This window comes from Mesorhizobium sp. B2-4-3 (assembly GCF_006442815.1).
Classification (GTDB): domain Bacteria; phylum Pseudomonadota; class Alphaproteobacteria; order Rhizobiales; family Rhizobiaceae; genus Mesorhizobium.
The window spans coordinates 1-57,671 of record NZ_VFVL01000010.1; the positions used below are offsets into that span (position 1 = coordinate 1).

Annotated in this window: 49 protein-coding genes and 1 riboswitch (1 of these 50 running past the window's edge); of the genes, 25 read left to right on the forward strand and 24 right to left on the reverse strand. The window is 64.9% G+C overall.

The genetic code is table 11. The features are described 5' to 3' along the window. Positions 1-144: 144 nt before the first annotated feature. The 3 genes from hpaD to FJ956_RS12370 are packed head-to-tail and all read right to left on the reverse strand — an operon-like array spanning position 145 to position 3,063. Positions 145-1,125, reverse strand: coding sequence for a 3,4-dihydroxyphenylacetate 2,3-dioxygenase (hpaD, locus tag FJ956_RS12360; RefSeq protein WP_140675726.1), 981 nt, complete (start codon positions 1,123-1,125; stop codon positions 145-147). Between the two features lie 13 nt (positions 1,126-1,138). Then, complete coding sequence (gene hpaE / locus FJ956_RS12365; RefSeq protein WP_140675301.1) at positions 1,139-2,656, reverse strand: 5-carboxymethyl-2-hydroxymuconate semialdehyde dehydrogenase; 1,518 nt, start codon at positions 2,654-2,656, stop codon at positions 1,139-1,141. A 20-nt stretch (positions 2,657-2,676) separates the two neighbouring features. Beyond that, positions 2,677-3,063, reverse strand: coding sequence for a 5-carboxymethyl-2-hydroxymuconate Delta-isomerase (locus tag FJ956_RS12370; RefSeq protein WP_140675304.1), 387 nt, complete (start codon positions 3,061-3,063; stop codon positions 2,677-2,679). A gap of 221 nt (positions 3,064-3,284) precedes the next feature. Between FJ956_RS12370 and hpaR the strand changes: the two genes are divergently transcribed. Continuing rightward, a complete protein-coding gene (gene hpaR, locus FJ956_RS12375; RefSeq protein WP_246672027.1) occupies positions 3,285-3,689 on the forward strand; it encodes a homoprotocatechuate degradation operon regulator HpaR in 405 nt (134 codons plus the stop codon). Between the two features lie 162 nt (positions 3,690-3,851). On the opposite strand, the gene FJ956_RS12380 is transcribed toward hpaR, so the two are convergent. After that, on the reverse strand, positions 3,852-4,361 hold the full coding sequence (locus FJ956_RS12380; protein WP_140675310.1) for a flavin reductase: 510 nt from the start codon (positions 4,359-4,361) through the stop codon (positions 3,852-3,854). 23 nt (positions 4,362-4,384) lie between these two features. Further along, a complete protein-coding gene (locus FJ956_RS12385; protein WP_140675729.1) occupies positions 4,385-5,929 on the reverse strand; it encodes a 4-hydroxyphenylacetate 3-hydroxylase family protein in 1,545 nt (514 codons plus the stop codon). 95 nt (positions 5,930-6,024) lie between these two features. Between FJ956_RS12385 and FJ956_RS12390 the strand changes: the two genes are divergently transcribed. Then, positions 6,025-6,894 carry a helix-turn-helix domain-containing protein gene (locus tag FJ956_RS12390; RefSeq protein ID WP_140675313.1) on the forward strand — a complete coding sequence of 290 codons (870 nt, stop codon included), beginning with the start codon at positions 6,025-6,027 and terminating at the stop codon, positions 6,892-6,894. A 112-nt stretch (positions 6,895-7,006) separates the two neighbouring features. On the opposite strand, the gene FJ956_RS12395 is transcribed toward FJ956_RS12390, so the two are convergent. From FJ956_RS12395 to FJ956_RS12410, 4 genes are read right to left on the reverse strand one after another with little or no spacing between them, the layout of a single operon-like run. Continuing rightward, positions 7,007-8,368 (reverse strand): aminotransferase class III-fold pyridoxal phosphate-dependent enzyme, encoded by a 1,362-nt coding sequence (locus FJ956_RS12395; protein ID WP_140675318.1) that lies wholly within the window; start codon positions 8,366-8,368, stop codon positions 7,007-7,009. A gap of 24 nt (positions 8,369-8,392) precedes the next feature. Then, positions 8,393-9,058, reverse strand: a complete 666-nt coding sequence (locus FJ956_RS12400) for an HAD-IA family hydrolase (protein WP_140675321.1) — start codon at positions 9,056-9,058, stop codon at positions 8,393-8,395. Further along, on the reverse strand, positions 9,055-10,314 hold the full coding sequence (locus FJ956_RS12405) for a Tm-1-like ATP-binding domain-containing protein (RefSeq protein WP_140675324.1): 1,260 nt from the start codon (positions 10,312-10,314) through the stop codon (positions 9,055-9,057). The genes FJ956_RS12400 and FJ956_RS12405 overlap by 4 nt, the downstream gene beginning before the upstream one ends. Before the next feature lie 30 nt (positions 10,315-10,344). Then, positions 10,345-11,109, reverse strand: coding sequence for an IclR family transcriptional regulator (locus FJ956_RS12410; protein WP_140675327.1), 765 nt, complete (start codon positions 11,107-11,109; stop codon positions 10,345-10,347). Positions 11,110-11,275: 166 nt separating this feature from the next. Between FJ956_RS12410 and FJ956_RS12415 the strand changes: the two genes are divergently transcribed. The 4 genes from FJ956_RS12415 to FJ956_RS12430 all read left to right on the forward strand — a co-directional run bounded on the left by FJ956_RS12415 (position 11,276) and on the right by FJ956_RS12430 (position 16,100). Further along, a complete protein-coding gene (locus FJ956_RS12415; RefSeq protein ID WP_181170156.1) occupies positions 11,276-12,733 on the forward strand; it encodes an APC family permease in 1,458 nt (485 codons plus the stop codon). Between the two features lie 69 nt (positions 12,734-12,802). Further along, positions 12,803-13,993 carry a cytochrome P450 gene (locus FJ956_RS12420; RefSeq protein WP_140675333.1) on the forward strand — a complete coding sequence of 397 codons (1,191 nt, stop codon included), beginning with the start codon at positions 12,803-12,805 and terminating at the stop codon, positions 13,991-13,993. Continuing rightward, positions 13,993-15,480: an aldehyde dehydrogenase gene (locus FJ956_RS12425; RefSeq protein WP_140675336.1), complete on the forward strand. Its 1,488-nt coding sequence runs from the start codon at positions 13,993-13,995 to the stop codon at positions 15,478-15,480. The genes FJ956_RS12420 and FJ956_RS12425 overlap by 1 nt, the downstream gene beginning before the upstream one ends. Positions 15,481-15,746: 266 nt before the next feature. After that, on the forward strand, positions 15,747-16,100 hold the full coding sequence (locus tag FJ956_RS12430) for a hypothetical protein (RefSeq protein WP_246672028.1): 354 nt from the start codon (positions 15,747-15,749) through the stop codon (positions 16,098-16,100). Between the two features lie 135 nt (positions 16,101-16,235). On the opposite strand, the gene FJ956_RS12435 is transcribed toward FJ956_RS12430, so the two are convergent. Beyond that, positions 16,236-17,138 (reverse strand): LysR family transcriptional regulator, encoded by a 903-nt coding sequence (locus FJ956_RS12435; RefSeq protein WP_140675342.1) that lies wholly within the window; start codon positions 17,136-17,138, stop codon positions 16,236-16,238. Positions 17,139-17,240: 102 nt separating this feature from the next. On the opposite strand from FJ956_RS12435, the gene FJ956_RS12440 reads away from it, so the two are divergent. Next, positions 17,241-18,227 carry a zinc-dependent alcohol dehydrogenase family protein gene (locus tag FJ956_RS12440; protein ID WP_140675345.1) on the forward strand — a complete coding sequence of 329 codons (987 nt, stop codon included), beginning with the start codon at positions 17,241-17,243 and terminating at the stop codon, positions 18,225-18,227. Positions 18,228-18,323: 96 nt separating this feature from the next. Then, complete coding sequence (locus tag FJ956_RS12445) at positions 18,324-19,283, forward strand: dihydrodipicolinate synthase family protein (RefSeq protein ID WP_140675348.1); 960 nt, start codon at positions 18,324-18,326, stop codon at positions 19,281-19,283. 153 nt (positions 19,284-19,436) lie between these two features. On the opposite strand, the gene FJ956_RS12450 is transcribed toward FJ956_RS12445, so the two are convergent. Continuing rightward, entirely contained in the window at positions 19,437-22,841 is a 3,405-nt protein-coding gene (locus FJ956_RS12450) for an acyl-[ACP]--phospholipid O-acyltransferase (RefSeq protein ID WP_140675352.1), read from the reverse strand. 429 nt (positions 22,842-23,270) lie between these two features. Further along, positions 23,271-24,017, reverse strand: coding sequence for an IclR family transcriptional regulator (locus FJ956_RS12455; protein WP_140675355.1), 747 nt, complete (start codon positions 24,015-24,017; stop codon positions 23,271-23,273). A gap of 158 nt (positions 24,018-24,175) precedes the next feature. On the opposite strand from FJ956_RS12455, the gene FJ956_RS12460 reads away from it, so the two are divergent. The 9 genes from FJ956_RS12460 to FJ956_RS12500 all read left to right on the forward strand — a co-directional run bounded on the left by FJ956_RS12460 (position 24,176) and on the right by FJ956_RS12500 (position 34,510). Then, a complete protein-coding gene (locus tag FJ956_RS12460; protein ID WP_246672029.1) occupies positions 24,176-25,570 on the forward strand; it encodes a transaminase in 1,395 nt (464 codons plus the stop codon). 3 nt (positions 25,571-25,573) lie between these two features. Then, positions 25,574-26,371, forward strand: a complete 798-nt coding sequence (locus tag FJ956_RS12465) for an SDR family oxidoreductase (protein ID WP_140675358.1) — start codon at positions 25,574-25,576, stop codon at positions 26,369-26,371. Next, positions 26,368-27,141 (forward strand): SDR family oxidoreductase, encoded by a 774-nt coding sequence (locus FJ956_RS12470; RefSeq protein ID WP_140675361.1) that lies wholly within the window; start codon positions 26,368-26,370, stop codon positions 27,139-27,141. Before FJ956_RS12465 ends, FJ956_RS12470 begins: the two co-directional genes overlap by 4 nt. Positions 27,142-27,205: 64 nt before the next feature. Continuing rightward, a complete protein-coding gene (locus FJ956_RS12475) occupies positions 27,206-28,870 on the forward strand; it encodes an amidohydrolase (RefSeq protein WP_140675364.1) in 1,665 nt (554 codons plus the stop codon). Beyond that, the gene (locus tag FJ956_RS12480; protein WP_140675366.1) at positions 28,857-29,945 is read left to right on the forward strand and encodes a GTP-binding protein; all 1,089 of its coding nucleotides are present in this window, start codon (positions 28,857-28,859) and stop codon (positions 29,943-29,945) included. The genes FJ956_RS12475 and FJ956_RS12480 overlap by 14 nt, the downstream gene beginning before the upstream one ends. A 37-nt stretch (positions 29,946-29,982) precedes the next feature. Next, positions 29,983-31,167 (forward strand): ABC transporter substrate-binding protein, encoded by a 1,185-nt coding sequence (locus tag FJ956_RS12485; protein ID WP_140675369.1) that lies wholly within the window; start codon positions 29,983-29,985, stop codon positions 31,165-31,167. 58 nt (positions 31,168-31,225) lie between these two features. After that, the gene (locus tag FJ956_RS12490) at positions 31,226-32,095 is read left to right on the forward strand and encodes a branched-chain amino acid ABC transporter permease (RefSeq protein ID WP_140675372.1); all 870 of its coding nucleotides are present in this window, start codon (positions 31,226-31,228) and stop codon (positions 32,093-32,095) included. Continuing rightward, positions 32,082-33,800 (forward strand): ATP-binding cassette domain-containing protein, encoded by a 1,719-nt coding sequence (locus FJ956_RS12495; RefSeq protein WP_140675375.1) that lies wholly within the window; start codon positions 32,082-32,084, stop codon positions 33,798-33,800. The genes FJ956_RS12490 and FJ956_RS12495 overlap by 14 nt, the downstream gene beginning before the upstream one ends. Continuing rightward, positions 33,797-34,510: an ABC transporter ATP-binding protein gene (locus FJ956_RS12500; protein WP_140675378.1), complete on the forward strand. Its 714-nt coding sequence runs from the start codon at positions 33,797-33,799 to the stop codon at positions 34,508-34,510. Before FJ956_RS12495 ends, FJ956_RS12500 begins: the two co-directional genes overlap by 4 nt. 6 nt (positions 34,511-34,516) lie before the next feature. Here the strand turns inward: FJ956_RS12500 and FJ956_RS12505 are convergent, their stop codons facing one another. The 6 genes from FJ956_RS12505 to mtnK form a co-directional block, all read right to left on the reverse strand. Next, positions 34,517-35,242, reverse strand: coding sequence for an MgtC/SapB family protein (locus tag FJ956_RS12505; protein WP_140675381.1), 726 nt, complete (start codon positions 35,240-35,242; stop codon positions 34,517-34,519). Between the two features lie 114 nt (positions 35,243-35,356). Further along, positions 35,357-35,515: a peptide ABC transporter permease gene (locus tag FJ956_RS12510; RefSeq protein ID WP_140675384.1), complete on the reverse strand. Its 159-nt coding sequence runs from the start codon at positions 35,513-35,515 to the stop codon at positions 35,357-35,359. Between the two features lie 133 nt (positions 35,516-35,648). Then, positions 35,649-36,713, reverse strand: coding sequence for a class II fructose-bisphosphate aldolase (gene fba / locus FJ956_RS12515; protein WP_140675387.1), 1,065 nt, complete (start codon positions 36,711-36,713; stop codon positions 35,649-35,651). A gap of 262 nt (positions 36,714-36,975) precedes the next feature. Beyond that, positions 36,976-37,443, reverse strand: a complete 468-nt coding sequence (locus FJ956_RS12520; RefSeq protein ID WP_140675390.1) for a 6,7-dimethyl-8-ribityllumazine synthase — start codon at positions 37,441-37,443, stop codon at positions 36,976-36,978. A gap of 76 nt (positions 37,444-37,519) precedes the next feature. After that, a riboswitch (FMN riboswitch) is annotated at positions 37,520-37,672 on the reverse strand. A 235-nt stretch (positions 37,673-37,907) separates the two neighbouring features. Then, positions 37,908-39,002: an S-methyl-5-thioribose-1-phosphate isomerase gene (mtnA, locus tag FJ956_RS12525; protein ID WP_140675393.1), complete on the reverse strand. Its 1,095-nt coding sequence runs from the start codon at positions 39,000-39,002 to the stop codon at positions 37,908-37,910. After that, the gene (gene mtnK / locus FJ956_RS12530; RefSeq protein ID WP_140675396.1) at positions 38,999-40,267 is read right to left on the reverse strand and encodes an S-methyl-5-thioribose kinase; all 1,269 of its coding nucleotides are present in this window, start codon (positions 40,265-40,267) and stop codon (positions 38,999-39,001) included. Before mtnK ends, mtnA begins: the two co-directional genes overlap by 4 nt. Before the next feature lie 136 nt (positions 40,268-40,403). Between mtnK and FJ956_RS12535 the strand changes: the two genes are divergently transcribed. The 3 genes from FJ956_RS12535 (at position 40,404) to FJ956_RS12545 (ending at position 44,076) form a co-directional block, all read left to right on the forward strand. Further along, positions 40,404-41,915 carry a sugar ABC transporter ATP-binding protein gene (locus tag FJ956_RS12535; RefSeq protein ID WP_140675399.1) on the forward strand — a complete coding sequence of 504 codons (1,512 nt, stop codon included), beginning with the start codon at positions 40,404-40,406 and terminating at the stop codon, positions 41,913-41,915. 77 nt (positions 41,916-41,992) lie between these two features. Continuing rightward, positions 41,993-42,988, forward strand: a complete 996-nt coding sequence (locus tag FJ956_RS12540) for an ABC transporter permease (protein WP_140675735.1) — start codon at positions 41,993-41,995, stop codon at positions 42,986-42,988. A gap of 35 nt (positions 42,989-43,023) precedes the next feature. Then, positions 43,024-44,076 (forward strand): substrate-binding domain-containing protein, encoded by a 1,053-nt coding sequence (locus FJ956_RS12545; protein WP_140675402.1) that lies wholly within the window; start codon positions 43,024-43,026, stop codon positions 44,074-44,076. Positions 44,077-44,148: 72 nt separating this feature from the next. Here FJ956_RS12545 and FJ956_RS12550 read toward each other — a convergent pair whose 3' ends face one another. After that, positions 44,149-44,388, reverse strand: a complete 240-nt coding sequence (locus FJ956_RS12550; RefSeq protein WP_140675405.1) for a DUF1127 domain-containing protein — start codon at positions 44,386-44,388, stop codon at positions 44,149-44,151. A 134-nt stretch (positions 44,389-44,522) separates the two neighbouring features. Between FJ956_RS12550 and FJ956_RS12555 the strand changes: the two genes are divergently transcribed. Continuing rightward, positions 44,523-46,028 carry a winged helix-turn-helix domain-containing tetratricopeptide repeat protein gene (locus tag FJ956_RS12555; RefSeq protein WP_140675408.1) on the forward strand — a complete coding sequence of 502 codons (1,506 nt, stop codon included), beginning with the start codon at positions 44,523-44,525 and terminating at the stop codon, positions 46,026-46,028. A gap of 445 nt (positions 46,029-46,473) precedes the next feature. On the opposite strand, the gene FJ956_RS12560 is transcribed toward FJ956_RS12555, so the two are convergent. The 5 genes from FJ956_RS12560 to FJ956_RS12580 all read right to left on the reverse strand — a co-directional run bounded on the left by FJ956_RS12560 (position 46,474) and on the right by FJ956_RS12580 (position 51,619). Beyond that, on the reverse strand, positions 46,474-47,538 hold the full coding sequence (locus FJ956_RS12560; RefSeq protein WP_140675411.1) for a D-alanine--D-alanine ligase family protein: 1,065 nt from the start codon (positions 47,536-47,538) through the stop codon (positions 46,474-46,476). A 261-nt stretch (positions 47,539-47,799) separates the two neighbouring features. Continuing rightward, entirely contained in the window at positions 47,800-48,072 is a 273-nt protein-coding gene (locus FJ956_RS12565) for a type II toxin-antitoxin system YafQ family toxin (RefSeq protein ID WP_140675414.1), read from the reverse strand. 1 nt (position 48,073) lies between these two features. Continuing rightward, positions 48,074-48,331, reverse strand: coding sequence for a type II toxin-antitoxin system RelB/DinJ family antitoxin (locus FJ956_RS12570; RefSeq protein ID WP_140675417.1), 258 nt, complete (start codon positions 48,329-48,331; stop codon positions 48,074-48,076). A 73-nt stretch (positions 48,332-48,404) separates the two neighbouring features. Further along, positions 48,405-50,459: a bifunctional aldolase/short-chain dehydrogenase gene (locus FJ956_RS12575; RefSeq protein ID WP_140675421.1), complete on the reverse strand. Its 2,055-nt coding sequence runs from the start codon at positions 50,457-50,459 to the stop codon at positions 48,405-48,407. A gap of 194 nt (positions 50,460-50,653) precedes the next feature. Further along, on the reverse strand, positions 50,654-51,619 hold the full coding sequence (locus FJ956_RS12580; RefSeq protein WP_140675424.1) for a sugar-binding transcriptional regulator: 966 nt from the start codon (positions 51,617-51,619) through the stop codon (positions 50,654-50,656). 204 nt (positions 51,620-51,823) lie between these two features. Between FJ956_RS12580 and FJ956_RS12585 the strand changes: the two genes are divergently transcribed. From FJ956_RS12585 to FJ956_RS12600, 4 genes are all read left to right on the forward strand, one after another. After that, entirely contained in the window at positions 51,824-53,464 is a 1,641-nt protein-coding gene (locus FJ956_RS12585; protein WP_140675426.1) for an acyl-CoA synthetase, read from the forward strand. 401 nt (positions 53,465-53,865) lie between these two features. Further along, positions 53,866-54,471: a TetR family transcriptional regulator gene (locus FJ956_RS12590; protein WP_140675429.1), complete on the forward strand. Its 606-nt coding sequence runs from the start codon at positions 53,866-53,868 to the stop codon at positions 54,469-54,471. A gap of 55 nt (positions 54,472-54,526) precedes the next feature. Then, on the forward strand, positions 54,527-55,690 hold the full coding sequence (locus tag FJ956_RS12595) for an efflux RND transporter periplasmic adaptor subunit (protein ID WP_140675433.1): 1,164 nt from the start codon (positions 54,527-54,529) through the stop codon (positions 55,688-55,690). Between the two features lie 249 nt (positions 55,691-55,939). Next, positions 55,940-57,671, forward strand: partial view of an efflux RND transporter permease subunit gene (locus FJ956_RS12600; protein ID WP_140675436.1) — the 5' portion only. Its footprint extends 1,421 nt past the window's final position; the window shows 1,732 of its 3,153 coding nt (coding positions 1-1,732); it begins with the start codon at positions 55,940-55,942; the stop codon falls past the right edge of the window.

Here is a 57,671-nt window from a genome sequence, read left to right on the forward strand (position 1 = left end):
TCCCCGCGCAAAACGCACGAAACTGTTCGCGATGTCTTCGCACACCTGTTCGCGATGTCCCCAGTCCATACACCCCCAAGTGGGGGAGATGTCCGGCAGGACAGAGGGGGGCGCGAAGGAACGCTGTCATCGAAAAATATGTACTCAAGGCGCCACGATCGGCGAGGCCGCCAGATCGGACTTGCGCGGCTCGACACCCGCGAACACGCTGCCTTCCTCGAACCAGCTTTTCGGCGCCGGCGCGCCCCACAGCGTCTGGCGCTGCGGGTCTTTCAGGTCCCATTTGATCGGCTCGAGATCGGGATCGACCGTCTGGTAGTCCGAGCAATAGATCTCGATGCGATGGTTGTCCGGATCGCGGATGTAGAGGAAGAAGGCGTTGGAGATGCCGTGCCGTCCAGGCCCACGCTCGATATTGCCGACATAGCCCGTGGTCGCCATCAGGTCGAGCAGGTCGATGATGTTGAGCGGCGTCGGCACCCAGAAGGCGACATGGTGCAGGCGCGGTCCAAGGCCGTTGGTGAAGGCGATGTCGTGCACGCCGCCTTTGCGGTGCGTCCAGGCGGCCCAGAGCTTTCCGGTCTCGGCGTCCTCGGTGTATTCGGTCACGCGGAAGCCGAGCTCGTTGTAGAAGGCGACCGCTTCGTCGACGTTGGGCGAGAAGCAGTTGAAGTGGTCGATGCGCAGCGGCTTCACGCCCTTATAAAGCGCGTATTTCTGGTGGATCGGCGGCAACCGCTCCATCTTCGAATAGAATTCGAGCGGTATGCCGTGCGGGTCGCGGGTGCGGAAGGTGCGCGACTGGTAGGGCCGCTCGACCCATTCCACCGGCAGGCCCTTTCCCTTGAAGAAATGCTCGGCCTTGTCGAGGTCCTCGTCGGAGAAGACCTTGAAGCCGAGCTCGCGCGCTTCCGGCGCCGTCGCCTTGCGCAGCACGATGCAATGATGGCCGCGCTCTTCCATGGCGCGCAGATAGATGGCGCCGCTGGTCTCGTCGGTCACCTGCAGGCCGAGCGTGTCGACATAGAAGGCGCGGGATTTTGCAAGGTCGGTGACGGCGAGCTCGACATGAGAGAGCCGCACGATGTTGAAGGCGGGGTAAAGGTTGGGTTGGGGCAGGGCCATCATGTGTCTCCGGTCAGCCGCCGAGCTTCTGGATGGAATGCGGCGCCGTGGCGAACGCAATGTTCTTGGTTTCCATGTAGAAGTCGAACGACCAGTCGCCGCCGTCGCGGCCGATGCCGGAGTTCTTGACCCCGCCGAAAGGCGTCGGCAGATGCCGCACATTCTCCGAATTCACCCAGATCATGCCGGCGTCGAGCGCATCGGTGAAGCGCAGAGCGCGGGTGACGTCGGAGGTCCATAGATAACCGGTCAGGCCGTATTGGGTGTCGTTGGCCAGAGCCAGCGCCTCGGCCTCGTCCTTGAACGGGATCGCGGTCAGCACCGGCCCGAAGATTTCCTCCTGGGCGATGCGCATCTTGTTGGTGGCGCCGGTAAACAGCGTCGGGCTGATATAGCAGCCGCCGCCCGGGCCGGCGAACTTGCCGCCGCCGGCGGCGACGACCGCGCCCTCCGATTTGCCGATCTCGATATAGGAGAGCACTTTTTCCTCATGCACCGGATGGATCAGCGGCCCGACCACAGTTTCGGGATCGAGCGGATGACCGATCTTGATGCGCTTTGCCTTCTCCGCCACCAGATCGGTGAACTTGTCGTGCACCGAAGCCTCGACCAGGAGGCGCGAGGACGAGGTGCAGCGTTCGCCGTTCAGCGAATAGATCATGAAGACGGCGGCGTCCGCAGCCCGTTCCAGGTCGGCATCTGCAAAGACGATGACCGGGTTCTTGCCGCCGAGCTCGAAATGCACGCGCTTCAGCGTCTCGGCGCCCTGCTTCATGATCATCGAGCCGGTGCGGCTTTCGCCGACGAAGCCGATCGCCTTGATGTCGGGGTGCTCGGTCAGCGCTCGGCCGGCATCCTCGCCAAAGCCGTTGACGAGGTTCCACACGCCCTTGGGCAGGCCGGCTTCCTCGGCGATCTCGACCAGCAGCCGGGCGGTAAGCGGCGACAACTCGGCCGGCTTGTGCACGATGGTGCAGCCGGCGGCCAGAGCCGGCGCGATCTTCCAGGTCGATAGCATGAAGGGGGTGTTCCACGGCGTGATCACGCCGACCGGGCCGATCGGCACGCGCGTCGTCAGATTGAGCTGGTTCGGCGCTCTCAGCGAACGCCCGTCACGCGCCTCCGGCGCGCGGTCGGCATAGAAGCGGAAGTTCTCGGCGCCGCGCAGCGCCGCCTTGGCCATGAATTTCAGCGACTGGCCGGTGTCCATGCATTCGACGAAGGCGATCTCCTCGGCGCGCGCGACGATGGCGTCGGCTATTCTATGCAGCAGCTTCTTGCGGGCGTCGCCGGATATCGCCGCCCAGTCCTTGAAGGCAGCCTTGGCCGCTTTTGCCGCGCGGTCGATGTCGGCCGCCTTGCCGCGTGCCACGGTGGCAATCGGCTTGAGGTCGACGGGCGAAAGCGTCTCGAAGGTCGAGCCGTCCGCGGCAGGCACCGCTTCGCCGCCGATCTGGTTGAGCACGCCATCCTTCCGGAAGCGTTCCAGATAGGCCTCGGCCTTTCTCAGATTGTCGTCCAGTGCCGCCATGATTTCTTTCCCGTTCTAGATCACTTGCCACGCAGGCGCGGATGGATGGCGTTCTTCTTCCAGCTCAATTCTGCGTCGATCTCGCGGATCTCCAGCGACAGCGCGAAATGCGGCGTGGCGAACAGTGACGAAAGATGATCAGCGACAGCTGCGAAGATCGCCTCGCCGGCGCTTTTCTTTTCCGCCGCAGTGCGGCCCTTGCCGATGCGGAAATTCATGTCGATGAAGCCGTTCTCCGGGAGCCGGTCGGCAATCGCGTAGGCTTCGGCGCGGAAGGCGCGGACCCTGACCGCGCCCGGTTCAAACAGCCCGGTTTCGAGAATGGTTCGCGAGACCAGCGCGCAAAGCTCACCCATGTCGACCTTCGCGTCGAGATTCGCCGAATATTCGATCGCCATATGGGGCAAGGCTTCCTCCACCTTGTAGTTAACATGTGAATTACATCTTGACGACCGAATGTCAAGCGTCGTTTTCTGCGGGGATGCAGCTTCCGGGTGGGATTGCCGCTCTCGGCAAAATCGCGGATATAGCTGCGATCCGGGCCCTAATCTTTGTTGCGAGTCGTACTGGACTGGAATTTTTCGGAGACCTGATTTTGCTACCGCCCAGCACCCGTCGCTCCTTGCCCATGGCTCTGCTTCGCGCCCGCGAAGTGATCATGGCGCATTTCCGGCCGATGCTCGCGCGCCACGATATCACCGAGCAGCAATGGCGCGTGCTGCGCGTTCTCGCAGAAACCGGGCCGCTGGAGGCGACCGAGCTCGCCAACCGCGCCTCGATCCTGCCGCCGAGCCTCACCCGCATCATCAAGGCGATGGAGGAGCGGGAGTTCATCACCCGCAACAAGGTCAAGGATGACGGCCGCCGCGCCTTGCTCGCCATCAGCCCGGCCGGCGTGGCCTTGATCGAGGAACTGGCGCCCGAGCGGGTCGCCATCTACGACGCCATCGAGAAGCGGTACGGCGCAGAAGAGCACGAGCGGTTGCTGGATATGCTGGAGAGCCTGATCCAGTCGGAGACGATGGAGGGGTGAGCGCTTTCCCTTCTCCCCTTGTGGGAGAAGGTGGATCGGCGCGAAAGCGCCGAGACGGATGAGGGGTGTTCCAGGGAACGCCAGCGTCTTACTCCGCTGGAGCACCCCTCATCCGTCGCCTTCGGCGACACCTTCTCCCACAAGGGGAGAAGGGGAAGTTTTTCACCCTCCAAAACTCCCCAGCGCGCTCGGCTGCATGTAGTTGCGCCCGACATAGAGCAGCGCCGCCTCGTCGCTGCCGTGGCGGATGTCGACGACGCGGCCGAACATCACATTGTGCGTGCCGACCTTGTTCACCGCGCCGATCTCGCAATCGAAGCTGACGATGGCGTCGAGCAGCGCTGGCATGCCGGACGGCATCGTCTGCCAGCGCGCGGCTTGATAGCGCTCGGTCATGTCGCGGATCGCGCCGGCGAATTTTGCCGCCAGATGCATGTGCGACTGGGTCAGCACGTTGACGCAGAAGCGTTGGTTGGCGAGGAACATGCCGGTTTGCACCGAACGCTCGTTCATACAGACCAGCAGCGTCGGCGGGTCGTCGGAGACGCTGCACATGGCGGTCGCGGTGAAGCCGCCGCGCCCGGCCGGGCCGTCCGTGGTGACGATGTTGACCGGCGCGCAGACCCGCGCCATGGCCTCGCGGAATTCCAGCCTCGCGACTTGTGTTGTCATGGCCGTTTCCATCGCCGGCCCCGTCAGTTGGGCTGGGCGGCTATCGGCGGCAGCCAGGTATCGCCGGTCCAGCCCTTTTCGTCATAGTCGGCCATGCATTGGTCGACCAGTTCCTCCATCTGCTTCAGCCGGCCGCCGCGCTCGGCGCCCTTCAGCACCTGCAGCCGCACCTCTTCCGGCGCACCTGCATAGTTGAGCTCGTAGAGCGCGTGGCGGCCGCCGAATTCGGTGCCGGTCGCGTCCCACAACAGCTTCATGATCTTGATGCGCTCGACATGGCCCATGTCGTTGGAGCCGCGCACATATTGCGCGAGATAGCGGTCGATCTCCGGATTGTCGAAATCGCGCACCGAGGAGGGCAGATAGATCAGGCCAGAGGCGATCACCCGGCGCACCGTGTCGATGACGCGCGGATAGGCTTCCGACATGAAGGTGCGGTAGGCGAGCGCGGCCTCGAGATTGGGCAGCACCGCACCACCCGCCCACGGTATCGGATTGTGCGCCATCGCGTTGGAGAAGCTCCAGAACATGTGGCGCAGCGCAATCACCTCGCCGAGCGCCGCCTGGTTGCCGCGGAAGGCATCGCCGCCTGTGGCGCGCAACGCCTTGGCGAGCAGGCCGGCGAGGAAGTCGAGTTTTACCGCAAAGCGCGTGCAGCCCTGGAAGCAATAGCCATGCATGAAACCCGACGCCGGGTGGAAGGACAGGATTTTTTGCGCATCGCGCAGCACCAGCACGTCCTCCCAGGGGATGAAGACGTTGTCGAGCACCAGGATCGCGTCGTTCTCGTCGAAGCGCGACGACAGCGGATAGTCGAAGGGATGGCCGACGGTGTTGGCCGTCTGCTCATAGGAGACGCGGCAGAACATCTTTATGCCCGGCGCGTTCATCGGCACGATGAACATCACCGACAGCGATGGATCCTCCGTCACCGTCGCCGAGCTCTGCGCCAGGAAATTGTAGTGGGTGAGCGCCGACGACGTCGCCACCACCTTGGCGCCGGACACCCAGATGCCGGCGTCATTCTCCTTGGTGATGTGCACGAACACGTCCTTCACCTGCTCGGCCGGCTTGTGGCGATCGATCGGCGGGTTGACGATGGCGTGGTTCATGAACAGGACCGCCTCCTGGGCCCGCTTGTGCCAGGCGCGCGCATTGTCCTTGAACGGGCCGTACCAATCGGCATTGGCGCCGAGCGTGTTCATCAGCGCCGCCTTGTAGTCGGCGGTGCGGCCCATCCAGCCATAGGTCATGCGCGCCCAATGCGCGATCGCACCCTGCTGCGCGGCGAGATCAGCCGAGGAATGGGCGACGCGGAAATATCTGTGGGTGAAGCCGCCCGAGCCGGTGTCCGTGGGCGCGGTCAGCACGGCCTGCTGTGCGGGATCATGCAGCGCGTCGTAGAGGCGGGCCAGCGAACGCACCGAATTGCGCATCGCCGGATGGCTGGTGACATCGGCCACCCGTTCGCCATTGATGTAGACCTCCCGCCCGTCGCGCAGGCTCGCCAGATATTCGGCGCCCGTGAACGGCCGCGAATTGTCGGCCCGGAATTCTTCCGATCGCATCATGATCCTCCCTTGGATTGTTGGAGAGTAGCCGCAAGCCGCTGGATGGTTTATGGACGAAAGCGCAAAACCGATTGGACTTTTTCGGGTGACTGATGAGCCAGACCGCCATCCCGGAATTCTTCGTCTACGGCGAGCCGGCGCGGGCGCTCGACGTCGGGTTCCTGCATGTCGAGACCGTGCAAGCCCGCGCTTCCGTGCATCGCGGCCGGGTTCTGGCGCACAAACATCCGCAAATGGCGCAGATCACCTTCTGGACGAGCGGGCAGGGCGTCTATCGGATCGAGGACAAGACCTGGAGTTTTTCGGCGCCGACGGTCAGCTTCATGCCGAGCGGCGTGGTGCATGGGTTCGACATCGAGCCGGGCACCGACGCCATCGTCGTCTCGGTCGCGGACGCTGCGCTCGCAGCCATCGCCGAGCACTCGGCCCTGCAGCTTGATCAGCCCGCCTTCGTGACCGGGCGAGGTGACGCGGCGCCGTGGGAGCGGCTTACCGACACCATCAAAATGATCCAGGCCGAATATGTCGAGGCTCAAGCGGGCGCGGAAAAGATCCTGCCGGCGCTGATCGCGGTGGCATTGTCGCACATCGCCCGTCTCGACGCCCAGTCGCATGCGGTGACCGTGCCGGCCGCGGTGGCTCTTGGCGGCCGGCTCAGGCGGCTGATCGACCGGCATTTTCGCGATGACTGGCCGGTCGAGCGCTATGTCGACGAGCTCGGCACCACGCGCCATCTGCTCGACAAGGCGGCGCATCAGGTGCTGGGCTTGGGCGTGCGTCAAGCGATCGGCGAAAGACGCCTGGTCGAGGCCAAGCGCCTGCTGCTCTTCACCATCCGCACGGTCGAGGACATCGCCTACGAAACCGGCTTCAACGATCCGGCTTACTTTTCGCGGTTTTTTCGTGATGCGGTCGGGGTGGCTCCGGGAGCGTGGCGGAAGGAAAGGGTGAATGGTGAATAGTAAATGGTGAATGGACAGGGTAGTGCGGCTTGACTGCCTGCGCACGAAAGAATTTCCGACCATTCACCATTCACCATTCACCATTCACCATTCACCATTCACCATTTACTATTCACCATTCACGCGCAGCAGCGGCCAACCCCGCATCCAGCCCCTCGGCAATCTTCGCCACATCGGCGGCCGTTATGATCAGCGGCGGCGACAGGATGATGTTGTTGCCGGACACGCGCAGCATCACGCCGGCGCCATAGGCGCCATCAGCAACGACGGCCATCGTCTTCTTGTCCACCGGCTTCTTGGCTGCTCTGTCAGAGACCAGCTCGAGCGCGGCCATCAGGCCTATGTAGCGGACATCGCCGACCAACTGATGCTTGGCCTTCAGCGCTTCCAGCGCCTTACCGAGTTCGATGCCGCGCGCGGCTGCGTTTTCGTTGACTGCAAGCCGCTTGGTCTCGGCCAGCGCCGCGATACCGGCCGCGCAGCCGACCGGATGACCGGAATAGGTATAGCCGTGGCCGATCGCGCCGAAGCTCGTCTTGTCGGCTTCGAAGACGTCGGCGACCTTGGCGCCGATCATTGTCGCGCCGAGCGGGAAATAGCCCGATGTGATCGCCTTGGCGATGGTCATGAAATCCGGCTTGGTGCTGGAGAGCCGCGAGCCCGACCAGGCGCCGGTGCGGCCGAAGCCGGTCACCACCTCGTCGGCGATCAACAGGATGTCGTGGCGGTCGCAGATCGCCCGCACCATCGGCATGAAGCTCTCATGCGGGACGATCACGCCGCCGGCGCCGAGCACCGGCTCCATGATGAAGGCGGCGATCGTATCGGCGCCCTGGAAGGCGATCTCTTCCTCGATCGCCCGCGCGCAGAGTTTCGCCAGCTTCGCCGGATCGGTCTCGTCGAACGGGTTGCGATAGGTCATCGGTGCCGGCGTGTGGAAGACGCCGGGCAGCAGCGGCTCGTAGTTGCGCCGGAAATTGGCATTGCCGCTGACCGACGCGCCGCCGAAATGCGTGCCGTGATAGCCCTTCTTCAGCGCCAGGAATTTCGTGCGGTCGCCCTGGCCGCGGATCTTCCAATATTGCCGTGCGAGCCTGAGCGCCGTCTCGACCGAGTCCGAGCCGCCCGAGGTGAAGAAGGCGCGCGCCATGCCCTCCGGCGCGAACCACTGGGTCAGCTCGTAAGCGAGCTCGATCGACGGTCCGGTCGAGGTGCCGCGAAAGCCTGAGTAATAGGGGAGCGCGTCGAGCTGTTCCGTCATCGCCTGCTTGATCGGATCGCAGCTGTAGCCGAGGTTCACGTTCCAGAGGCCGCCGACGGCGTCGAGCACCGTGCGGCCCTCGGCGTCGGTCACCGAAACGCCTTCGCCCTTCATGATGATCTTCGGCGGGCTCGCCCGCATTTCGGCCGGATGCGCCATCGGATGCCAGATCGGCTTGGCGTTGTTTTCGGTGAGGAAGTTGATGTCACGCATCGGGAGGAGCTCCAGTTTTTGCAATCAGGAGAGCGTCAGGCCGAAATGGCTGAGCGCCTCGGCATAGCTTCGCGCCGGCTCTGCGACGTCAAAGTGAACGTTGAGCATGCCGGCAGCAATCGCGCCGTCGACATTGCGCTTCTGGTCGTCGACGAAGACGCAGGCCGCAAGCGGCAGCCGCAGTGCCTCGCCGACCATCGCATAGGCACGGGGATCGGGCTTGAGGATTTTCGTATAGGTCGCATCGACGATCGTCTCGAAAAGCGAAAGCAGCGGCAAGCGCTGGCGAAAATCAACGCCATAGAACAGGTCGAGCTCGTTCGACAGGATGGCGAGGCGGATCCCGGCGGCATGCGCCGTGCGGATGGCTTGGTCGGCCTCCGGTCGCATCACTTTTTCCGGCTCAGCTCCGCGCGCCCGCCGCACGAAGGTCTGCATGTCCTGCCAGTCTTCTCCGACCAATTGGCCGACTTCGCGCGTACGCGTTTTCCAGTAGTCGCGTTCGCTGATTTCATCGGCTTGCATCGAGCGCCACAGCGCATCGGAAACCGGGTCGAACGGTCCGCGCCAACCGAGCGTGCCGGGCTTGAGCCCAAGCGCCTGCTCTGTCAGCGCATGCGTCTCGAACAAAGTGCGGGTGACCACGCCGCCGAAGTCCAGCACCAGCGCCTGCGGCTTCACCGGGCTCATGCCGCGCGCCTGCCGGTCACGCCGGGCGGAACGATGCCTTCCGCCACCCAGCGGTCGAAGATTTCCAGCGCCTTGGCGCTGAAGGCGTCGTCGTTGATATGCCCGGCGATCTCATGCAGCTCGGCATTGTCCGGCACGCGCACCCGCATCTCCTCGACGAAGGCCGACAGCGCTTCCGGCTCGTAGAGCGGCTCGCCTTCCTGGTCCCATTGTTGGATGCCGCCGGCGGGCAGGATGAAGGCGGTCGGACCGGTCGCCGCGGCGAGCTTGTCGCCGATGGCGCGCGCGATCTCCCGGCGCGTCGCGCCGTCGGAGGTGACCGAGGCAAGCAGGCGGTTATGCGCGTGGTACGGCCGCTCCGTGAAGCGCGACGGCACCGCCTGCCAGGTCGGGAAATCCACCATGTCGATGGCGCCGGGCGCGACGATCTGCGGGATGCCTTGCCGCCCGGCATTCTCCAGCCGGTCGGTGCCCGAATTCACCACTGAGCCGGTAAGCTGGTTGGCAAGCTCCTGCAGGCTGAAATCGAGCACCGCGACGAAGCCCTTCTGCGCCGCGATCGCCTCCAGCGCCCGTCCGCCCATTCCGGTGGTGTGGAAGACGATTACCTCATAGCCGCGCTTTTCCAGCTCCGGCTTCAGCGTGACCATGTATTGCAGGCAGCTTTTGCCCAGCGAGCTCATGCCGACCTTCGGCCGCGACATATCGGGCTTGACGACGGCCCGCGCAGCGCCGACCACGGCGCCGCTGGCCTGCGACAGCACCGCCTTGCAGGCGCTGTTGAGCCCGTAGAGGCCGCCGGCCCACAGGATCATCATCAGGTCGGTAGCGATGCGCTCCGGCGGCACGAGGTGCGAATAGGCGATCGTCGAGACGACGAATTTCGGCACGCCGAGCGGCAGCGCCAGCGCCACGTCGAGCGCAAGGTCGGTGCCCATCGAGCCACCCAACGCGATGAAGCCGTCTATCTCGCCCCTGTCGTGCAGCGAGCGCGCAAGCCGCGAGGCGCCAAGCGCCATCAGCGTCATCGCGGTATTCTCGTCGCCGCTGGCGATGATTGCCTCGATGGTGGTGTCCGCCGCGCGCGCTACCGCATGCTTGTCATGCTCCGGCTTGTAAGGCGGGTCGCCAAGCACGCTGACGTCCATCATCACGGCAATGCCGCCGACGGCCTCGATGCGCTCGCGCATGAACAGAAGCTCGTCGGCCTTGGTGTCGCCGGTGCCGATAACCAGGATTCGGCGTTTCTCCTCCACGTCAGTCTCCCTGCAGTCTCTTGTTGGTTGTCAGGCCCGCTTCTGGCCGGCCAGCCGGCCGAACAGCCGCTCGCCGATCTCGCGCCCCGCGGCGGTCACGCTGACGCCGAGCCGCTCGATGTCGGCCTTTTGGGTGCGCACTCTCGGCGCCGCGATCGCGATGGCGCCGATGGCGTAGCCGTCAGTGCCGAGAACCGGGGCGGCGACGCTCATCACGCCTTCCTCGAAACCCTGCAAGCCGATGGAGTGACCACGTGCGCGGGCGGCGACGACATGGTCGGCGAGCGTCGCCGCATCCCCGATGGTGAAGGGCGTGAAAGCCGGCAATGGTCCGGCGAGGGTGGCCGCGCGGATGCGTTCCTCGGTGAAAGCAAGAAAGGCGATGCCTGACGCCGTCGCATGCATCGGCAGCACGTCGCCGAGTTGCACGCTGACACGATTGGCCTTGGCCGATTCGATGACCTGGACGGTGATCAGGCCTCGCTTCGAATATTCCGAGAGATGCACCGTCTCGCCGCTCTCGGCGGCCAGCATCTCGACCACCGGCACGGCCATGCGCAGGAACGGAAACTGCGCCTCGCGCATCAGCGCCAGCCGCGTCAGGCCGGCTCCGAGCCGGTAGAGGCGCGTCGCCTCGTCCTGCTCGACCAGCCCTTGCGCAATGAGCGAAACCAGCAGCCGGCGCGTCGTCGCCTTGTCGAAGCCGGCGCCCCTGGCAAGGTCGGCAAGCGCCGCCTCGGGCGCGCCGCCGCCCAGCACCTCCAGCAGCGAAATGGCTTTGGCCACCGTGCTCATCGCGTGTCCGGTCCTCCGTCAAATACTTAACGTGCGAATTAACTTGACAGCAAGTCGATTCCTTTGCAAGTCTAATATCGAAATGCCGTTGCAAATAATGAAATGCGCATTGGCCCTCTCAGAAGGCCCTCGGCATCTCAGGGACACTTGGCTTCCGCAGCGCGGAATGGAGGGAAAAATGACCACAATTGAAGCCGGAGAAGTGAACCGGCTGAGGAAGAACAGCCTTGGCGTCGGCGCCATCACCTTTATGGTGATTTCGGCCGCCGCACCGCTCACGGCCGTTGCCGGCGGCACGCCGCTCGGCATGCTGATGGGCAACGGCGCCGGCTTTGCCGGCACCTATCTGATCGTGACGCTGTTGCTGCTCCTGTTCGCGGTCGGCTATGTCGCCATGTCGCGCCACATCGGCAATGCCGGCGCCTTCTACGCTTATGCGGCGCGTGGGTTGGGCGGCCTGGCCGGCGGCGCCGTCGCGCTCATCGCGATCCTCTCCTACAATGCCATGCAGATCGGCGTCATGGGCCTGCTGGGCGCGGCCACCGCCGGGCTGTTCGCCGGCTGGGGCATCAATCTGCCCTGGTGGGTGTGGAGCTTCATCGCCATCGCCATTGTCGCCGTGCTCGGCTACCGGCAGGTCGACCTGTCGGCCAAGATCCTGACGGTGCTGGTGCTTGCCGAATACGTCGTGGTGCTGATCCTCGACCTTACCATCCTCAAGACCGGCGGCGACAGCGGCCTGTCGGCGGCGCCCTTCAGCTGGAGCCAGATCACCAGCGGCGCGCCGGCCATCGCCATCCTGTTCTGCTTCGCCGCCTTCATCGGCTTCGAGGCGACCACGATCTATGCCGAGGAGGCGCGCGACCCGAAGGTGACCATTCCGCGCGCCACCTATTTCTCCGTTATCCTGATCGGCCTGTTCTACATGATCACCGCCTGGCTGATGGCGGTCGGCGCCGGCGTCGACAAGCTGTTGCCGTCGCTGCAGGCCTTGCAGGACCCGACCACCTTCCTGTTCGGCCTCTCCGACCGCTATGCAGGAACGCTGCTCACCCACGCCATGAGCATCCTCTTTGTCTCCAGCCTGTTCGCCGGCGTGCTCGCCTTCCACAACGCGGTCGCCCGCTACATCTATGTCGCCGGCCGCGAAAAGCTCCTGCCGCAGTCGATCGGCGTGACGCATTCGGCGCATCAAAGCCCGCATGTCGCCTCGGTGATCCAGACCGTGCTTGCGGCCGTCGTTATCGGGCTGTTCGCGGTGCTCGGCCTCGACCCGGTGCTGGCGCTGTTCTCGTGGCTCACCAACGTCGCCACGCTCGGCGTCATCGTCATGATGGCGGTGGCCTCGCTCGCCGTCGTGATGTACTTCCGCGCCAACCCGTCCAACCAGGAGAACGGGCTGAAGACCACGATCCTGCCGGGGCTGACCTTCATCGCCTTTGCCATCATCATCTATCTGATCGTCATCAATTTCGGCAGCCTGTCGGGCGCCGGTGGCTTCCTCGGCGTGTTCCTGCCGGTGCTGGTGCTCATCGCGGCCGTGATCGGACTGTTCTTGGCAGGTGCCTTGAAGAACCGCGATCCGGTTGCCTTCGAAAGCCTCGGCAAGCCGCTCGGCGATTAATGAGCAGTTGATTGATGGACAAGGGGCGGCGTCCGCGCCGCCCCGCCTTAACGGAGCGGGAGCAGCGGCATGAGCTTTACCGATGGTATCACGGTCGAGGCGCTGGAAGCCGACCCCTATCCGATCTACGCCGAACTCAGGCGCAACGCGCCGGTCGCTTTCGTGCCGGCGGTCAATCTCTGGTTTGTCACCCGCTGGAAGGACGTCGAGACCGTCGCCAAGTCGCCCGACATCTTCTCGGCGGCTGTCGGCACCTCGCCGGTCGAGCGCTCTTTTGGCAAGCCGACCATCCTGACCACCGACGGTGAGACGCATAAGCAGCTGCGCCAGGGCGTCGATCCGAAATACCGGCCCCGCACCGTCGCCTCCTATGCCGGCGATCTCGTGCGCTCGATCGCCGAACCCTATCTCGACAGAATTGCCGCGCAGGGCTCGGCAGAGCTGATGGCCGACTATTTCGAGCCGGTGTCGACGTTGAGCCTGGCGCGCTCGCTCGGCCTCGCCGATGTCGACACGCCGACCTTGCGGCGCTGGTTCTACGGCCTTGCCCAGGGCGCCATCAATTTCGAGAACGATCCGAAGCGACAGGAAACCGCCGACGCGATCAGCGCCGAGGTCGGCGCTGCCGTCCGGCCAACGCTCGAGCGGCTGATCCGCGAGCCCGACGACTCGGCGCTCTCGCACATGCTGCATGACGGCATGCCTGACGGCTCGACTCGCTCGATCGATTTCCTGATGCCGACCATCAAGGTCATCCTGCTCGGCGGCATGCAGGAGCCCGGCCACGGCGCCGGCTCCATCCTCGTCGGTCTGCTGACGAACCCTGAGCAACTGCGGCAGGTGCTCGACGATCCTGAAACCTTCGTACCCAGAGCAGTGGACGAGGGCCTGCGCTGGGTGGCGCCGATCGGCACGCAGACGCGTGAAACGACCCGTGCCGTGGAGATCGGCGGGGTGACGATCCCCGCCGGAGCTCCCGTTGCGGCGCTCGTCTCTTCGGCCAGCCGCGACGAAAGTCGCTTCACCGATCCCGACAGCTTCGATATCCATCGCGACGAGGGCAACCACGCCGCCTTCGGCTTCGGCCATCATTTCTGCTCGGGCCGCTTCTTCGCGCACGAGCAGATGTGCCTTGCGCTAAGGCTGCTGCTGGAGCGTTTTCCCGATTTACGCCTGGTGCCGGGCAAGGAGCCGGTGTTCCGCGGCTGGGAGTTCCGCGCGCCGCCGGCGTTTCATGTAGAATTTGGAGCAAACTCGTAATGATCAGCCAGGACACCATCGACACGCTGCGCAAGGCGGAGGTCGGCGCGCGGCGTCTGTTCATCGATGGAACCCCGGTGGACGCGCAAAGCGGCGGCAGTCTGCAGGTGATCTCGCCGATCGATGGCCGTCCCTTTGCCAGCATCGCCGATGGCGACGCAGCCGATATCGACCGTGCGGTGGCCTCGGTGCGCAAGGCGTTCGCCAAAGGCTCCTGGTCACGCGCGGCGCCCGCCTTCCGCAAGAAGGTGCTGACGAAATTCGCCGAACTGGTCGAAAAGCACGCGCTGGAGCTAGCCGTGCTCGGCGTGCGCGACAATGGCACCGAGATCGGCATGGCCTACAAGGCCGAGCCGCTGTCGGCCGCCGGAACCATCCGCTACTATGCTGAGGCCGTCGACAAGGTCTATGGCGAGATCGCGCCGACCGCCGACAATGTGCTGGGCCTCATCCACAAGGAGCCGCTCGGCGTCGTCGGCATCATCGTGCCGTGGAATTTCCCGTTGATGATCGGCGCCTGGAAGATCGCGCCGGCACTCGCTGCCGGCAACGCGATCGTCGTCAAGCCGCCGGAGATCGCCTCGCTGACCTTGTTGCGTCTGGCGGAGCTTGCCGCCGAAGCCGGCTTGCCCGAAGGCGTCTTCAATGTCGTCACCGGCCGAGGCTCGGTGGCAGGCGAGGCGCTCGCCCTGCATATGGATGTCGACGCCATCGCCTTCACCGGCTCCGGGCCTGTTGGTCGCCGCCTGCTCGAATATTCCGCGCGCTCGAACCTCAAGCGCGTCTTCCTCGAGCTTGGCGGCAAGTCGCCCAACATCGTCTTTGCCGATGCGCCGGACCTGAAGCAGGCGGCGGTCGTCTCGGCCAACGGCATCTTCCGCAATTCCGGGCAGGTCTGCGTCGCCGGCTCGCGGCTCCTGCTCCAGGCCTCTGTCTACGACCGCTTCATGGACGAATTGCTCAAAGCCACCACGAAGCTGAAGGTCGGCGATCCGCTCGATCTCGGCTCCGATGTCGGCGCGGTGTCGAGCGCCGAGCAACTGACCAAGAATCTCGGTTTCGTCGCGAAGGCTTCGGAGGAGGGCGCCCGTCTCGTCACCGGCGGCGAACGCATCCTGGCGGAGACCGGCGGCAGCTATATGGCGCCGACGATCTTCGAGAACGTGACCGAGAAGATGCAGCTCGCCCGAGAGGAAGTGTTCGGGCCGGTGCTCGGCGTCACGCGCTTCGAGACCGAGGAAGAGGCGGTGCGCCTCGCCAACGCGACCGTCTATGGCCTTGCGTCGGCCGTGTGGACCTCGAACCTGTCGACCGCGCACCGCATGGTGCGCGCCATCAATGCCGGCGTCGTCCATGTCAACAGCTATGGCGGCGCCGACATCACCGTGCCGCTCGGTGGCTTCAAGCAGTCCGGCTTCGGTCGCGACAAGTCGCTCCACGCCATCGAGAAATACACCGACCTCAAGACAGCGTGGGTAGCGCTCTGAAGCAATTCCAGGAGAAAGTGCGAAGCGGTTTTCCGTCGGGATTTGATATTTAAGCGCGCATACGGAGACCTTCGGGGTTGAAGAACTGCATCTGCGCGACGACGGCTTGCCTGAGCTGGCCAGCTTTGAGGGCAGTCGTGGCTATCCATCCTGACATGAATGCGCGAAACGTAGTGTTACGATGCTGATGATGTTCACGGCGTCCGCTCGGGCCTGCCGTGGAGTGAAGAGGAGAGTTCACCACGTCCAGGATCAGCCGTCGCGCCTTGCTCTTTCATTCCGGCTGCGCTGTCGTCGCCTCGACCGTCGCAGCAAACGGTCACAGCACAAAGGCGCTGAGGCGTGACCGGCAACCATCCCAGGACCTGTTCGCCCTGATTGAGGCGCACAAGGCAGCGTACGCGGCGTTCGGCAATGCCGTCCACAAAAGGGGCAGCCATAGCCACGACCATATCGAGGCCGGCCGAGAGGAGGAGAGGGCGCTACTGGCCATCTGCGCCTATCGGGCGGTCAAGGAAGGCGACCGCCTGGCCAAGGCGCGATATCTTTTGGAGATCGAGGCGCGCGGCGAGCTCGATCTGCCAGGACATATGCAGGCTCTTTTGCGCTCTATAGTGTGAAAGGCAGACTTCCAGCCGCATAGACCGGTCGAACCCGCCGCAATGCTGAAGGGTTTCGGGGCTGAGGATCATCCTGTTCCCGCCGAAGAGGCGGACGCAGTTCGGTGCGATGCAGCGACTGAAATCGGCGTGGAACTAGCTCAGCATCTTCGGCAATCCCGCCGCCAGCGCGTCGACGGCCAACCGCACTTTCAGCGGCAGATGTGGCGTCTGCAGCCAGAGCGCATGGCAGTCATAGAGATAGTCCGGCCGCCCGGGCAGCACCCGTACCAGTGTGCCGGCCTCGATGCGTTGGCGCACCAGCCAGTATGGCAGCCAGGCCAGCCCCATGCCGTCGGTCGCCGCATCGGCGATGGCGTCGAGGTCGTCGAGCCGCAGCCGCCCGGCGGGCGCGATCTCCACCACCGAGCCCTCGTCGCGCGGAAACAGCCATGGCTGCAGCACGTGGCCGAGCCGCCGGTAGATGATCGCCTGATGGGCGGCGATGTCCTCCAGGGCGGCCGGCTGGCCGAGCCTCTCGATATAGGACGGCGACGCGCAGACGATCATGCGCTGGCGCGCGACGCGGCGCGCGATGATGCCGGCCCTGTCGTCCAGCGCTCCGGTGCGGATCGCGAGGTCGAAACCATCCTCGACGAGGTCGGCGAAGCGGTCGCCGAGCGACAGGTCCAACTCCAGCGTCGGATAACGCCGAGCGAAGGCGAGCAGGATCGGCGTGACGCAGTGCCGGCCGAAATGCGCCGGCATCGTCACCCGCAGCTTTCCGCGCGGCTCGGACAAATGGTCGGCCGCCAATGCATCGGCCGCCTGCGCTTCCTCCAGCACGACCCTGCAACGCTCGTAATAGGCGCGCCCGACATCGGTCAGGCTTTGCCGGCGTGTGGTGCGGTTGATGAGCCGCATGCCGAGCCGCTCTTCGAGGAAGCGGACATGCTTGCCGACCATCGGCCCCGACAGGTCGAGCGCCGCCGCGGCGGCCGCGAACGAGCCGAGATCGACAGCTTTGATGAACACTTCCATGCTTTCGAGGCGATCCATATTCAAAACCAATCGTTTCGACTGTTCTACCAGAACGGCGATTTATCGGCTCTCGAAGCCTCTGCATAGTCAATTCCATCGACTGGATTTGGAGTTGCATGGATGGCAAGGGTTGTTCGCTTTCACAGTCACGGCGGTCCCGAGGTGCTTCGCGTCGAGGATATGGAGGTTCCGCCGCCAGGCCCTGGCGAGATGCGGATCCGCGTCAGGGCACTGGGCTTGAACCGCGCCGAGGCCTCGATGCGCAAGGGCACCTACATCGAGACGCCGGCGCTGCCCTCTGGTCTCGGCCTCGAAGCTGCCGGCATTGTCGAGACGGTCGGCGAGGGCGTCGGCGGCTTCATGCCCGGCGATGCGGTCAGCATCATCCCACCGCGCTCGATGGTGCGCTGGCCGGCCTATGGCGAGCTCGTCAGCTTTCCGGCCGAGCTCGTCGTCAAGCATCCGCCATCGCTTTCGTTCGAAGCCGCCGCCGCGACATGGATGCAATATCTCACCGCCTATGGCGCGCTGGTCGACATCGCCCGCCTCGGGCAGGGCGAGCCCGTCGTCATCACCGCCGCGTCGAGCAGCGTCGGGCTGGCCGCCATCCAGATCGCCAACAGAATTGGCGCAGTGCCGATCACGGTCACCCGGACATCGGCCAAGAAAGCGGCATTGCTCGATGCTGGCGCGGCGCATGTGGTGGCATTGGCCGAGGGGGACCTCGAAGCGCGGCTGAAGGCAATCGCGCCGCAGGGCATGCGCGTGGTCCTCGACGCGGTCGGCGGCCCGATCTTCACGCCGCTCACGGCCGCGATGGCGCGCGGGGGCATTCTGATCGAATATGGCGGCCTCAGCCCCGAGCCGACGCCGTTCCCGCTGTTCGAGGTCCTGGCGAAGACGCTGACGCTGCGCGGCTATCTCGTCCACGAGATCACCGGCGATCCGGTCCGGCTGGAACCAGCCAAGGCCTTCATTCTCGACGGCCTCGCATCAGGGGCGCTGAGGCCCATCATCGCCAGGACGTTTCCGTTCGAGGAGATCGCCGAGGCGCACCGTTTTCTGGAGGCGGGCGAACAGTTCGGCAAGATCGTGGTGGTGGTTTGAGGCGTGCTTGGCCTTGCAACACGACTATCCGCTTGGCAAGCGGTGCCGCTCGGGACAAACTGGCCATCCGCGTGACGCCTCAAGGAGACTCCAAAAATGAACGCCAATGTTTTTTCCGGCTGCATGCCGGCGCTGATGACGCCTTGCACCGATGACCGCCTTCCCGACTTCGACGCGCTGGTGCGCAAGGGGCGCGAGCTGATCGCCGCCGGCATGTCGGCCGTCGTCTATTGCGGCTCCATGGGCGACTGGCCGCTCTTGACCGACGCGCAGCGCATGGAAGGCGTCGAACGCCTGGTGAAGGCCGGCGTGCCGGTGATCGTCGGCACCGGCGCGGTCAACACCGCCAGCGCCGTGGCGCACGCCGCTCACGCGCAAAAGGTCGGCGCCCGGGGCCTGATGGTGATCCCGCGCGTTCTGTCGCGCGGCCCATCGGTGACGGCGCAGCGTCACCACTTCAAGGCGATCCTTGCCGCTGCCCCCGACCTGCCGGCCGTCATCTACAACAGCCCCTATTACGGCTTTGCCACGCGCGCCGATCTCTTCTTCGCGTTGCGCGCCGAGCATTCGAACCTTGTCGGCTTCAAGGAGTTCGGCGGGCCGTCGGATCTGCGTTACGCGGCGGAAAACATCACCAGCCGGGACGATGAGGTTGCGCTGATGATCGGCGTCGACACCGCCGTGTTCCACGGCTTCGTCAATTGCGGAGCGTCCGGCGCCATCACCGGCATCGGCAATGTCCTGCCCAAGGAAGTGCTGCATCTCGTCGGCCTCAGCCAGGCGGCGGCCAAGGGCGATGCCGAAGCGCGCCGGCTGGCGCAGGAACTGGATGCGGCGTTGGCCGTGCTGTCCTCTTTCGACGAGGGACCGGACCTCGTGCTCTATTTCAAGCACATGATGGTGCTGAAGGGGGCCTCCGAATACAGGCTGCACTTCAACGAGACGGATGCGCTGAGCGACAGCCAGCGCGGCTATGCCGAACAGCAGCTCAAGCTGTTCGACACCTGGTACGCGCAGTGGTCGAGACAGCCCGTCATGGCAAGATACGCGGCCTGAGCCGATCGGTCCGGGAGCGTCAGCGCACCACCATGCGCACCCGTTCCCTCAGTTGCCTGGGCGCGCCGCCTGTCCTCGGCCGAGAGATTGGACCCGGCAGCGATTGGCAATGAACAGGCCGGAGCTTGTCGCCGGCCTGTTCGCACGCCCGGGTCAGGCGGCCTTGACCTTCAGCTCTTCCGCGCCGCGCACCATCCTGGTCACCCCGGCGAAGTCGAGCTTGCCGGAGCCGAGCACCGGCACCTTCGGCACGACACGCACTTCGGCCGGCACCATCAGGTCCATGGCGCCGTTCGCCTTGGCGAAGGCGAGGAAGTCCGCGCGGGTGGCACCCGAAGCTTCCGTGATCAGGATCAGCTTCTCGCCCTTGCGCACGTCCGGCACCGTGGCGACGGCCGAGAGCGAGCCTTTCCACAATTCGCCGGCCAGCGCCTCGATCGCGGCCAGCGAAACCATCTCGCCGGCGATCTTGGCGAAGCGCTTGGCGCGTCCGCGGATCGAGATGAAGCCCGCATCGTCGACGGTGACGACGTCGCCGGTGTCGTGCCAGCCGTCGGCCAGCGGTTCGATCACGCCGGGGTTCTCGGCGCGCAGGTAGCCGGCCATGACGTTCGGGCCGCGCACGAACAGCCGGCCGCCCGCATCGACGCCGGGCACCGGCTCGAGGCGGTACTCCATGCCGGGCATGATTTTGCCGACGCTGCCCGACTTGTTGTACATCGGCGTGTTGATGGCGATCACCGGCGCGGTTTCGGTCACGCCGTAGCCTTCCAGGATGCGCAGGCCGAACTTCTCCATATAGGTCGTGCGTGTGGCGGCCTTGACCGGCTCGGCGCCGGCGAAGCAGTAGCGCACCGAACGGAAGTCGTAAGGATGCGCCGTGCGCGCATAGCCGGAGAGGAAGGTGTCGGTGCCGAAGATGATCGTCGCGTTCGACGCATAGATCAGCTCCGGCACGATGCGGTAGTGCAGCGGCGAGGGGTAGAAATAGACCGGCACGCCGGAGATCAGAGGCAGCACCGTGCCAGCCGTCATGCCGAAGGAGTGGAAGATCGGCAGCACGTTGAACACCTTGTCGCCCGAGTGGAAGTCGATGCGCGAGGCGGCCTGGGCGGCATTGGCCAGGATGTTGCGATGGGTGAGCACCACGCCCTTCGGCGTGCCTTCCGAGCCCGAGGTGAACAGGATCGCCGCCGGATCGTCCGCCTTGCGCGCCACGCGCGGCGTCGCCCTGCGCAGCAGGCCGAGCAGCTTGTCCTTGAGGCCGATCGTGGCGCGCAGATCGTCGAGCCAGACGATGTCGACCGAGCGGCCGATCTCCTCGACCATCGGCCCGAGCTTTGCCTGTTCGATGAAGGCGCGGGAGGTGAGCACGGTGCGCACCTCGGCCGCCTTGCAGGCCGACAGGATGTTCGCCGCACCCGCGGTGAAGTTGATCATCGCCGGAACCTTGCCGGCCGACATGACGCCGAGAAGTGCTGCGCAGGCGCCGTTGGCGTTGGGCAGCATGATGCCCAGCGTCTGCTGTCCTGCATAGAGATGCTCGAACTTCTCGCCGAGCACGGCGGCGGCGGTGAGCAGCTTGCCATAACTCAGCGAACCGGTGACCGGATCCTGAACGGCGAGCTCTTTCATGCCGCGCTCGTTGGCCGTCTCGATGATCTTCTCCAGAACGGTCTTGTCGATGTCCTGAGTGCGGAAGACCAGGTCCGACATCACCTGGTAGAGCGCGGAGCCCGCCGCGGCGCGCCGCTGGCGGCCCTTCAATTCCTGCGGGACTTCGAGCTTCACCGGCTCCAGGATGGTCACCTTGACCTTCGGGAACAGGCGGCGGCGCACATGTTGCGAGGAGAGCCGCGAGAAGTAGCTCTTCTCCAGCCCCTCGATGCGCACCGGCACCACCATCGAGCTGGTCTTGTCGGCCACCATGGCCGCGCCGTCATAGACCTTCATCAGGCCGCCGGTGACAGTGATGCGGCCTTCCGGGAAGATGACCAGCGGATCGCCGCCCTGCACGATCTTGATCAGCGTGCGGGTCGACATCGGCTTCGCCGGATTGAGCGGCAGCGCCCGAGCAAGCTTCATGAACGGCTTCATCCACCAGGCCTGGGCGATCGTATAGTCGATGGCGAAGACCGGCTCCTCGTCGGTCAGCGTCAGCGCGAGCGGGCCGTCGAGGAAGCTGACATGGTTGAGCGCCAGGATCGGCGCCTTGCCGGCCGCCTTTAGGTTGTCCAGTCCTTCGACCTCCAGGCGCAGGAAGGCGCGGAACAGGATCGAGACGAAATCCCGGAACGGGTTGGTCGGCAGGTATTTCAGCATCAGCCAGGCGGCGACGGCGTTGGCCACGACGAGGCCGAACAGGATGCCCGCGATGGAGATGCCCGCAGCCTGAATGGCAGCGACGAGGATGCCGCCGACGGTCATGAAGCCGGCATTGACGATGCTGACCGCCGCGACGACGCGGGCGCGGCGCGCCTCGGGCGACCAGGCCTGCACGGCGGCGAAGGTCGGCACCACCAGGAAGGCGGCGGCAATCGCCATGCCGGCGAGGTCGATGGCGACGCGGATGGTGTTGGGGCCGGCGAAGAAGGCCGAAAGGCTAGCGGCTGTCGGCGAAGGCTGCATGCTGCCGATGGTCCATGCCAGATGCAGGCCGAACAGCGCCATCAGCGCCGTGCCGACCGGCGCCGGCAACAGCACCATGCGTCCCTGCGACATCCAGGCGGCAATCGCCGAGCCGATCGCGATCGAGACGGCGAACACGGCGAGATAGGCCGTGACCGCGATCTCGTTGCCGCCGAGCGAGTCCTTGATCAGCGTCGGCAGGATCGAAAGCACGATGGCGCCGACCAGCCAGAACCAGGAGGTCATCAGGCCGGCGCGCCAGATGCGCGTGTCGGTGCGCAAGTCGGCGACCTGCCGCCAGGTCGAGCGCAAGATGTTCTTGTCGATGGTGAGGTTGGGCGCGGCCGAGCCGGTGGACGGGATGTAGCGGCTGACGAACCAACAGCCGACGGCCAGCGCCATCATGATCGGCCCGAACACCGCGACCCCGATGCCGTCGGCCGAGACGACGCCGCCGGCGATGGTGCCGCCGAGGATCGCCGCGAAGGTCGCCGACTCGATCCAGGCATTGGCCTTGGGCAGTTCCTTGCGCTCGAGATGATCCGGCAGGATGCCGTATTTGATCGGCCCGAACAGCGCCGAGATGATGCCGAACATCAAGAGTGCCGTCATCAGCACCGGGATCGAGGACAGCGCGATGCCGACGACGGCGACGGCGGCCGCGGCGATTTCGGTGAATTTCAGGCGGCGTGCGATCAGCGCCTTGTCGAAGCGGTCGGCGATCTCGCCGCCCAGCGCCGAAAGCAATAGGAACGGCGCCATGAAGACAGCGCCGGCCAGCGTCACCAGCGACGCGGCCTGATCCTTCGCCAGCGTGAAGAGAATAAGGAACACCAGCGTGTTCTTCAGGAAATTGTCGTTGAAGGCCGAGAGGAATTGCGTCCAGAAGAGAGGCGCGAAGCGCCGCGACATCATCAGATGGGTGTTCATGGCAATTTCCATTGGGCAAGTCCGGCTGGCGATCCGAATGGACGGAGCGGACACTTGCGCGGTTTGAGCCTTGTTTATCGGGAAGCGGTTAAACTTCGTTACTGCGGTTCGATCCGATCCATTTGTTTCTTGTTCTTGGCGCCTGGAATCCGTCGTCCATGATCGGTCTCCAGGCCTTCCAGGCACTTGACTGTTTGCGGGCTTGGCAGTCGGCGAGCATCGATATGATCCTTTCGTTTCAGCGTTAAGCCGGATAGGCGTCGGTCTGTTTCAAGCCGGACATATTGCTTTGAACGTTGTTCACGGGTGCATCGTAGCACATCGTGAACGACGTTCAAGAGAAAAATGAACGATGTTCACAAACGGAACGCGTAGGTTAAAAATGTCTCAAAGTAGAGGTCCGTGGGCTTTGGGCGCCGGTGGGGCGCCTCACGCCTCGCCGGTCAGCCGCGCCGAGATCAGCCTGGCTGCCCTGACCGCCGCCTCGCCTTGTCCGGCCGCTGTCGCATCGTCGACGCGCGAGACCGGCGAGGCGACGGCCAGCGTGCCGATCGGCTGGCCGTCGGCGCCGAGGATCGCGGCGCCGATGCTGTGCACGCCTTCCTCATAACCCTGGGCACTGCGCGAATAACCGCGTGAGGCGGCAAGCGCGATGGCTTTCACCAGGTCGTCCGGCTGCGTCATCGTGAACGAGGTGAAGGCCTGCAGCGGCTTCTCCAGATAGGCGCCGACCGCTTCCAGGCGTGAGGCAGCAAGGAACGCGATGCCCGAGGCGGTGCCGTGCAGCGGCAGCACTTGGCCGACATCGACATTGACGCGGTTGGCCTTGGTCGACAGCTCGACATGCAGCGTGAGCAGCGCGCCGGCGCTGAACTCGGACAGATGCACCGTCTCGCCGGTTTCGAGCGACAGCTCGCGGATGACCGGCGCGGCGAGGCGCACGAAGGGGAAATGCGCGTCGCGGATGCGGGCGAGCCGCGACAGGCCGGCGCCCAGTCGGTAGCGGCGGCTGCGCGGCTCCTGCTCGATCAGCCGGTGCGCGGCAAGCGCCATCAGAAGACGCCTGGCGGTGGCCTTGTCGAGACCGGCGCGGCGCGCGAGGTCGGAGAGGCCGATCTCCGGTTCGTGCAGCGTGAACAACTCCAGCAGCGACACCGCCTTGCCCACCGTGCTCATCGCGCATTCTCCAAGATACTTCGCATGTGAATTAACTTGACAGGCGCCCTTCCTGCCTTCAGTGTGTCTATAACATACAAAACACTGGTTCAAATAATGAACCGACTAGGAACGGCTACGCGCCTCGGAATTTGGCGCGCCAGGGAGAGTTCAGCGCCGTGACGGCCGCCAGCAAGACCGCTTTGCAATCAGCAACGATCGAAGACCTGCTCGACCGCGAGCAGGCGCGGTTCCTCGACACGCATCCGCGCTCGGCGGCGGCCTGGGAAGAGGGCAAGACGCATTTCCTTTATGGCGGGCCGTCGCACTGGATGCGCCGCTGGGCCGGCGGCTTCCCGGTCTATGCCGCTTCGGCCCGTGGTGCGCATATCACCGACATCGACGGCCATGTCTATGTCGACTTCGCGCTGGGCGACACCGGCGGCATGTGCGGCCATGCGCCCGAAGCGGTGACGCGCGCTGCGCTCCACCAATTGCAGAACGGCGCGACGATGATGCTGCCCACCGAGGACAGCCTTTGGGTCGGCGCCGAGCTGACGCGCCGCTTCGGCCTGCCTTACTGGACGCTGACCACCTCGGCCACCGACGCCAATCGCGGCGCCATCCGCATTGCCCGCATGATCACCGGCCGCCCGAAAGTGCTGGTCTTCTCCGGCTGCTATCACGGCGGCGTCGAGGAGGCGCATGTCGAGATCCGCGACGGCAAGATCGGTATGCGCAACATGATCCACCCGAACGGCGTCGATCATTCGGCCGTCTCCAGGGTGGTCGAGTTCAATGACATCGCCGCGCTGGAAGAAGCGCTGTCGCATGGCGACGTCGCCTGCGTGCTGACCGAGCCGCTGATGACCAATTTCGGCATGATCCCGGTCGCCGAGGGTTTTCATACGGCGCTGCGCGAGATCACCCGCCGCACCGGCACGGTGCTGATCATCGACGAGACGCACACCATCTCCAGCGGGCCTGGCGGCTACACCGCGCTGCACGGGCTGGAGCCGGACATGCTGGTCGCCGGCAAGGCGATCGCCGGCGGCATTCCGGCCGGCATCTTCGGCGTCTCGCGGGAGATTGCCGAGCGGCTGTGGAAGATCGTGCCGATGGTCAATCCACGCGTGCGCCAGTCGGCGCATCTCGGCATCGGCGGCACGCTGGCCGGTAACGCGCTAACCGTCGCCACCATGCGCGCGGTGCTGGAAGAAGTGCTCACGCCGGCCAATTTCGAGCGGATGATTGCCAACGCCACACGCCTTGCCGAAGCCGCGCGCAAAATCATCGCCGGGAACAAATTGCCCTGGCACGTGACGCAGACCGGCGCCCGCGCCGAGATCATGTTCATGCCGAACCCGCCGCGCAGCGGCGCCGACGTCATCGCCGGCCGGCGCGGCGACCTTGAGACGCTTTTGCATGCCTTCTACATGAACGAAGGCATGCTGGTGACGCCGTTCCACACCATGTTCCTGATGTGCCCGGCGACGTCGCCGGCCGATGTCGATCGCCATACGGAGGTCTTCGGCCGTTTCGTCGATCTCGTCCGTGGCGCGGGCGTCGTCTGAACGATGGCGACCCCGTTCGATCTCACGGGCAAGGTGGCGCTGGTGACCGGCGGCGGGCGCGGCATCGGTGCGGCAATCGTCACCCGCTTTGCCGAGGCCGGCGCCTCGGTGGTCATTGCCAATCGAACGCTGGATGTCGCCGAGGCGCTTGCCGCGGAACTCTCCGCGCGCGGCCTGTCCGCACGCGCCGTTGCGCTTGCCGGGCTCGACCGCGCCGCGCTTCACACACTCGTCGGCAATGTCGCGCGCGAGGCCGGCCGGCTCGACATCGTCGTCCACAATGCCGGCGGCTGCCCCTGGGCCTCGGTCGAGGAGCTCGACGAGGACAAGCTCGAAGAGGCGCTGGCTATCAACCTGAAAGCCTGTTTCTGGCTGGCGCAGGCGGCGGCGCCCGCAATGCGCGCCAACCGTTTCGGTCGCGTCCTTGTCACCTCGTCGGTGTCGGCGCGCGTCGCCATGGCCGGCGGCGCGCACTATTCGGCCGCCAAGGCCGGCGTCAACGCCTTCATCCGGGGCGCCGCCTTCGAATTCGCGCGCGACGGCATCACCGTCAACGGCGTCGAGCCGGGCTTTATCGCCAAGCCCGGCCGCGGCACGATGAGCAAGCCGGAGGTGGCGGACCGCCTCGGCCAATTCATTCCCATGGGTCGTCTCGGCGAGGCCGACGACATCGCCTACGCCATGCTCTACCTCGCTTCCGAGCAGGCGAAATACTTGACCGGCCAGACCATCGTCGTCGACGGCGGCTCGACCCTGCCGGAGACCGGATATGCCGTCGAGCGGCATTGGGGGCTGGCATGAGCCGCCGCCTCGAAGGCCGCACGGCCCTGGTTACCGGCGCCGCCACCGGCATGGGTCGCGCCACCGCCGAACTGTTCGGGCGAGAGGGCGCCAAGATCGTCGCCTACGGCCATGGCGGGAAGGTGCTGGAGGAAGCGGCCAAGGTCAGCGGCGGCATTGCCGTGCACGGCGACATCACCAACGCCGGTGACATCACCAGCGCCATCGATGCCTGCGGTGGACGTCTCGACATCGTCGTCAACGCCGCCGGCGTCATGATCCTCGACGAGCCTGAGACGCTGAGCGACGAGACCTGGGCCAAGAGCTTTGCCGTCAACGTCACCGGCTCGATGATGGTCTGCCGCGCGGCGCTGCCGCTGCTCAAGGCGCGCGGCGGCGCGATCGTCAACATCGCCTCGGTCGGCGCCTTCAACGCCAGCGGCCAGAACGCCGCCTATTCGGCGAGCAAGGCAGCACTCGTCTCCTACACCCGCTCGCTCGCGTTCGCGCATGGTGTCGACGGCATCCGCGCCAATGCGGTCGCGCCCGGCTGGGTGCGCACGCCGATGAGCGTCTACGAGATGAAAGTCGCCGCAAGCGCCAATGGCTCGACGCCCGAAGGGGAATTCACGGCACTGACCAGCCGCATCGCACTGCGCCGTGTCGCCGAACCGCAAGAGATCGCCTCCTGCTGCCTGTTCCTCGCGTCGGACGAAGCGTCCTTCGTCACCGGCGCGGTGCTGGTGGCGGACGGCGGCGGCCGCGCCCCGACACAGAACAGGGCGGTGTGACGTGAATTGAAACTTGCTCGCTCGCCAGCATGAGGGTGCGGCCAGCGAGAGAGGAGGAGAGAGAATGCCCGACAGAAACGCCGACCTGGTTTTCACCAATGGCCGCATCTACACGCTCGACCGCAAGCGGCCCTGGGCCTCGGCCGTCGCCGTCAAGGGCGGCCGTATCATCGTGGTCGGCGAGGGCGCTGACGTCGCCGCGCTGATGGGCCCTGCCACCCGCGTCGTCGACCTCAAGGGCGCGATGATGATGCCTGGCATCGTCGACGTGCACGCGCATCTGATGATGGGCGGCCAGGCCGAACTTTTCGAGCTGCGCTTCCCGCCGACCGCAAGCTTCGAGACGCTGATCGCGCGCGTCGGCGAGGCCGCGGCCAAGGCGCCGGAAGGCTCCTGGATCATCGGCGGACAATGGGGCAGCGATCTGTTGCCGAAGCTCAACCGGCTGGAGGCGCTGGCGGCGCTCGACCGGGTGAGCCACGGCCGGCTGGTGATGCTGCGCGACGACACCTATCACAACCGCTGGGTCAATTCAGAAGCGCTTGGCTTGGCCGGCCTTTCCGCGTCGTCGCCCGATCCCAAGAAGGGCTCCATCGGCCGCGATCCGGCGACCGGCGCGCTGACCGGCATGATGATCGAATCCGCCGCCGGCATCGTCGAGCGCACCATCGCGCAATCCGGCCATTACACCGAGGAGATGGACCGCGCCGCGATGGCGCGCTCGATCGCTACCCTCAACTCATACGGCGTCACCGCGTTCCTCGACGCCGCCGCCATGCAGCCGATCCTGGCGGCCCTGAAAGGCCTCGACGATCGCGGCGAGCTGACCGCATGGTCGGTCTCGGCCATGCCCGCGGTCGAACCCTCCTTCATGTTCGGCATTGCCGGCGAAGAGCTGATCGCTTTGCGCGAGCAATATCGCGGCGTTCACGCGAAACCGGACTTCGTCAAGATCTTCCTCGATGGCGTGCCGGGCGCGCGCACCGCCGCCTTCCACGAGCCTTACACCAAGGACCCCGTGCTGGGCTGCTGTTTCCGCGGCTCGACGATCGTCACCGTGCCGGAGCTGATCCGCTGGATCGGCAAATGCGAGAAGCTCGGCCTCGGCGTTAAGATCCACTGCGCTGGTGACGCCGCCGTCAGCCAGGCGCTCGACGCCATCGACGTCGCGCGCTCCTTCAATGGGCCGACCAAGCTGAAGCATCACATCGCGCATGCGAGCTACATCGCGCCGGACGATATCGCCCGCTTCGCCGAGCTCGGCGTCGTCGCCGACCTTTCGCCTTTCCTGTGGTATCCGACGAGCTTCCTCGAAGGCCATAAGCAGACGATGGGCGAGGCGCGCGCGCTGCGCTTCTGGCCGAACAAGGATCTGCTTGCCGCCGGCGCGCTGCTTGCCGGCGGCTCCGACTGGCCGGTGATGCCGAACCCTGATCCGTGGGACGGCATCGAAGGCCTGGTGACGCGCCGCAACCCGAGCGGCGAGTTTCCGGGCGCGTCGCTTTGGCCGGAGCAGGCGATCGATATCGCTACCGCGCTCGAGATCTTCACCATCAATTCGGCCCGCGCGGTCGGCCTCGCCGACACCGTCGGCTCGATCGAGATCGGCAAGTCCGCCGACCTCATCGTGCTCGACCGCAACGTGCTGGAGACGCCGGCCAAGGACCTCGCCGACACCAAGGTGCTGACGACCTGGTTCGAGGGGAGGGTGGTCTATGAGCGCGCCTGATCCTTCCAGCGACACGAGGATACCGGTGACAATTCTCACCGGCTTCCTCGGCAGCGGCAAGACGACGGTGCTGAACCGCCTGCTGCGCCAGCCGTCGCTTGCCGGTGCGGCCGTCATCGTCAACGAGTTCGGCGCCGTCGGGCTCGACCATCTGCTGATCGAGGCCAGCGAAGAGCAGTTCACGCTGCTCGACAATGGCTGCGTCTGCTGCACGGTGCGCGGCGACCTGGTTGCCACGCTGAAGGAGCTTGACCGCAAGAGTAGCGTCGGCGAGACGCCACCGCTCTCTCAAGTGATCATCGAAACGACGGGTCTCGCCGACCCGGCGCCGATCCTGCACACGCTGATGGCCGAAGCTGAGCTCACGGCTCGCTTTCGCATCGGCGGTGTCGTCACCACCGTCGATGCGGTGAATGGCGCGGCGACGCTTCACCGTCATTCGGAAGCCGCCAAGCAGGTCGCCGTCGCCGACCGGCTGCTGATCACCAAGACCGATCTCGTCTCGAACGAGGTACTCGGCGGTTTGCAGCACCGACTGGCGCATTTGGCACCGACCGTCGAGCAAACCGTTGCCCGCAACGGCGAAGTCGAACTCGATCTGCTGAAGAGCCTGCCCGCCGATGCTGCGGCAGATGTGACCCGCATCGCCGCGCGGCTCGAAGCGGCTGATCACCACGACCATGAATGCGGAGCTGATTGCCACCATGGTCACGATCATCATCGCGACACACACCACGGCATCCGGTCCTTCAGCTTCATCATCGACAAGCCAGTCGAGTGGGCCGCTTTCGCCCGCTGGCTGGACTATGTCGCGGCGCTGAAGGGCGAGGATCTGCTGCGCTTCAAGGGCATCGTGCGCACCACGGAGGAGCCGGAGCAGCCACTGGTGCTCCACGGCGTGCAGCATGTCTTTCATCCGCCGGCGCGGCTCGACCGCTGGCCTTCGCACGACCGCCGCACCCGGCTGGTGTTCATCGTTCGCGACATCGAGCGCGAGACCATCGCCCGCACGCTGGTGAAATTCGCCGCCATTGACGCCGCCAGCATTGCCGGGCCGGCGCTGGCTGCCGCCTGAAAACAAGTAACGTATGACAAAAATGGGAGACTGAAACATGCATTGGAAATCGAGACTGCTCGCAGCGGCATTTGCCGGCATCGGCCTTGCCGCCATGGCCGGCACGGCTTCCGCCGCCGGCCCGACTTGTAAGGACGGCGCCATCAAGGTCGGCGCCGTGTCGACCGTCACTGGCCCGGCCGATTTCTCCGAAGTGCCGAAGGCGACCCAGGCCGCCTTCGATGCGGTCAATGCCGCCGGCGGCATCAATGGCTGTAAGATCGACTACACCATTGCCGACGACAAGGCCGATCCGGCGGTCGCCGCGCAAGCCGCGCGCGACCTGATCGACAACAAGGAGGCTGTGGCGCTGGTCGGCTCGGCCAGCCTGCTCGACTGCGCCGTCAACTCCGCCACCTACAGCCGCAAGAAGATCCTTTCGGTGCAGGGTCTCGGCGTCGACGCCGCCTGCTTCTCCTCGCCCAATGTCGCGCCGGTCAATGTCGGCCCTTACACGCTGTCGACGGCGATGGCCTACTACGCGACCAACGAATTGAAGACGAAGAAGCTCTGCGCCTTCTTCATCATCATCGGCGGCACCCAGGAGGCCTACAAGAAGGCGATCGAGAACTGGGAAAAGATCAGCGGCCAGAAGATCCACCTGATCGACCTGACGCTGCCCTTCCAGGGCGATCTGACGCCTTATGTCATCAAGGCGCGAGACGCCGGCTGCGACGCGGTGCTGACCAACCAAGTCGAGCCGCAGGTGGTGCAGCTGATCAAGACCGTCGATGCCCAGAAGATCACCGGCATCAACTGGCTCTTCCTGGCGCCCGGCTACACCGAGCAGGTCGCCAAGGCGCTGGCCGACACCAAGCAGCCGATCTATGTCGGCACCGAGTGGGAGCCCTACACCGAGAAGAACTCGGCCGCCAACGCGCAATGGATTGCCGACATGCAGAAGGCGAACCGGCCGCTCACCGCCTTCTCGCAGGGCGGCTACCTCGCCGCCGAGCTGTTCCTCAAGGTGGTCGCCTCGATCGACGGCGAGGTGACGCGCGAAAGCGTGGCCAAGGCGCTGCACGACATGCAGCCGCTCACCAACCCGCTCGCCGGCTCGCCTTACGTATTCGGCAAGGCCAAGACGCATTCGCCGATGCAGGCCACCAAGGTGATGAAGCTCGAGGCCGGCGCCTGGAAGGTCGAGACGCCGGACTGGGTCGTGCTGCCGCAGGCCAAGTGATGGTCGCTTGAACCGGACGGCGCGGCTGGCCGCGCTGTCCTCCGGATCGGGATACGAGATGAACGCATTGCTCACATCCGCCGTGGCGGGACTGACGGCCGGGGGCACCTATGCCCTGCTCGGCGTCTGCGCCGTCTTCACCTACCGGCTCGTCGCCGTGGTGAATTTCACCGGGGCCGCGATCGGCACCGCCGGAACCTTCGTGCTGATCGCCTTGTTCGAGGCCGGTTTCCCGATCTGGCCCTCGGTGCTGGCGGGGATTGCGGCGGGCACGCTGACCGGCGTCGCAATCGGCTACATCATGACGCGGTGGTTCGGCGAAGCGACTGCTTCGACCAAGGCGGCGGTGACGGTGGCGCTGCTCGTCGGCCTGATCGCCATAGGTCTGCGCCTGACAGGCGGCCAGCATCCGCACAACATGCCCGAGCTGTTCCCGGGCTCGGCCTTCCGTCTCGCCGGCGTAGAGGTGACCATCGCCTCGGTGCTCACCATCGGGCTCGCGGTGCTGTTCACCATCCTTTCCGACCTCTTCCTCAACCGGACAAAGGTCGGCCTCAATCTGCGCGCGCTGGCCGACCGGCCGATGGCGGCGGAGCTGCTCGGCGTGCGGGTGCAGATCCTGTCGCTACTGGTATGGGGCATGACGGGCGCCTTCACCACTTTCGCGCTGATGATCATCGCGCCGCAGCGCTCGCCGAACTTCATGACGCTTAGCCTGCTTGTCGTGCCGGCGCTCGCCGCGGCACTCATCGGCGTCTTCCGCAGCTTCTGGTGGACGCTGGCCGGCGGCATCGCGCTCGGCATCGTCGAAGGGCTGGCGAGCTCCATCGACAGCATCAGCCAGTATCGCAGCGCCATCCCGTTCCTGGTGGTGCTCGCCGTTCTTCTCTGGACGCAGCGGGAGGCCCGTTGGGATGAAGCGCGCTAGTCTTCGGGCCTCATTGACCCTCATCGTCGTGGCGCTTATCGCCGGCGGCGTCGCCTATGCCGGCCTGCTGCCCTCCTATTGGGTGTTCCTTGCAACCTCGGTGCTGATCACTGGCGTCGCGCTGCAGAGCCTCGGTCTCGTCGCCGGCCGCACCGGCATGATCGCGCTCTGCCAGATGTCCTTCGCCGGCGTCGGCGCCTGGACGGTCGGCTATCTCAACCTCGCCCAGGCGCCGGGCGGCCTAGCGGCGTGGATCCTGATCGGCGGCCTTGCGGCCGTCCCGTTCGGCGTTGCCATCGGCCTGCCGGCGCTGAGGCTGCGCGGCATCAACCTCGCCATCGTCACGCTCTCCTTCGCCACCGCCTTCGACACCATCCTGGCCACCATGACCTATCCCGGCCAGACCGACTTCCTGCAGGTACCGCGGCCGGAACTGTTCGACAGCGACGAGGGCTATTTCGTCTTCGTGCTGCTCTTCTATGTGGCGATCGCCGTGGCGCTTGGATTCATCAGTCGCTCGCGGCTCGGCGCGTCCTGGCTGGCGGTGCGTCACTCGGAGCGCGCCGCCGCCGCGCATGGCGTCAGCATCGCCACCGCCAAGCTCTCGGCCTTTGCGCTCAGCGCCTTCGTCGCCGGCATTTCCGGCGGTCTGCTCGCTGGCTATCTCGGCACGCTGGTCGCCGAGAATTTCAGCATGATGCAGTCGCTGTCGCTCTATGCGGTGTCGGTGATGGCCGGCGCGCATTTCGCCGAGGGTGCGATCATCGGCGGCCTGCTCGTCGTCATGTTCCCGGAAATCCTGCGCCGGCTGGACTGGCCGCAGGACATCGGCAATGTGCTGTTTGCTATCGGCGCAACCCAGGCACTGTCGAGCGGCGAGACGATGAGCGAGACCTTCCGGCGCCAGTTCCGCAAATTGCTGCCGGCGCGCGCGCCGAAAGCCGCCGCCGTGTCTGCCTCGGAATTGCCGTCCACAATCGAGCGCGCCGCCGGCCCGGTCCTCACCATCGAGGGATTGACGGTTCGCTATGGCAGCGTGGTCGCGCTGAACAATGTCAGCCTGAGCGTTGCCGCCGGTACGGTTGCCGGCTTGATCGGCCCGAACGGCGCAGGCAAGTCGACTTTCATCGATGCCGTCGCTGGCTTCCTGTCGTCCTATCAGGGCAGCGTGCGGCTGGGAGGCAAGCCGCTCGAAGACGTGCCGGCGCATCTGCGTGCCCGCGACGGCGTGCGTCGTACCTGGCAGACCAACCGCATCGCGCCGGAGCTGACCGTCGGCGGCTATCTGGCGCTTGCGGCCAAGGGCCTGTCGGTGAACGAGACCAGGGCGGTGCTCGACTGGCTCGACTGTCCGCATCTCGACACGCTGGTGGCTTCGGTCGATGCCGGCACAAGGCGGCTGCTCGATGTCGCGGGCGTCGTCGCTGCACGCCCGGCCGTCGTGCTGCTCGACGAGCCGGCCGCCGGCCAGTCGCATGAAGAAACGCTACGGCTTGGCCAGCGCATCGCCGAGATCCCTAAACTGTTCGGCTCGGCGGTGCTTCTGGTCGAGCACGACATGGACCTGGTGCGGGCGGTCTGCTCGGAGGTCACCGTGCTCGATTTCGGCCAAGTCATCGCCTCCGGTCCACCGGCCAAGGTGCTCGGCGAACGCGCGGTGAAGAAGGCCTATCTCGGCATCGAGGAAGAGAGCGTGGCGGCATGAGCAGGCTCGTCGTTTCCAACCTGTCGATCAACCGCGCCGAATTGCCGGTCGTCTCGTCGGTCGATCTCACCGCCGAGAGCGGCGCGATCAGCGTGGTGCTCGGCGCCAATGGCGCCGGCAAGACGACGCTGCTCGAGGGACTGTCCGGCATCATCCCGGTCGCCGGAGGCGCCATCGCCATCGACGGCCGCGAGTTGCAGAAGGCACGGCCCGGCACCCGCTCGCGCGAAGGGCTCGCCCATGTCGAGCAGGGCCGCACCGTCTTCCGGCAGCTGACGACGGAAGAGAATTTGCGCGTCAGCCTGCATCCGGGTGCCGACATCGCGGAAGCCTATGCGCTTTTTCCCGAGCTGGTGCAGCGCCGTTCGGTGAAGGCAAGCCTGCTTTCGGGCGGCGAACAGCAGATGCTGGTCATCGCGCGCGCGCTCCTCACCCGGCCGAAGGTTCTGCTCATCGACGAGATGTCGGCCGGCCTGGCGCCGGTCATCGTCACGCGGCTGATGACGGCCGTGCGCAAGCTCGCCGATGACGGACTGGCCGTCGTCCTCGTCGAGCAGTTCGCGGCGCTTGCGCTGTCGATCGGCAACCGCGCCTATGTCATGCGCCGCGGCCGCGTCGTCTATGACGGCGATTGCGCGAAGTTGCGCCAATCGCCGGACGAACTGCACCGGCTTTATCTCGGAGGGCAGGAGATGGCTGCCACGTCCTGATCTTGCTCAGGTCGGCTTCTCGCCGATCACTTCGAACCGCTCGACTGCGCAGTGCTCGGCGATCACCGCCAGCACTTCTGTCGAAGGCTCGACCGCGTCAGGCTGCTTCCATTGAACGTTGAAAGAAAAAACAAAGCGGTCGCGGCCGGCGTCGTGCTCCATGCCGACGAAGCGCGCGTCATAGCCGAGGGGGCGCACCATGTCCCCGATGTCGGGCGGCGAACTGTTCGGCCATGAGACCGAAAGGATAGCTTTGTGATCGCGAGAAATCTTCAAATCGACCCACTTCAGGGCTTGCAGGGTCACCAGCGTCAGCACGGTCGCGATTGCGCCGAGCCCGTACTGGCCACCGCCGAAAGCGAGGCCGATCATGGTCATGATCCACATCGTGGCGGCGGTTGTGACGCCGGTGACGAGATCGCCTCGCCGCAGGATCGCGCCGCCGCCGATGAAGCCGACGCCGGTGAGCACGCCGAGCGGAAATCGCATGACGTCCATGCGCACAAAGGAATCCGGCCCTTTGCCGGAAACATCGAGCAGCATGTTGGCCTGGACCATGGCCACGCAGGCCGCCAAGCCGACCAGAATGGTTGTCCTCAGCCCGGCGGAATGCCCGCGCGCCTCACGATTCAAGCCTATGAGAAAGCCTGCCAGCAGCGTGACCAAGAGCCGCCCGACGAGGTCAGACCAGGTCGGATGAAGCGGCATGTCGCAGCAAAGGGTCTCGAACATGGTTTCGACAGGGCGGTGAAAGGTCGCCGCGCCTCAGTTTCGTCTGCGACGTTCAACCGGCGGAGCCGGTGATGGTTCCTTGGCGCAACCCCGGCTTTTCGCGGGCGACAACCCTCAATGCGCGGTGAGACTGAGCACCAGCGCCAGCACCACGATACCGACCAGCCCTGCGATGAAGATGATGCGTTGCGCGCGCGTACGCAGGATGATCTCGCCCTGCCGGACATTCTGGCCGGAGAAAACCGGCCCTTCGTCGTCGCGATCCTTGCTCATGACATGCTCCTTCCCTTCGATGGGTGCGGAAGGTCTCTGAGCAGGAACCGATTTGTCGGCTTGAAGTTCCGCCCCGCTTCGGCGGGGTACATGCCCGCGACCGGGATCGAACCGGTCGCGGGGATTGATCGGCTCAGCCGAACTTCGGGTCGAGGCTGCCCGATTTGTAGCGCTTGGCCATGTCGGCCAGCGGGATCGGCTTGATCTTCGGCGCGTTGCCGGCGGTGCCGAACTGTTCGAAGCGCTCCTTGCAGAGCTTCTTCATCGCGGCCATCGCCGGCGTCAGATATTTGCGTGGATCGAATTCCGACGGGTTCTCGGTCAGCACCTTGCGGATGGCGCCGGTCAGCGCCATGCGGTTGTCGGTGTCGATGTTGATCTTGCGCACGCCATGCTTGATGCCGCGCTGGATCTCTTCCACCGGCACGCCCCAGGTCGGCTTCATCTGGCCGCCATATTTGTTGATGATCTCCTGCAAGTCCTCCGGCACCGAGGACGAGCCATGCATGACGAGATGCATGTTGGGCAGGCGGCGGTGGATCTCCTCGATCACGTTCATCGCCAGCACCGCGCCGTCTGGCTTGCGCGAGAATTTATAGGCGCCGTGGCTGGTGCCCATGGCCACCGCCAGCGCGTCGACATGCGTGTCGCGCACGAACTGCTCGGCCTGCACCGGATCGGTCAGCAACTGGTCATGGCTGATCGCGCCCTCGACGCCGTGGCCGTCCTCCTGCTCGCCGCCGCCGCTTTCCAGCGAGCCGAGCACGCCGATCTCGCCTTCCACCGAGACGCCGCCCCAATGCGCCATGTCGACGACGCGCCGCGTGATGCCGGAATTATAGGCGTAGTCGGCCGGCGACTTGCCGTCCTCCTTCAGCGAGCCGTCCATCATCACCGAGGTGAAGCCGTACTGGATGGCGGTGACGCAGGTGGCTTCGTTGTTGCCGTGGTCGAGATGCATGCAGACCGGGATGTCGGGATGGATCTCGACCAGCGCGTCGATCAGCTTGGCCAGCACCACGTCATTGGCGTAGGCACGCGCGCCGCGGCTGGCCTGCAGGATGACCGGCGACTTGGTCTCCTCCGCCGCCTCCATGATGGCGAGGCCTTGTTCCATATTGTTCATGTTGAAGGCAGGCACGCCATAGCCATGTTCGGCGGCATGGTCGAGCAATTGTCTCAGTGTGATGCGAGCCAACGAATAGTCTCCGTATCTGGTTCGAGCCCGTGTTTGAAAAGGCCGCCCGGACGTCGGGCGGCCCCGTTGCTTCTGGCCGGATTTCGGAGCTACCGCAACCTTTCGGAGCCTTTTCGGCCGCAATTCTTGTTGCAGGGCTGAAATCCGCCTTGTCGAGGCTAAAGCGCGTCGCGCTGAAACGGATTCAGGCGCCGCGCTTTAGGTTTTTGCTTTCATGCATGTCGTTCTCCCAAAACCGCTGCGCACTTTTGGGCGACATGCATTAGGCGGCGATCCGCGCACGCGCGGCGAGGATCTCGACGCAGGCCTTGGCCGCTTCCTTGCCCTTCACGGTGAAATGCTCGTGGAAGAAGCGGCGATGCTCGGCGCTGTCATGGTAGTTGTGCGGCGTCAGCACCGCCGACAGCACCGGCACGCCGGTCACGAGCTGCACGTTCATCATGCCGTCGATGACCGCGCTTGCCACGAAGTCGTGGCGATAGATGCCGCCATCGACGACGAAGGCGGTGCCGAGGATCGCGGCGTAACGGCCGGTCTCGGCAAGCGTCTTGGCGTGCAGCGGGATCTCGTAAGCGCCCGGCACGTCGAAGACCTCGACGGTAAAACCGCCGAGGGCGGCAAGGCCCGTCTCGAAGGCCGTCACGCATTGGTCGACGATATCGGCATGCCAACGCGCCCGGATGACGGCGACACGACGGAGAGTATGGTCTTTGGGGAAATGCTGATTCATGGGTCCTTCCTTCCGTTTCGAACCAGAATCAGGACGCACGACGCAAAATCCGGCCCGCGCGAGCGGGCCGTCTTGCGTACGTTCTCTTCCATCCGGACTTTAACCGTCGGCCCCGGAATCGCACCGGATCTGCTGACCCTTCCGATAGGTTGGAAGGCGCTCGCGGGCTTGAGCGATCGAAATCGCCCTTACCGCCGGTGGGGACTTTCACCCCGCCCTGAGAACATTAACGCACGTTTTATGGGAGAGCAGGGCAATAGTGTCAACTGGCGATGATATCGCGGTCGTCATCCTAGGGCGGAGCAAGGAGCGAAGCGACGCGCGCAGACCCTAGGATCCATGCCGTGGCGCTAAGGCATTGCAACGGTTACAGAATTCTGCACCGTTGCGCTCGATGACGGAGGTCACGGCATGGATTCTCGGGTCAAGCCCGAGAATGACGACGTGCTGGAGAGATCAGCTAGTCACCCACGCTCCGGAAACATTGCCTTCAACCCTTCGCGCGAGGCCTTGGCCACGCCTCGCTCGGTGATCAGCCCGGTCACCAGCCGCGCCGGCGTCACGTCGAAGGCGGGGTTGGCCGCCGGCGTCGCGTCCGGCGAGACGCGCACCTGGGCGATCTTGCCGTCGGAAGTCTTGCCCCAGACCAGCGAAACCTCGTCGCCCGAGCGCTCCTCTATCGGGATTTCCTTCAGCCCATCGGCAACCGTCCAGTCGATGGTGGGCGAGGGGAGCGCGACATAGAAGGGCACGTCGTTGTCGGCTGCGGCCAAAGCCTTCAGGTAGGTGCCGATCTTGTTGCAGACATCGCCATTGGCCGTGGTGCGGTCGGTGCCGACGATCACCATGTCGATGTCGCCATGCTGCATCAGATGGCCGCCGGCATTGTCGACGATCAGCGTGTGCGGCACGCCGTGCCCGGCCATCTCCCAGGCGGTCAACTGGGCGCCCTGGTTGCGCGGCCTCGTCTCGTCGACATAGACATGCACCGGGATGCCGGCCTCCATCGCCAGATAGATCGGCGCGGTGGCGGTGCCGTAGTCGACCGTCGCCAGCCAGCCGGCATTGCAATGGGTCAGGATGTTGACCGTTTCGCCCGGCTTCTTGCGCGCGGCGATCTGCTTGATGATCGCAAGTCCGTTCTCGCCGATGGCGCGGTTCAGCCCGACATCCTCGTCGGCGATTGCGGCGGCGCGCCGGTAAGCGGCTTCCGCGCGCTCTGCGGGTGCAATCGGCTTGAGATGCCGTCGCATCTCGTCCAGCGCCCAGCGCAGATTGATCGCCGTCGGCCGCGTCTTGTTGAGCGTCTCCCACACCGCGTCGAGCGCTTCGTCAGATGCATCGTCTTTCATCTGTATGGCGACGCCGTAGGCGGCGGTGACGCCGATCAGCGGCGCGCCGCGCACCCACATGTCGCGGATCGCGGTGGCGATGCCGGCAACCGTTCCGATCGTCTCGATGCGGAACTCGTGCGGCAGCCAGCGCTGGTCGATGATCTCGACCGACCGCTTGTCGTCGCTCAGCCAGATGGTGCGGTAGTGGCGTTCGCCGACGTTCAAATTCGCTTCTCCTGTTCGATCAGCGCGGCCAGATTGTTGACCTCGTCGATGCTGTGGATCTGGCGCCGGTTGACGGCGATGTGGCGGCCGAAGCGCAAAGCCTTGGCCTCACATCTGGCGCGCAGGTCTTGATCGGCAATAGCCTCGAAATCGGCATTGTGGGCGAGGCCGAGGATGCGCCGGTGCACCTCGATGCCGGCGAAGCCGAGCAGGTCGTCCCAGATGGAATGCAGCATATGGTCGAGCGCCTGCTCGGAGCCAAGCAGGTCGCCCTGATCCTCGAACAGGCTCCTCTGGTAGAGCATGCCGGTGCGCTCGGTCCGCCACAGATTGGCGAACTCGGCGCGGAACACTGTCCAGGTCTCGGCGGTGACACCGAGCAGATAGGCGCGCATCGGTGCGCGGCTGCCCTTGTCCTCATGGCCGCGCTGCGAGAAGAAGGCCATCCAGAAATTGGCGAGCAGCATGCCGACGTCGAAGGCGATCGGGCCATAGAAGGCGAACTCCGGATCGATCATCCGGGTCTCGCTGTCGGTCACCATGATCGAGCCCGAATGCAGGTCGCCATGCAGCAGCGTCTCGGCATTGGCGGCGAACAGATGTTTTAGCCGCTGCGCCTCGACCTTGAGGTCGCGGTCGGCGCGCAATTCGGCGACGAGGCTGTCGAGTTGCGGCGACGTATGCCTGTTCAACTTGGCATCAAAATACGGGTCGGAAAACACCAGATCCTCGGTAATGCCGCAAAGCTCGACATTGTCGGCAAACAGCGCCAGATCCGCCTTGCGGCCCTTGGTCGGCATGTGCAGGTCGGAACCGCGGAACAGCGTGCGGGCCATGAACAGGCCGATGTCGCGCGCGATATTCGGCAATTCGCGGCCGTCGATCAGCGCGCGCCGCAGGATAATGTGCGGCGGCGCCAGGTACTCCATCACGATCAGCGCCTGGGCCTCGTCGAAATGATAGATCGCCGGCACCGAGCCGGGCGCTCGGCGCTCCTGCCTGGTCAGCGCATGATATTCGAAGAAGGAGCGTTTCAAGGGCAGCGGCCAGCTGTCGCCGACCAGCCGCACATAGGGCAGCGCCTGTTTGACCACCGCGGCGCCTTGGTCGCCCTCGACGATGAACACAAGGTTGAGATTGCCGTCGCCGACCTCGCGTACCTTCCAGTGGCTGGCGTCCCTGCCGATGCGCTCGGTCAGCGCCGCGGTCTCGCCAAGGCGCTTCGGCAGCGTCTCCACCGACAATGCTTCGAACTTCCCGATCATGCTCTCCCTCCTGCGCGTGGTTTCCGACGATAGCGGAGCCACGGCGGCGGGGCCAAGCTAGGAAGCGATCTGGCAAATGTCAATCGTGTTGACAATTGCCGAACGAGCCCATAGCGTCACGATCCGGGAGGAACGGATGGGCGCAGATGCCGTGTTCCATGTGGAGGGCCTGAGGAAATCCTTCGGCCAGAACGAGGTGCTTGGCGGCATCTCGCTCGACCTCTTTGCAGGCGAGGTGACCGTGCTGATGGGCGCCAACGGCGCCGGCAAATCCACCTTGGTGAAGGTCGTCAGCGGCGTCTACGAACACGGCGCAGGCTCGATGCGGCTCGCCGGCAAGGCCTTCGATCCGCAGACCCCCGCCGAGGCCATTCGCGCCGGCGTCGTCACCGTGCACCAGAACATCAATGACGGCGTGGTCGCCGACCTCGATGTCGCCACCAACCTGACGCTCGACCGGTTGAGCGGCAAAGGCGCGTCGTTGCTTTTCAAGCCTGCCAATGTCCGCGCCGAAGCGAGAGCCGTCGCGGACCGCATGGGACTTGCCATCGACCTCAGGGCGCGCGTCAGCGACTTGTCGTTGGCGGATCGGCAGATGGTGGCCATCGCTCGCGCCATGGCGCATCAGCCCAAGGTCCTGATCCTCGACGAGCCGACCTCCTCGCTGTCGAGCGCCGAGGCCGACCGGCTGTTCTCGCTGATCGACCGCCTGCGCGGGCAGGGCGTCGCCATCCTCTATATCTCGCATCGCATGTCCGACATCCGGCGTCTCGCCGACCGTATCGTGTCGATGCGCGACGGCGTGGTCTCCGGGATTTTCGACCAGAAGCCGCTCGACTATGAGGGCGCCGTGAACGCAATGCTCGGTCGCAAGATCCACCTCGACAGGGTCGTGGCCAGAAGCTCGGCGCGCGCGGTCTTCACCGCCGAGGGCCTGCAACTCGCGCATGGAGCAAAGCCGATCTCGATGACGCTCGGCGCCGGCGAGGTGGTGGCGATAACCGGCCTTGTCGGCGTCGGCAAGACGGCGCTGGCGGAGACGCTGTTCGGTGTGCGCCGGCCGCTCGCCGGCACCATGCATATGGACGGCAAGCCCTATGCGCCGGGCTCGGCGCGCGAAGCGATCGCCGCCGGCGTCTTCCTGGTCGCCAAGGACCGCGCCGCGAGCGGCATCGTCGGCGGCTTCAACATCGAACGCAACATCAGCCTGCCGTTCCTCAAGCGCATGTCGGGTCTCGGTGTCATGAAGAAACGTGCCGAGCGCGTCGCCGCCCGCCGCCAGATCGACGAGCTCGGCATCGTTTGCCGCTCCGAGAAGGACGAGCTGTCGGCGCTGTCCGGCGGCAACCAGCAGAAGGTGATGGTGGCGCGCTGGATGTCGCAGGCCTCGCGTCTGTTCATCCTCGACGAGCCTTTCCAGGGCGTCGACATCTCGGCGCGCCGCGACATCGCCGCCAAGCTGAGGGCAAGCGCCGACGGCCGCGCGACGCTGATCTTCGTCACCGAGATCGACGAGGCGCTGGAGACCGCCGACCGCATCCTGGTGATGTCGGAACATACGATCGTCGGCGAGCACCGCAACGCCGAGATCGACCTCGACCGACTGCTGGCGGAAGTGGCCGGCGGGCCGCTTCACAGCGCGGCGTGAGATCGCGGGATGAAGAGACTCGGAGTGCAGGCATGAGTTCCAGTTTGGCGGGCAGGGCAACGGCGCGGGAGCGTTCGATGACACTGCGCGACTACGCCATCCGCTACGGCTTCATCGTCCTGCTGGTCGGGCTGATCGCCTATTTCGCTGTTGCAGCCGATGGCTTCGCCTCGCCGCAGAGCGCCGTCTTCATCTTCCAGTCGGTGGCCATCACCGGCGTGCTGGCGCTCGGCGTCACCGCGACGCTCGTCGTCGGCGGTTTCGACCTGTCGATCGGCTCCGTCGCCACCAGCGCCATGATGGCGGCCTCCTACGCCATGGTCGTGCTGGAGCAGAACGCCATCGTCGCCGTCATCGCCTGCCTTGTCATCGGCGTCATCGTCGGCCTGATCAATGGCTGGCTGATCGTCTATATGCGCGTGCCCGATCTGCTGGCGACGCTCGGCATGATGTTCCTGCTGCTCGGCCTGCAGCGCATCCCGACGGAAGGCCGCTCGATCGCCACCGGCATGACCATGCCCGACGGCTCGGTCGCCAACGGCAAGTTCTCGGAAGCCTTCCTGGCGCTCGGCCGCCACCGCATCGACTTCTTCATCCCGAACCTGATCCCGGTCTCGGTGGTGGTGCTCGTCGTGCTCGCGGTGCTGATCTGGTTCTTCCTCGAATACACCCGCTTCGGCCGCATGATGTATGCCGTCGGCAGCAATGAGAGGGCGGCCGAGCTCGCCGGCGCGCCTGTCAAGGCATACAAAATCTGGGCCTATGTGATTTCGGGAGTTTTTGCCTCGATCGGCGGGATTTTACTCGCCGCCCGGCTTGGACGCGGCGACATCGCCTCGGGTAATAATCTCTTGCTCGACGCAGTCGCGGCGGCGCTCATCGGCTACGCGGTGCTTGGAGCGGCCAAGCCCAACGCCTTCGGCACGGCCGTCGGCGCGGTGTTCGTCGGCGTCCTGCTGCAAGGCCTGACGATGATGAACGCGCCTTACTACACGCAGGATTTCGTCAAGGGCGCGGTGCTTGTCGTCGCCCTTGTCTTCACCTTCGCCCTTTCCGGCAGGGGCAAGAGATAGTTTCGACCGGGGCATAACAAATGGAGGAAAACGAAGTGAGCATCACAAGAAGACTTTTGGGGAAGGCGGCACTCGGCCTCGCCGGCGCGGCGCTGCTGATGCAGGGGACGGCGCTTGCCGCGGACCGTCCGGCGCCGTTCGACAAGCCGGGCGTCAAGATCGCGCTGGTGCGCTATCTGTCGACCGGCGACTTCTTCCAGGCCTATCTGTCGGGCGTCGAGGCGCAGGCCAAGGCGCTCGGCGTCGACCTGCGCGTGCTGGACAGCCGCCAGGATGCGGCGCTCCAGGCCGACATGGTCGACCAGGCGATCGCGCTCGGCGTGCAAGGCATCATCATCCAGCACGGCCTGACGGAATCGATGAAGGACGCCGCCCAGCGCGCGGTCGACGCCGGCATCAAGGTCGTCGCCTTCGACGTCAATGTCGAGAACCCGAAGATCCCGCAGGTCGAGCAGTCCGACAAAGACCTCGCCAAGCTCGCGCTCGAGCAGGCGGTCAAGGACAATGGCGAGAGCTGGAAGGCCGGCTATGTCTATGTCGCCGGCATAGCCCCGCTCGACCGCCGCAACGAGACCTGGGTCGACGTGAAGAAGAAATATTCGGGCATCAGCGAGGTCGCCATGTTCGGCACGCTCGACAACCCGATCGCCAACTCCGTCGCCAACCAGGCGCGTTCCGTGCTGCAGGCACATCCCGACATCAAGGTGATGTTCGCGCCCTATGACGAGTTCGCCAAGGGCGTGAAGATCGCCGTCGACGAGGCGGGCCTGAACAAGGGCATCAAGATCTACTCGGCCGACATCTCGACCTCGGACATCGCCGCCATGCGCGAGCCCGACAGCGCCTGGGCCGCGACCGCCGCCACCAACCCGGCGGTCGTCGGCCAGGTCTCGGTGCGCGCGCTGGCGCAGTTGCTTGCCGGCGAGGATCCCGGCCACAACGTCATCGTGCCGCCGACGCTGATCACCCAGAAGGAGCTGATCGACAAGGACATCAAGAACATGGAAGACCTGTCGGCCAAGCTGCCGCAGTTCGCCCATGCCGATGTCGCGATGCCGGCCTGGATGCCGAACCCGAACGCCAAGTAGGTTCGGGCGGTCGCAAATGAAGAGAGCGGTCCAATGGGCCGCTCTCTTTTTTCTGCCCAGGCCATTCCGGCCTCACCGCTGCCAGAAGGGTAGCTTGGCGATTTCCGCCTCGACCTCTTTCCTCGTCAGCCCGATGTCGTCGATCAGATGCGGATTGTCCGTCGCCATGCGCTTGAGCTCGAAGCGGAAATAGGCCTGCTTGCGGCGCTCGGCGAGGAGACCGCGCAAGGCTGAGAGGCTGTAGCGCCGGCGACCGTTGATCTGGGCTGGACGCGCCACCAGAGATGCGCAAGGTGCGAAGGTATCGTTCATGGCAACCTCCATGCAGTAGCGGGTTCGAGAACCCGTAACCTGATTGAGACTGCAGTGTGCCGCAGGCGGCCGGCGGCGTAATTAAGCCGTCCCAAATAGTTCTCAAAACTTCCAAATCGGCTATAGATCGCCGCATGCAGGGATCGCGCTTCGCTTTCGGACCGTTCGTGCTTGATCCGGGCGCGGGAACGCTGCTCCGGGGCGATGTTCCCGTTGCCGCCAGTCATCGCGGGCTGAAGCTGCTCGAAGCGCTCGTCGCGCGTCCGGGCGAAATCATCGCCAAGGCCGAGCTTATGGACGCAGCCTGGCCGGGCACCGCGGTCGAAGAAGGCAATCTCACAGTCCAGATCGCGCAGCTAAGGAAGCTGCTCGGTCCGGCGACCGGTGGCGGCGAATGGATCGCCACGGTGCCGCGCGTCGGCTATCGCTTCACCGGCACCGTCGAACAGCCCGACGCCACGCGCAAACCCTTGCCGCTGCCCGACAAGCCGTCGATCGCCGTGCTGCCCTTCATCAATCTGAGCAGCGATCCCGAGCAGGACTCTTTCGCCGACGGCCTGACCGAAGACCTGATCACCGATCTCTCCCGGATCCCGGGCCTCTTCGTCATCGCGCGCAACTCGGTCTTTGCCTATAAGGGCAAGGCCATGGACGTGCGCGCCATCGCCGGGGAGCTTGGCGTGCGCTATCTGCTGGAAGGCAGCGCAAGACGGGCCGCCGGACGCGTGCGCATCAACGCCCAGCTGATCGACGCGCTGAGTGGCGAGCATCTGTGGGCCGAGCGCTTCGATCGCGGCCTGGAAGACATCTTCGCCGTTCAGGACGAGGCGACGGCCAAGATCGTCGAGGCGCTGCTCGGTCGATTGCGGGCGCCGCCGGCGCGCAACCGGCCAAAGAACCTCGAGGCCTATGATCTCGTCGTGCGCGCGCGAAAACTGTTCGACGAGTCGCCGCAGATGGCGCGCGAAGCGCATCTGATGCTGACGCGCGCGATCGCTCTCGACCCGGATTACGCGGAGGCCTATCGCTGGCTTGCGATGAACCATTGGATGGGATGGGTGCATTGGGGCGAGCCGTTCGAGCCTGCCCGCAGCACGTCCCTGGAACTGGCGCGCAAGGCCGTGGCGATCGATCCCAACGATGCCGGTTGCCGCTGGGTTCTGGCGAACCTTCTTGCCTATGAACGCGATTTCGAGCAGTCCGATGCGGAATTCGCCAAGGCGATTGAGCTCGACCCGAACGAGGCCGATATCTGGGCGACATTGTCCGACATCGAGGTGCTAGCGGGAAAGATCGAGCAAGGTCTGGAACACATTCGCAAGGCATTCCGGCTCAACCCATTTCCGCCGAGCTGGTATTATCTGACGCTCGGCCAGGCGCAATATGCGGCTGGCGACTATGAAGCCGCCGTCGAGACGCTGCGCCGCGACGAGACCTACCGCTCCAGCTCACGCCGCTTCCTGGCTGCAAGCCTGGCGCAGCTCGGCCGCCTCGACGAGGCACGCACAGAGGTTGCGCTGTTCCTTGTCGGCAATCCGCATTTTTCCACCCGCCGCTGGGTCGAGACGGAACCGTTCCGCGACGACGCGACGCTCAAGCATTTCGAGGATGGCTTCCGCACGGCCGGCCTGCCCGAATGAGGCGGCCGGCCACGGTGACGGGCTAGTCGCCACAGCACAGGGATTTTGACCGGTCGGCTCCGTTTGCATTGGCAGGTGGCAAGCGTTGGAGATTGGCCGAAACGCCCATCGCGATCGTCATTCTAGGGCGGAGCAGGAGCGAAGCTCCGTCGCGAAGACCCTAGAATCCATGCCGTTACCTTCGCCAAGGCGTGCAACGGAGCAAATTCTGCACCGCGGCAACGCTTCCAAGTCACGGCATGGATTCTATGGTCTGCGCTGCGTCGCTTCGCTCCTTGCTCCGCCATAGAATGACGACGTTGGGGCGGCTTCAGCCAATCCCCGGCGTTTGCGCTGATTGAACGCAAATGAACGGAAAATCTTGTACCAAGACAAGCGGCAACCTTCCAAATCCCTGTGTCGGGGAACTAGTCGCCCCTGCGTCCAGTTTCTCAAACCTTTTGCCTCAACGGCCGGCGCGCGCCAGCCCATGCGCCACCAGACGGTCGATGACCTCTGGATAGCTGACGCCGCTCGCCGCCATGGCCTTGGCGTACATGCTGATGTTGGTGAAGCCCGGAATGGTGTTGAGCTCGTTGATCAGGAAATTCATGTCCGGCATCAGGAAGAAATCGACGCGGGCCATCCCGTCGCAGCCGAGCGCTCTGAACGCCCTGGCGGCCATATCGCGCATGGCATTCTCGACTTCCAACGGCAGCTCGGCCGGCACGATCAAGGCCGCGCCGTTCTCGTCGATATACTTGGCGTTGTAGTTGTAGAAGCCGTGACTTTCCGCGGGCACGATCTCGCCGGGCCGCGAGACGAAGAGCTCGCCCGTGGGTCTCTCCAGCACGCTGAATTCGATTTCGCGGCCACGGACGAATTCCTCCGCCAGGACCTTGCGATCGTGCTGGAAGGCTTCCGCCAGCGCGCGCTCGAATTCCTGACTGCCATTGACCTTCGCGACGCCGACCGACGAGCCCTGCCGCGCCGGCTTGATGAACAGCGGCAAGCCGAGCTTGTCTTCCAGTTTGGCAAGCGACGGCGACGCACCCTCATCGATCGTCACCGAGCGCGCAACCGGCAGTCCCGCCGCCTTCAGCAGCCGCTTGGCGATGTCCTTGTCGAGGGCCGTGGCCGAGCCCAGAATACCGCAGCCGGCGAGCGGCACGCGCGCCACTTCGGCCAATCCCTGCACCGCGCCGTCCTCGCCATGCAGACCGTGCAGGACCGGAAACAGGATATCGATGGCGGGCAGGTCGTGGGGCGCGCCATCGGCCGGGATCGCCAGCATCCGCCCATAGCCGCCCGGCACCAGGCAGAGCTGCGTGCCGGCCGACGGCGTCGCCAGTGCGCAGTTCTCGAAGCGGCTCAGCAGCCATTGCCCTTCGCGCGTGACGAAGATCGGCACGGCGTCGTATTTCGCCGGATCCAGCGCCTGCATGACGTTGGCCGCCGAAAGCAGCGACACCTCATGCTCGGCGGAGCGCCCGCCGAAGAGCACGCCGATACGAAGTCTTTTCGCGGTCATCTGGGGCTCCACCAATGATCAAGGTTGGAGGTTGCAGGCCCTCCTTGAACCGTTTGAGCAGTAAGCGAAGGATTGAAGTGGGATTTTGACCGGTTCGAGCAGTTCTTCAGCAGAAGCGTGAAAAGGCCTTCGGTCCGGAACGGCGTCAATAAGGAGACGGAGCGGTCGGCGTTTCGTAGAACGACGAACCGCTCCAGGAGTGGGTGCCTTTGCCTGGTCAGCGCAGCGCTTCCGCGATGTTGCCAATGTCGGTCGCGGCCTTTACTCGTTGAAGAGGTCCGAATGAGAACCGGTTCGTGCAAGCTGCAGTTCGTCATTACCGATGCGGTAGATCAAAAGCCAATCCGGTTCGAGGTGAGCGTCGCGAAAGCCTTTCCATTCGCCTTTCAGCGGGTGGTCCTTGTAAATCGGCGGCAGTTCGTGCTCGCCGACCAGGAGACCCAATATCTCACGCAATTTGCCAAGATCTTTGCCACGCTTCTCCATACGCTTCACATCCCGGCGAAATTGCCCGGAGCGAACTGGGATCAACATGTCAGATTTCCAGATCCTTGAATAACTCGTCGGCCGAGGCGAAACGCTTGCCTTTGCCCTTCTCCAATTCGGCCATGGCCTTTCGAGTCGTTGCGTTCGGGACTTTCACCGGAAAGGGAAATTCCTTGTCGGCGGCGACACGGACCAGCAGTAAGCGAATGGCGTCGGAAACCGACAGGCCCATAGCCGCCAAGGCTTCCGTGGCCCGATCCTTGGTTGCGGTATCGATCCGAGCGCGGACTACCGCATCTGTTGCCATATCTGACTCCTTTTTAGCTACAATGTAGCTACAAAAGAGAATTCCTGCAAGCTGCAGTTTTACAGGATTGGCATCAGCGCAACGCCGCCGCGATGTTGCCGCCGTCCACCGTCGTCACATCGGCCGTGGTGCGCTCGGCCAGTGCCTGGTGCAGGAATGCCTGCGCGACGTCGTCGGCGGTCACTTCCTGTCCGAGCAGATTGCCGGACATGTATTCCTTTTCCGACACGCCGCGCGCGCCGGAGCGGCTGGCGATCATCGCGTCGGTCAGAAGCCCCGAGCGGATGCGGTCGGCATTTACGGCATTGGAGCGGATGCCATAGGCGCCGTAGTCCAAGGCGTATTGGCGCGACAGGAACAATGTCGCGGCCTTCGGGATGCCGTAGGCGCCGAATTTCGGGCCGGGATTGATCGCTTGCTTCGAGGTGTTGAACAAAAGCACGCCGCCGGTTCCCTGTTCCAGCATGATGCGCACCGCATTCTGCGCCGCCGACTGGTGGGCGAAGAAGTTGAGCTCGAAACTCTTGCGCAAAGTGGCGTCGTCGAGCTCGCCGATGCGGCCTTCCCAGGCCGCGCCCGCATTCGAAACCAGGATGTCGACGCCGCCATAGACGGCGACCGCCTTGTCGAAGGCAGCGCGCATCTCGGCCGCCTTGGTGATGTCGGCGCCGACGCCGATCGAATTGTTGCCGGCGGCCTTCGCCGCGTCCGCCGCCTTGGCCGGATCGAGGTCGACGATCACGGAATGCGCGCCGTTGGCCGCGAACAGCTTTGCGGTCGCCGCACCAATGGCGCCGGCGCCGCCGGTGATCAGCACGACTTGGCCGGTCAGCGGCTTCGGCTTGTTCGAGGCGAGCTTGGCCTGCTCGAGAGACCAGTATTCGAGCGGAAAGAGGTCGGCCTTGGACAGCGGATGGAAATTGCCGACGGCCTCGGCGCCGCGCACCGCCTCGATCCACATCTCGCCGACATCGGAGGCGATTTTCGCGTCCTTCAGCGTGCGGCCATGGCCGAACATGCCCAGCCCCGGCACCAGCGTCAGGCGCGGCATCGGGTCGAGCATGGTGCGCTTGACGTCGTCCAGCGCGTCATTGGTCTCGAAATAGGCGGTGTAGTCCTTGACGAAGGCATCGACATGGCTGCGCACCACGCCCTTGTAGTCGCCGAGCTTGCCGGCATCGGGCGCCGGCACCGCCATCGGTCCGGTCTTGATGCGGATCGACAGATCAGGCGTCGACACGCCGCGGCCGGCATAGTCGGCGATCTTGGCCGAATTGATGAAATCGACAATGGCGTCAGACGTGCGGAAGTCGCTGATCATACGGTCGAAGCGGCCTTCGCCGCGCGCCACCGCGACTGCGCCGCGCAGCATCGGCGCGATGTCGCTCGGCCGGGCGAGCTTTGCCGGCAGCGCTGCCTTGACCGCCTGCGGCTTGCCGTTCCTGGCGACATAATCCTCGGCCATGGTCACATAGTGGATCATGCGGTCATAGGCCTGCCTGGCATCGTCGCCGAAAGTGAAGATGCCATGCTTGTCGAGGATCAGGCCCTCGACGTTCGGGTCGGCGTCGAACACTTCCGCGGCGACCTTGGCGAGGTCGAAGCCCGGCTTGATGTAGGGCACGTAACCCATCTTGTCGCCGAACACCTTTTTCACCAGTGCCTTGCTGTCTTCCTGGTCGACGATGGCGAGGATCGCCGTGGAATGCGTGTGGTCGACGAATTTGTGCGGCAAGAAGGCGTGCAGCAGCGTTTCGACCGAGGGGTTGGGCGAGGACGGGTCGATGAGGTTGGAGCGCTGCAGCGCCACCATGTCCTCGTCGGAGAGCTTGTCCAGAGAGCGCGCCTTGAGCAGCGCGCCCATCTTCACCGCCGGCAGGCCTTGCGGCTCGATGACGGCCATGTCCCAGCCGCTGCCCTTGACGCAGAGCACGTCCCATTCGTCGCCGACCAGATCGGTGGCCTTGGTCTTGCAGGACGTGTTGCCGCCGCCATGCAGCACCAGCCGCGGCTCGCCGCCAAGCAGACGGGTCGTGTAGACGCGCAGCGCAAGGTCGCGGGCGACGCCCTTCTTGGCATAGTCGGCAACCATCTTTTCCGCGTCGGCGTCATTCCAAAGGTTCTGCATGTCGTTCCGTCCGGTTCCGTCTTTTTTGCTCATGAACAGAAAGCCGCGACGTCTTGATGACAGAAGCGGCGAGGGTGGATTTTTCAGAGCATGATGCCGAAAAGTGTGAAGCGGTTTTCGGACGACATCATGCTCTATCTCTTTGATTTAGAGCCGGATGATTTCAGGTCGGTTTGATCTGAAATCATCCGGCTCTAAGATGCTTTTTTGCCGGCTTCGCCCGCGTGATTGAGCAGGCGCTCGGCCATGTGCGCGCCGATCACCAGATGCGTGCAGAGCCCGCCGGCGACGGCCGCTAGCAGCGGCTCGAACTTGGTGTCTTCCTGCACCACCATCAGGCGCTTTTCGATGGCGCGCAGCGAGGCGAGTTCGGCGGAAATGACGCGCCGGTTGTAGCTGCAGTCGAGCACCTCGCCCTTGGCGTCGATGATCTGCCCTGCGATGACCCCGGCAGCCCCTTGGCTGCGCAGCGCTTCCATCTCGGCCGGCGACAGCGCGCCGCATTTCACCAGATGGCTGTCGGCATCGACCGCGCCGACGGAATAGAGCGCCAGATCGCAGTCGGCGACGCCGGCGAGCTGGTCGCGGATCACCGGCTCGGCGCGCAGGCCTTGCGCCAGTTCCTCGGTGGAGAGCACCAGCGGCGCATAGAAGTTGAGGCCCTTGGCGTTCAGCCGCCGCGCGATCTCCATCGTGCATTGGTCGGGCCGGTAGGAATAGGGCGCGCCGAGATTGCCGCAGAGCTGCACCACGGTGACGTCCTGCAGGTCGGCATAGGACATGATGTCGGCGATGGTGTAGACGGTGCGGCCCCAGGCGACGCCGATACGGTCGCCTTTCTTCACCAGCTCGAGAAAGACGCTCGCCGCCAGCACGGCGATATCGGTCGAGGGATCCGCGAGATAGGCATTTTCCGGCGCGATCCAGACGGCATCGAGCCCGAAGGTGTCTTCAAGTCGGCGCGCCGTGACGTCGTCGGTGAAGAGCTGCGTCGAGGTCGAGATGTTGACGATGCCGGTCTCGCGCGCCTTGCGCAGATACATGGCGACCGAGGCGCGGGAAATGTTGAGCTGGCTCGCCACTTCGTCCTGGCGAAGGCCGTGGGCATAGTAAAGCCAGGCGGCCTTGTGGATGAGCTGTTCTGCCGGTCTGATCGCCATGCCGCCTCCTCGGCTGACATTAGTCACGGCTCTCGACAAAAGTCAAATCTGCCTGCGTGAGCTGCGATCGCCTCACGGTGGGGCTCCATCCGGATTGCCATTCCACCAAGCCGGCGCAGCATAGCATCTTCAGCCGCGGAAGGGGGATAGCGTGACGAAGGGCCTAAGGTTAGAAGGTTCGAAAAGAACCTTGGGGAGAACGGGATGGCCAATCCCTACGATACAAATCTCGACAGGAACGCCGCCAACCACCAGCCGCTGACGCCGCTCACCTATCTCGAGCGCGCGGCCAAGACCTATCCCGACCATGTCGCCATCATTCATGGCAATCAGCGCATCACCTATCGCGATTTCTGGCGCCGCTCGCTGAAGCTCGCCTCGGCGCTTGCGAAGCATGGCATCGGCAAGGGCGATACGGTGACGGTGATGCTGTCCAACACGCCGCCGATGCTGGAAGCGCATTTCGGCGTGCCGATGACCAAGGCGGTGCTGCATTCGCTGAACACTCGTCTCGACGCCGCCGTCATCGCTTTCCAGTTCGACCATGCCGACAGCAAGGTGCTGATCGTCGACCGCGAGTTCTCAGGCGTCGTCAGGGAAGCGCTGGCATTGGCCAAGGTGAAGCCGTTGATCATCGACTATGACGATCCTGACTATGCCGCCGATGCGCCCTATCCGAAGGGCGAGCGGATCGGCACGCTCGACTACGAAGATTTTCTAGCCGGCGGCGATGAGGCTTTCGCCTGGTCGATGCCGGACGACGAGTGGGACGCCATCTCGCTCAACTACACCTCCGGCACGACGGGCAACCCGAAGGGCGTCGTCTATCATCATCGCGGCGCCGCGCTGATGGCCTATACCAACACCATCCATGCCGGCATGGCCAAGCACGCGGTCTATCTCTGGACGCTGCCGATGTTCCACTGCAACGGCTGGTGTTTCCCCTGGACCTTGGCCGTGCAGGCCGGCACTCATGTCTGCCTGCGCTGGGTGCGGGCAAAACCGATGTATGACGCCATCGCCGACCATGGCGTCACGCATCTGTGCGGCGCGCCGATCGTCATGTCGGTGCTGATCAACGCGAAGGACGAGGACAAGCGCGAGTTCGCGCAGACCGTCACCTTCAACACGGCCGCGGCGCCGCCGCCGGAGGCCGTGCTTTCCGGCATGGTCGATGCCGGCTTCGCCGTCACCCATCTCTACGGCCTGACCGAGACGTATGGGCCGGCCGTCGTCAACGAATGGCACAATGAGTGGGACGCGTTGGAAAAGGGACCGAGGACGGCGAAGAAGGCGCGCCAGGGCGTCCGCTACGCCTCGCTCGAGGGTCTCGCGGTGATGGACCCGCAGACCATGGTGGAGACGCCGGCTGACGGCGAGACCATCGGCGAGGTCATGTTCCGCGGCAACATCGTCATGAAGGGCTACCTGAAGAACCGCAAGGCGACCGACGAAGCCTTCGCCGGCGGCTGGTTCCATTCCGGCGACCTCGGCGTCATGCATCCCGACGGCTACATCCAGCTCAAGGACCGCTCCAAGGACATCATCATCTCGGGCGGCGAGAACATCTCCTCCATCGAAGTCGAGGACGCGCTTTACAAGCATCCGTCGGTTGCCTCCTGCGGTGTGGTTGCCCGCGCCGACGACAAATGGGGCGAGGTGCCGGTCGCCTATGTGGAGCTGAAGCCCGGCAAGACCGCGACCGAGGCCGAGATCATCGAGCATTGCCGAGGGCAGCTGGCGCGCTTCAAGGTGCCGAAGGCGGTGGTGTTTGCCGAAATCCCGAAGACCTCGACGGGGAAGATCCAGAAGTTCCGGCTGAGGGAAATGGCGAGGGGCATCTAACTTTCGTCATCCTAGGGTGGAGCAGTCGCGAAGCGACGTCGCGGAAACCCTAGGATCCATGCCGTGACCGAGCGGCAGTGCTCCAGCGGACGAGGACAGCCACCAGCGGGCACCGCGCACATTGGCGTAACATATTGATCCGCCTCACTCTTCGGCGAGCGTCACGGCATGGATCCTCGGGTCTGCGCGCGTCGCTTCGCTCCTTGCTCCGCCCGTGGATGACGACGTACAGGCGGCAATGGCTAGTCGCCGACGCCAGCCGCAGACCCTTGTTCCTGTCACCATCTGTCACCATCTGTCACCAAATTATACGCGTACGTCGATTTCGCGTTGACTCCCTGCCGCTTTCGTTTTACGAATGACGAAAATCGAAATTCGTCACTCGTCAAAACGAAAGCGCCATGTCAGAAGCCGCCAACATCGTGGCAGACCCCGCCAGACAGGAGAATGTGACCCGCATTCTCGACTGCGCGGAGCGCCTGTTCCGCCACTACGGCTACGGCAAGACCAACGTCGCCGACATTGCCCGCGAGCTCGGCATGTCGCCGGCCAACATCTACCGCTTCTTTGCCTCCAAGGTCGAAATCCACCAGGCCGTCTGCGGCCGCATGCTCGGCGCCAGCTACAAGATGGCCTACGAGATCATGCACCTCCCGGTCAGCGCCGAGGAGCGGCTGCGCCGCTACATCCATGCCCAGTACAAGATGACGCTGGAGGTCATGCTCGACCAGGAGAAGGTGCATGAGATGGTGATCGTCGCGCTGGAGCGCGATTGGGGCGTCATCGACAAGCATGTCAACAGCGTTCACGACCTCTACGCCGAGGTGATCCGCGAGGGCATCGAGGCCGGCGAGTTCAGGCAGCAGGACCCGGAGACCGCCTCGCGCTGCTTCGGCGCCGCCACCGTCATTCTCTGCCACCCGCAGATGGTGGCGCAGTGCCTTGCCAAGACCAACCGGGCAATGCCCGACGAACTTATCGACTACGCCATCAGAGCCTTGAAATAGCCGCCGCCCGCCGGGCGCGGTTTCAATAAATCATCTCCAGTTCGGGAGTGCTAAGGTGTCATTGTCCAGTTCCATCCTCCGCAGGCTGCCGGCCGCCGGCCTCCCAACCGCCGCCATCGTCGCGGCAGTGCTCGGCCTCGCCGGCTGCAGCCAGGAGAAGGCCGAGGTCGTCCAGGAAGTCGTCCGGCCGGTGAAAGTGGTCGAGATCGGGGAGGCGCAGACCACCCGTCAGCTTGACTATTCCGGTTCGGTGCGCGCCCGCACCGAGATGAATCTCGGCTTCCGCATCGCCGGCAAGGTGACCGAGCGCCTGGTCGATATTGGCCAGCATGTGAATGAGGGCGACGTGCTCGCCCGCGTCGATCCAGCCGATTATGAATTGTCGGTGAAGAGCGCTGCTGCCAGCCTCGACGCCGCCGAGCGCCAGGTCGAGACCGTCGACCTCGCCAGGAAGCGCGCCGAGCAGCTCTATGCCAAGAACTTCGCGCCGAAATCGCAGCTCGATCAGGCGCGTCTGACCTACGACCAGGCGGTGGCGACGCGCGATGCCGCGCGCTCGACGCTGGCCCAGGCGCAGAACCAGGTCCAGTATGCCGATCTCAAGGCCAGCAAGAACGGCATCGTCACTGCCATCTCCGCCGATGTCGGCCAAGTGGTCGCCGCCGGCACGCCGGTGATGACCGTCGCGGTCGACGGTGAGAAGGAAGTTTCGATCGCGGTGCCGGAGATGGATATCGCAGGCTTCAAGCCCGGCAAGGAGGTCAAGGCAAACTTTTGGTCGGACGAAGGGCTCACCCTTGACGGCAAAGTCCGCGAGGTCGCCGGCAGCGCCGATCCGCAGTCGCGCACCTTCGCCGTCCGGGTTTCGCTGCCCAACGATCCGCGCGTGCTGCTCGGCATGACCGCCAATGTCCAGGCGACCGTCGGCAGCAAGGCGCAGCTCGTGTCGATCCCGCTGACCGCGATGACCGAGAAGGACGGCAAGCAGATCGTCTGGACGGTCGACCGCGCCTCCGACACGGTCCATCCGCGCCCGATCAAGGTCGCCAATTTTACCGCCGACGGCGTCGCAGTGGCCGATGGCCTCAAGCAGGGCGACGTCGTGGTCGCGGCCGGCACACAGTTCATGACCGAGAACCTGAAGGTCAAGCTTTCAAGCGACGCCCAGCAATCCGCATCAGCGGAAGGTGACGTCGCCACCACCAGCAGCCTGCACTAACCAGGCGTAACGAACGCCTTTCCCGCTCTCGCTGCGTCAAGCCGCGAGCCGGGGAGGGCATGGGTTCCGGGCGGCGAACGCCCGATCGTGAGATGCCGGCATGTTGGCTCCCCCGCAGCAGTGCCGCGTCCAGCGCGATTTGCGAGTCTCTCTCCGCTTGAGGGGTCTCGCCGCCCGGAAGCCCACCGAACTTAGAAGCGGCATGCCAAGCGAGCGTGCCTTGCCGATCAATTGGACTGGACATGTGCCATGACCACCACCGACAGCAGCACTGAAAAGCGGCCCTTCAACCTTTCGCGCTGGGCGATCGGACATCCGAGCATCGCCCGCTTCCTGTTCGGGCTGATCATCCTTGCCGGCGCGCTCGGCCTGATGCGCATGGGCCAGAAGGAAGACCCGGACTTCACCTTCCGCGTCATGGTGGTGCAGGCGACCTGGCCCGGCGCGTCGATCCAGGACATGGAGGATCAGGTCGTCAACAAGATCGAGCGCAAGCTGCAGGAAACGCCGCATCTCGATTTCGTGCGTTCCTACACCCGCGCTGGCAGCGCCATCATCACCTTGCAGGTCAAGGGCGACACCAACACCGAGGAGGTGAAGGACGCCTTCTACCAGGTGCGCAAGAAGGTCGGCGACATTTCCAACGAATTGCCGCAGGGCCTACTCGGTCCCTATTTCAACGACGAGTTCGGCGACACTTTCATCACGCTGCATTCGATCAGCGGCAACGGCTTCACCTATCCGGAGCTGAAGCAGTTCGCCATCCAGGCGCGCGACATGCTGTTGACGACGCCGGGCGTCGAAAAGGCCGTCATCATCGGCGACCAGCCGCAGAAGATCTATATCGACGTCTCGTCCAAGGCGCTGGCCGAGCGCGGCCTGACCATTGTCGACCTGCAGAATGCCGTGAAGGGGCAGAATGCCGTCGATCCGGCGGGCTCCGTCGACACCGGCCTGCGCTCGGTGCGCATCTCGGTCGAGGGCGACGTCACCAAGGCCGCGGATATCCGCGAGCTCAGGCTGCGCTCCGGCAACCAGGTGACGCGCCTCGGCGACATCGCCACGGTCTCTTCCGGCCTTCAGGATCCTTACGACAACAAATACCTCTTCAACGGCCATGAGAGCGTCCAGCTCGGCGTCGTCATGGCCAAGGGTTTTAACGTCAGGGACGTCGGCAAGGACGTCGAGGCGACCTATCAGCGCTTCGAGGCGGGGCTGCCTTACGGTGTGTCGGTCGACCAGATCTCCGACCAGCCCCAGGTCGTCAAGGACGCGGTGAGCGAGTTCATGGAGGCGCTCGGCGAGGCGCTGCTCATCGTGCTTGCAGTCTCGCTACTGTCGATCGGTTGGCGCTCCGGCCTGGTGATCGCCATCGCCATCCCGCTGGTCTTGGCCGCCACCTTCGCCATCATGTACGAGATCGGCATCGACCTGCAGCGCATCTCGCTCGGCGCGCTCATCATTGCGCTCGGCCTGTTGGTCGACGATGCGATGATCGTCGTCGAGATGATGGAGCGAAAGCTCGAGGAAGGGCTGGTCAAGATCGAGGCGGCAAGCTTCGCCTACACCTCGACCGCTTTCCCGATGCTGACCGGCACGCTGATCACCACGGCCGGCTTCATCCCGGTCGGCTTCGCCGCCTCCACCGCCGGCGAATATGTGCGCACGCTGTTCTATGTCGTCGGCATCGCGCTCGTCGTGTCCTGGTTCGTCGCGGTCTATTTCACGCCGTGGCTGGGCTACATGATCCTGAAGCAGCGCAAGCATGCCGGCACCCATCACGATGTCTTCGACACCGGCTTTTATCGCCGCCTGCGCGCGACGGTCGCCTGGGCCGTGCGCCACCGCATCATCGTGCTGGTGATGACGCTGGTCACCTTCGCCACCAGCCTCTGGGCCTTCCAGTTCATCCCGCAGAACTTCTTCCCGCAGTCCTCGCGCCCGGAAATCCTGGTCGATCTCTGGCTGCCGGAAGGCACCT

Bases quoted from the DNA above. Each gene is read 5' to 3' on its own strand.
- FJ956_RS12465 (WP_140675358.1), top strand. From the start codon at position 25,574: ATGGCGACCCCGTTCGATCTCACGGGCAAGGTGGCGCTGGTGACCGGC.
- FJ956_RS12505 (WP_140675381.1), bottom strand. From the start codon at position 35,242: ATGTTCGAGACCCTTTGCTGCGACATGCCGCTTCATCCGACCTGGTCT.
- FJ956_RS12410 (WP_140675327.1), bottom strand. From the start codon at position 11,109: ATGAGCACGGTGGCCAAAGCCATTTCGCTGCTGGAGGTGCTGGGCGGC.
- FJ956_RS12475 (WP_140675364.1), top strand. From the start codon at position 27,206: ATGCCCGACAGAAACGCCGACCTGGTTTTCACCAATGGCCGCATCTAC.
- FJ956_RS12485 (WP_140675369.1), top strand. From the start codon at position 29,983: ATGCATTGGAAATCGAGACTGCTCGCAGCGGCATTTGCCGGCATCGGC.
- FJ956_RS12535 (WP_140675399.1), top strand. From the start codon at position 40,404: ATGGGCGCAGATGCCGTGTTCCATGTGGAGGGCCTGAGGAAATCCTTC.
- FJ956_RS12580 (WP_140675424.1), bottom strand. From the start codon at position 51,619: ATGGCGATCAGACCGGCAGAACAGCTCATCCACAAGGCCGCCTGGCTT.
- FJ956_RS12560 (WP_140675411.1), bottom strand. From the start codon at position 47,538: ATGACCGCGAAAAGACTTCGTATCGGCGTGCTCTTCGGCGGGCGCTCC.
- FJ956_RS12555 (WP_140675408.1), top strand. From the start codon at position 44,523: ATGCAGGGATCGCGCTTCGCTTTCGGACCGTTCGTGCTTGATCCGGGC.
- FJ956_RS12565 (WP_140675414.1), bottom strand. From the start codon at position 48,072: ATGTTGATCCCAGTTCGCTCCGGGCAATTTCGCCGGGATGTGAAGCGT.
- mtnK (WP_140675396.1), bottom strand. From the start codon at position 40,267: ATGATCGGGAAGTTCGAAGCATTGTCGGTGGAGACGCTGCCGAAGCGC.
- FJ956_RS12440 (WP_140675345.1), top strand. From the start codon at position 17,241: ATGGCAAGGGTTGTTCGCTTTCACAGTCACGGCGGTCCCGAGGTGCTT.
- FJ956_RS12445 (WP_140675348.1), top strand. From the start codon at position 18,324: ATGAACGCCAATGTTTTTTCCGGCTGCATGCCGGCGCTGATGACGCCT.
- FJ956_RS12435 (WP_140675342.1), bottom strand. From the start codon at position 17,138: ATGGATCGCCTCGAAAGCATGGAAGTGTTCATCAAAGCTGTCGATCTC.
- hpaD (WP_140675726.1), bottom strand. From the start codon at position 1,125: ATGGCCCTGCCCCAACCCAACCTTTACCCCGCCTTCAACATCGTGCGG.
- hpaR (WP_246672027.1), top strand. From the start codon at position 3,285: ATGGCTCTGCTTCGCGCCCGCGAAGTGATCATGGCGCATTTCCGGCCG.
- FJ956_RS12575 (WP_140675421.1), bottom strand. From the start codon at position 50,459: ATGCAGAACCTTTGGAATGACGCCGACGCGGAAAAGATGGTTGCCGAC.
- FJ956_RS12490 (WP_140675372.1), top strand. From the start codon at position 31,226: ATGAACGCATTGCTCACATCCGCCGTGGCGGGACTGACGGCCGGGGGC.
- FJ956_RS12510 (WP_140675384.1), bottom strand. From the start codon at position 35,515: ATGAGCAAGGATCGCGACGACGAAGGGCCGGTTTTCTCCGGCCAGAAT.
- FJ956_RS12500 (WP_140675378.1), top strand. From the start codon at position 33,797: ATGAGCAGGCTCGTCGTTTCCAACCTGTCGATCAACCGCGCCGAATTG.
- FJ956_RS12395 (WP_140675318.1), bottom strand. From the start codon at position 8,368: ATGCGTGACATCAACTTCCTCACCGAAAACAACGCCAAGCCGATCTGG.
- FJ956_RS12380 (WP_140675310.1), bottom strand. From the start codon at position 4,361: ATGACAACACAAGTCGCGAGGCTGGAATTCCGCGAGGCCATGGCGCGG.
- FJ956_RS12455 (WP_140675355.1), bottom strand. From the start codon at position 24,017: ATGAGCACGGTGGGCAAGGCGGTGTCGCTGCTGGAGTTGTTCACGCTG.
- FJ956_RS12590 (WP_140675429.1), top strand. From the start codon at position 53,866: ATGTCAGAAGCCGCCAACATCGTGGCAGACCCCGCCAGACAGGAGAAT.
- FJ956_RS12470 (WP_140675361.1), top strand. From the start codon at position 26,368: ATGAGCCGCCGCCTCGAAGGCCGCACGGCCCTGGTTACCGGCGCCGCC.
- FJ956_RS12390 (WP_140675313.1), top strand. From the start codon at position 6,025: ATGAGCCAGACCGCCATCCCGGAATTCTTCGTCTACGGCGAGCCGGCG.
- FJ956_RS12540 (WP_140675735.1), top strand. From the start codon at position 41,993: ATGACACTGCGCGACTACGCCATCCGCTACGGCTTCATCGTCCTGCTG.
- hpaE (WP_140675301.1), bottom strand. From the start codon at position 2,656: ATGGCGGCACTGGACGACAATCTGAGAAAGGCCGAGGCCTATCTGGAA.
- FJ956_RS12450 (WP_140675352.1), bottom strand. From the start codon at position 22,841: ATGAACACCCATCTGATGATGTCGCGGCGCTTCGCGCCTCTCTTCTGG.
- FJ956_RS12585 (WP_140675426.1), top strand. From the start codon at position 51,824: ATGGCCAATCCCTACGATACAAATCTCGACAGGAACGCCGCCAACCAC.
- FJ956_RS12570 (WP_140675417.1), bottom strand. From the start codon at position 48,331: ATGGCAACAGATGCGGTAGTCCGCGCTCGGATCGATACCGCAACCAAG.
- FJ956_RS12420 (WP_140675333.1), top strand. From the start codon at position 12,803: ATGAGCTTTACCGATGGTATCACGGTCGAGGCGCTGGAAGCCGACCCC.
- FJ956_RS12400 (WP_140675321.1), bottom strand. From the start codon at position 9,058: ATGAGCCCGGTGAAGCCGCAGGCGCTGGTGCTGGACTTCGGCGGCGTG.
- FJ956_RS12385 (WP_140675729.1), bottom strand. From the start codon at position 5,929: ATGCGATCGGAAGAATTCCGGGCCGACAATTCGCGGCCGTTCACGGGC.
- FJ956_RS12425 (WP_140675336.1), top strand. From the start codon at position 13,993: ATGATCAGCCAGGACACCATCGACACGCTGCGCAAGGCGGAGGTCGGC.
- FJ956_RS12520 (WP_140675390.1), bottom strand. From the start codon at position 37,443: ATGAATCAGCATTTCCCCAAAGACCATACTCTCCGTCGTGTCGCCGTC.
- FJ956_RS12480 (WP_140675366.1), top strand. From the start codon at position 28,857: ATGAGCGCGCCTGATCCTTCCAGCGACACGAGGATACCGGTGACAATT.
- FJ956_RS12495 (WP_140675375.1), top strand. From the start codon at position 32,082: ATGAAGCGCGCTAGTCTTCGGGCCTCATTGACCCTCATCGTCGTGGCG.
- FJ956_RS12415 (WP_181170156.1), top strand. From the start codon at position 11,276: ATGGAGGGAAAAATGACCACAATTGAAGCCGGAGAAGTGAACCGGCTG.
- FJ956_RS12550 (WP_140675405.1), bottom strand. From the start codon at position 44,388: ATGAACGATACCTTCGCACCTTGCGCATCTCTGGTGGCGCGTCCAGCC.